The organism is Actinacidiphila sp. bgisy167 (genome assembly GCF_057707665.1).
In genome coordinates, this window is sequence record NZ_JBYIQP010000042.1 from 1 (window position 1) to 53431 (window position 53431).

Here is a 53431-nt window from a genome sequence, read left to right on the forward strand (position 1 = left end):
GGCTGTGGTCCCCCCCCCTCACCGCCCTCACGAGCGGCGGCCTGGATCCGCGCGATGCGGTCGAGGGCGGTGTCCATCGCCTCGGCCAGCGCGGCGTGCACCGCGAGCGGCTCGTCACCGGTGACGTGCAGCGGCTCGTGGCCGTAGCCGCGCAGCAGTTCGTCGAGCTCGCTCTCCGGGATGCGGGCCAGCACGGTCGGGTTGGCGATCTTGTAGCCGTTCAGGTGCAGGACCGGCAGGACGGCCCCGTCGTGGACGGGGTCGAGGAAGGTGGTGGAGTGCCAGGACGCGGCGAGCGGTCCGGTCTCGGCCTCGCCGTCGCCGATGACGCAGGTGACGACGAGCTCAGGGTGGTCGAAGGCGGCGCCGTACGCGTGCGACAGCGAGTAGCCCAGCTCACCGCCCTCGTGGATCGATCCCGGGGTCTCGGGCGCGACGTGGCTCGGCACGCCCCCGGGGAAGGAGAACTGCCGGAACAGCCGGGCCATGCCCGTCGCGTCGCGGGGGACGTCCGGGTAGGTCTGCGAGTAGGTGCCCTCGAGCCAGGAGTTCGCCAGGACGGCCGGGCCGCCGTGCCCCGGGCCCCAGACGGCGAGTGCGCGCTGCCCGCGGGCCTTGACGACCCGGTTGAGGTGGGTGTGGACGAGGTTCAGGCCGGGCGAGGTGCCCCAGTGGCCGAGCAGCCGCGGCTTCACGTGTTCGGGGCGGAGCGGTTCGGCCAGCAGCGGATTGCCCGTCAGGTAGATCTGGCCGACGGCCAGGTAGTTCGCGGCGCGCCAGTGGGCGTCGAGGGCACGGAGCTCCTCGTCGTGCATGGCTTCCTCCGAAACGTCGGGGGCGAGGGACCTCTCCTCCTCAGATTCGGCATGCGCGACGGTGGTCCTCTAGGGCCGGATGGGGCCTCTTCGGCTGTCCGGACCACGACCGGACGTCGGCCGGGCACGCACGGCGCACTGCGCGCGGGGTGCACGATCGACAGCACTCCGACCGGCCCAGCGCGAGCGGGCGGTCGGGGTCCGGCCGAAGACGCGCACGGAGACGTCGCGTGCGGACAGGTCACGCAGCATGCGCGGCACGATCAGCAGCCGGTCCCGGGCCTCCCGGTCGGCGCGTCCCGTGCTGCCGCTGCCCGCGCTGCCGCCGACCCGGCCGAAGGGACGGGGGCCATGCGCTCGGCGGCCAGTCCCTCGAGCCGTGTCAGGTCGGTGGGAAGCGCGGGCAGCACGCCGACGAGCCCGTTGAGGTAGATCTCGTACTGGTGGTCCGCACGGTCGCCCATCGCTGTCCCGCCTCTCGATGCCGAGAGCAGGGCCGTGTCAGGGGGCGGTCCGCCGCGTCCACCCTCAGGACGGCGGTAGTTCGGCCGCCATGTCGGCACGTACGGCCGCGTTGCGGCGGGAGATCACCACCGCCGCCGCGACGGCACTGGCCGCGAAGCAGGCCGCCACCGTCCAGCCGCAGTCCAGTACGTCGCCGGTCAGATGGTCCAGGGAGTAGCGGCCGGGACCGGAGATGCCGATCGCGGCCGCCGTGAAGCCGAGGAACGCCGGGTACTCGAAGCCGCCCGAGGCCGCGAAGAAGCCGGCCGGCAGGTGCACGGAGACGGCGCCGGCCATCCCCCCGGCGGCGGCCGCGCCCGCGGCCGGGGTGGCCAGGCCGAGCGCCAGCAAGGTGCCGCCGCCCGCCTCGACGAGGCCAGAGGCGAGGGCGCTGCGCCGGCCGGGCCGGAAGCCCATGGACTCCATCGCCTCCCCCGTGCCCTCCAGGCCGTGGCCGCCGAACCAGCCGAAGAGCTTCTGGGAGCCGTGCGCGACGAGCACCGCACCGGTCCCGAGGCGCAGTGCGAGCAGTCCGAGGTCCTTGCGGCGGCTGTGGGGCATGGGGGTCCTTCCCGGGCGTGCGGGCGCGTAGGGCCAGTCTCGGCGTCCGCCGCGGGGCGCGCCGCCGATGGTGGGCCGTCCGGGCTTTCGGTGCGAGGCCGACGCGGTGCCGGCGGCAGCCCGGTCTCGGCCGCGCGGTGGGTGGGGAGCGGTCGTGCGCGCGGTCTGTGGGGCGGTCGGCAAGGGCGGTCGATGAGGGTGGTCAGGACGCGATGGCGACGGCCCGCCGTGCGCAGTCCTCGGAGCCGAGGGCGCGGAGCATGAAGTCGGCGAGGTCGGCCCGGCTGACCCGGGAGGCGAGACCGAGCCGCAGGTCGGATCCGGTGCGGTAGACGCCCGTGTAGCGGCCGCCGGTGATGACGGCGGGCCGCACGATCGTCCACAGGTCGCCCTCGGCGCGGATCACTTCCTCCTGGCGGTCCTTGTCCCGCATGACGGCCGGGATCACCAGCGAGGTCGCGAGCCGGTACGCGCCGCGCGCGCCCGGTCCCGACCCGTACGCGCCGACGGCCACCAGTCGCCGTACGCCGAGCTCGCGCATGGCGGGAAGGATGCGCCGCATCCCGTCGGCGCAGACGCCGGCGCCGCGCGGGGACCGGGTGCCGAGGGCGCTGAGCACCCCGTCGGCGCCGCCGACGACGCGGCCCACAACCTCGGGGTCGCGGACGTCGCCGGTCACCGCGGTCAGCCGGTCACGTGGGGGGAGCCGGGCGGGGTCGCGGGCCAGGGCGGTGACCTCGTGGCCCGCGTCGAGCGCCTGGGCGACGAGTTCGCGCCCCACGTGGCCGGTGGCTCCGAAGATCGCGATGCGCATGGGGTCGCTCCGGTCGGTGGACGGTCGGGTCGGTCGGGTCGGTCGGGTCGGTCGGGGGAACGGTCACCGGCCATCCTGGGCCACCGGCGGCCGGGCGGCTACTTCAGCAGTCGCGACATCCGGCGGTCGGCGAGCGGCTTGCCACCGGTCTGGCACGTCGGGCAGTACTGCAGGGAGGAGTCGCTGAAGGAGACCTCCCGGATCGTGTCGCCGCAGACGGGGCAGGGCAGTCCGGTGCGCCCGTGCACGAGCAGCCCGGTCCTCTTCTCGCCCTTCAGCTCGCCCGCTGCCAGGCCGCGGGAGCGTTCGACGGCGTCCCGGAGCGTGGTGCGCAGCGCCTCGTACAACCGGCTGATCTCCTCTTCGGAGAGGTTCGCGGCGAGCGCGTACGGGGACATCCGCGCCGCGTGCAGCACCTCGTCCGAATAGGCGTTGCCGACACCGGCGATGACGCCCTGGTCGCGCAGGACGCCCTTGACGCGGCGGCGTTCGCCGGCGAGGAGGCTCGCGAAGACCTCGCGGGTGAAGGCGGGGTCGAGTGGCTCGGGGCCGAGGCGGGCGATGCCGGGGACGTCCCGGGGGTCCCGGACGCAGTGGACGGCCAGGCGCTTCTGCGTCCCCGCCTCCGTCAGGTCGAAGCCGGCACCGTCCGGTTCCGCCATCAGCAGCCGCAGCGCGAGCGGGCCCTTGCCCGGCCGGGGCGGCGTCGCGGGCAGGTCGTCCTTCCACCTCAGCCATCCGCCCCGGGCCAGGTGGACGGCGAGGTAGGGGCCGGCGCCGTCGTCGGTGGTGAACACCAGGAACTTGCCACGCCGGGCGACGGAGGTCACGGTGCGCCCGTGCAGCGCGTCCAGCGGCGGGTCGTAGGTCTTGAGGACGCTCACCGCCACCGGCAGGATTCGGGCGATGGCGTGCCCGGCCATGCGGTCGGTGAGGAACCCGGCGAGGGCTTCGACTTCGGGCAGCTCCGGCATGCGGCCAGTGTGCGCCCCCAGGCTGCGGGGTGCGAACGGCGACGGTACGGCCCGAGCCTGCCTCCGACGTCAATTCCGTGCGATATGAGGGAAGTTGGATGGCCGGGAGAACTGGACATCCGGCCGCCGGATGTGAATGATCGCAGCCATGGCCGATTCTCTCCCCCTGCCCGCCGAGGCACCGACTCGTCCGGGCCCCGGTGCGCTGGACCCCACCGAGGTGATACCCCGGCCGCAGCCGGTGGAGGCCGGTGAGGCGGAGGAGGTCAGGGTCATCAGCGGCGAGGTCGTCGGCGGCCGCCACCGAGGACAGCGCCGCGGGCCCGGTCGCGGCTCTCTGGGAACGGCCGTTCTGACGGCGACCGGCGCGGTCGCGGGGCTGTCCATGCTCATGCCGCACGGCGGCGGCGACACCATCGCGCAGGCCGCCCAGGAGCCGGTCACGGCCGCGCCCGACGGGCCCGGGCCGGACGCGGCCCTCGATGAGACCATCATGCCGACCGCCGCGGGCGCCGTCGTCTCCGCCGGGATTCACAGGACCGGCGCATCGGAGGGCGCGGCACCCGCGTCCAAGGGCACGGCCGGCGGCACGAGCGCAAGCACCGGTACGGGATCCGGCACGCACACCGCCGCGCGGACGGACGCCCCTGCGGGCGCCGTCGCCCCGGGCCGCCACGCCCGCCTCAGCGGCACCTGGGACAGCGAGGACTGGCAGGAGGCCGTGGCCCGCGCCGTCGCCGCGCACCGCTCGGGCGAGCAGGGGCGCCTCGGCGGCCGGCACCGCGCCGGCGGCGGCCACGGCTGGAACGGCGGGCACGTCCGGGACCGCGGTCCCGGCGGCCCGGGGGCCGGCGAGCGGCAGGGCGGCTGGCCCGGGCGCGGCTGAGGCGCCGGCACCTCAGGGCACCGCCGGCGTGGTCGCGGCCGGGCCGCTCGCGGGCGGGCGTCCAGGGGTGCCGCGGCGGATCGCCCCCATAGGCGCGTCGTCCGTCCCCCGCGTCCGAAGACCCGGCCGATCGTCACCACTCCGGCGGCCGGTCCGCTCCACCACTCCTCACGCGTCGTCCGGTGATCCCAGGTCAAGGTCTCGCAGCCGGCTTCCCGGACGGGGCTGGGCGAGGCACACGGATCACCGAACGCGCCGGCCCCAGCGGCGCCGGGTGGATCACGCACCAGGGGCTGCCGAAGCCTGCTCGGGGCGCGGCGGAGAACGTCGGCATCACAGACAGCGGCGATGGCGCGCCGGATCAGGGGTGAGCGGCCGCCCGCAGCGAGTCCCCCGTGGGTCCGCCCGCGGGAGGCGACGCTTCCCGCACCCGCGCTCGCCGTCCGGCACGGACACCGGTACGGGCACCGCCGCGCGCACCGCCACGATCGCGCCCACCCGGTCCTTCCCACCCCCGCGCGCAAGGCCTCCCGGTCGCCCCGCTCCTGCCTCCCCCGCTCCTCCGTGGCCGCTGCGCCGTGACAGGAGCCCGCCGCCGCCCTCTGGGCAAGGCCGTCCGGACGAACGAGACTGAGGGCAGGCGAGCGTGAGGAGCGGCGCACGTGACGGTCAAGGTGGACAGGCCCCTGACGGCCTCCCCTCGCCGCGCCTCCTCCTGGACGCGCGGCGCGGCGGCCGCGGCGGTCGGGGCGCTGCCCGCGCTGGCGTTCCCCGCGCCGTCGCTGTGGTGGCTCGCGTACATCGCCCTCGTTCCGTGGATGCTGCTGCTGCGCGCCGCGCCGACCGGGCGGCGGGCCGCGCTGGACGGATGGCTGGGCGGGGCCGGCTTCATGGTGGCCGTGCACCACTGGCTGATCCCGAGCCTGCACGTCTTCATCGTGGTCATCGCGCTGCTGTTGGGGGCTCTGTGGGCGCCGTGGGGGTGGCTGGTGCGGCGGCTGCTCGCGGGTACTCCGGGGCGCCGCTCGGTGGTGGCGGCGACGGTGCTGGTGCCCTGTGCCTGGCTGCTGGCCGAGCTGGTGCGGTCGTGGGAGTACCTGGGCGGTCCGTGGGGGCTGCTGGGGGCGAGCCAGTGGCAGGTACCGCCCGCGCTGCGGCTGGCGTCGATCGGGGGCGTATGGCTGGTCGGCTTCCTCGTGGTGGCGGTGAACACGGCGGTGGCCGCGCTGCTCGCGGTGCCCGCGAGCCGGGCCGCCGCGGGGTCGGTGCTGGCGGCCGCGGCGGTGGCGACGGCCTCGGTGTGGGCCTGGGCGCCGGTGCCGTCCGGTGCGGGGGACGCCGCCGAGCCCGGAGAGCGGACGGTACGGGTGGCGGTGGTGCAGCCGGGGGTCGTCGCCGGGGCAGAGCCGCGCTTCGACCGGGGGGAACACCTGACCCGCACGCTCGCGGGACAGGGCGTGGACCTGGTGGTGTGGGGGGAGAGCAGCGTCGGTTTCGACCTGTCGGCCCGCCCGGACCTGGCGGACCGGCTGGCGGCACTCTCCCGTGACGTCGGCGCCGCCGTCCTGGTCAACGTGGACGCCCGGCGGGCGGACGCCCCGGGGATATCCAAGACCTCGGTGCTGATGGGCCCGGACGGGCCGGTCGGCGAGGGCTACGACAAGATGCGGCTGGTGCCCTTCGGCGAGTACGTACCGGCCCGCGGCGTGCTGGGCTGGGCCACGTCGGTGGGCAGGGCGGCCGCTGAGGACCGGATCCGCGGGGAACGCCAGGTGGTGATGGACGCCGGCACGGTGCGGCTGGGGCCCCTCGTCTGCTTCGAGTCGGCGTTCCCCGACATGAGCCGGCACCTGACGGACGACGGGGCGCAGCTGCTGGTGGCGCAGTCCTCCACGTCCTCGTTCCAGGAGAGCTGGGCACCCGCGCAGCACGCCTCGCTGGCGGCGCTGCGCTCGGCGGAGTCCTGGCGCCCCATGGTGCACGCGACGTTGACCGGCGTCAGCGCCGTCCACGATGCCCACGGCACACGCATCGGCCCGACACTGGGCACCTCGACCAGCGCCGCACAGATCTACGACATCCCCCTGAGCTCGGGACGCAGCCCCTACGACCGGCTCGGCGACTGGGTACCCCCGCTGGCGCTCCTCCTCCTGGCCGGGGCGGGCGCGTACGAGGCGACGCTCAGGAGGTCTGCCCGGTCACGGCTGTGAGGACACGCCCGCGCGGCGCCTCGCGAGCGGCACCGCGCTCCGCGGAGTCCTGGCGCCGACCGGCGTCAGCGCGGTCGACGACGCCCACGGCACACGCATCGGCCCCGCGCTCGGCACGTCTGCCGGCGCCGCACCGGACCGGCTCCTGGCCGGGGCGAGCACGCACGAGGCGACGCTCAGGACGTCTGCTCGCCACCACGCTCAGCACGTCTGCTCGCCCACGGCCATGACGATGCGCTCGCACAGTTCGTGGGTGCGCAGCGCGTCGCGGGCGTCGAGGGGCGTGCCACGGCGTACGGCGTCGAGGAAGGTGAGGGCGATCCCCTCTATGCCGCGCTGGCGGGCGACGGGAACCCAGTCGCCGCGGCGGCGGACGGTGGGCTGGCCCCGGTGGTCGACGACCTCGGCCAGGTTGAACACCTGCCGCTTGCTGTCCTGGCCCATGACCTCCAGGACCTCCTCGTTGGAGCCGCTCATGCGGTTCATCACGCCGATCGCGGTGAAGCCGTCGCCCGACAACTGCAAGGTGACGTGGTGGAGCAGCCCGTCGCGGACCCGGGCCCGGACATCGGTGTGCTCGACGCGGCCCGGGAGGAGGAAGCGCAGGGTGTCGACGACATGAATGAAGTCGTCGAAGACGACGGTGCGCGGGTTCTCCGGAAGGCCGATGCGGTTCTTCTGCAGGAGGATCAGGTCGCGCGGGTGGTCGGCGCACTGCACGTAACCGGGCGCGTGACGGCGGTTGAAGCCGACCGTCAGCCCGACGCCGCGCTCCTCGGCGAGCCGCACCAGGTGCTCGGCCCCGGCCAGGTCGTAGGCGAGCGGCTTGTCGACGTAGACGGGGACGCCCGCGGCGATGAGGCGTTCGGTGATCTCGACGTGCGTCTCGGTGGGGGCGTGCACGAACGCCCCGTCGAGCCCCTGGTCGATCAGGGCGTCAAGGGTGTCGTGGCGGTGCGCGGACGGGACGCGGTAGGTGTCGCCGACGTCGTCGAGGGTGGCGCGGGTGCGGGTGTGCAGGTGGAGATCGACTCCCGGCTGGGCCGCGAGCACCGGCAGATACGCCTTGCGCGCGATGTCGCCGAGTCCGATGACCCCGATCCTGAGGGGTTCCATGTGCCGCTCCCGCCTGCCTCTGCCATGCCTGACCTGTGCCGACGGCAGCATACGGGCCGCCCGCCGGCGGGCGATCCCGGGCGGTGCCGCCCGGCCACGGGGTCCGGCTGCGTTCTTCCCGCGTCTGGAAGCGTGTCGTGCGCGGCCGCCGTCGACCGCGCACGGGAGCGGGCCGAGGGCGGGCTGCCGACGGCTGACGCGTCGACGCTGTCGGAGAACGGACAACCGCGCACAGCCATGGCGCCCGCCCCCGTCCGGCCTCACACTGCTCGGTCTGCTCCGGCGCATGGCGGATGTCGAACGCACTTGTTTCGCGCCGTGTTGGCCGGGGAGGCCCCGGCTCGACGCCACCGGGCAGGACCCGGACGGCGAGTTCCTCGACCTCGGCAAGGCCGACACCGCCGAGGCGTTCGCGACGTGGCGCGAGCAGGTCACGCGCGCCCGCGAGCCGGCCCGTGGCCGGTCACTGGACGACATCGCGCCGCGGCGCGACAAGGACCTGGTCTCCCGGCGCTGGATCGCCCACATGATCGAGGAGTACGCCCGGCACAACGGTCACGCCGACCTGCTCCGCGAACGCATCGACAAAGTCACCGCGGACACGCTTCCCCCGGCGCCCGGCGCGCGACCGACCGCCGCACGCCCTCGTCTCGGCCGGCCCGCGGGTGAACCTGGCCCGGTCGGCCGCGTCCGCCCGCGAAAGTGCCCCGGCGCGGGCCACGTCGACCCCCGTGCGTCGCCCGGCCCGCGCCCGTCTCACTCCCCCAGGTCCGGGATGCGCCAGTCCACCGGGTCATGGCCCTGCGCCTTGAGCGCCTCGTCGATCTGGGTGAAGGGACGGCTGCCGAGGAAGAGCTTGGCCGACAGCGGCGACGGGTGGGCGCCCTGGACGACCGCGTGCCGCGCGGTGTCGATCAGCGGCAGCTTCTTCTTGGCGTAATTGCCCCACAGCACGAAGACCGCCGGGTCGGGCCGGGACGCGACGGCCCTTATGACGGCATCGGTGAACTTCTCCCAGCCCTTGCCCTTGTGCGAGTTGGCCTCCCCCTCACGCACCGTCAGCACCGCGTTGAGCAGCAGCACACCCTGCTCGGCCCACGGCATCAGATAGCCGTTGTCGGGGATCGGGTAGCCGTACTCCTCCTTCATCTCCTTGAAGATGTTCCGCAGCGAGGGCGGGGTCTTGACCCCGGGCCGCACGGAGAAGCACAGGCCGTGGCCCTGCCCCTCGCCGTGGTAGGGATCCTGGCCGAGGATCAGCACCTTCACCTTGTCGTACGGAGTGGCCTCCAGGGCCGCGAAGACCTGCTCACGCGGCGGGAAGACCCTGTGCTTCCCGCGTTCCTCCTCCACGAACTCGGCGAGCTGGGCGAAGTAGTCCTTCTCCAGCTCCTCACCGAGGACGGCCTGCCAGGACTCGGGCAGTGTGATGGGCACGTCGGGAACCTCCGGTACGCGGATCCGTTACTGGGGACGAACGTACCGCCGGGCACTGACAGTCCGTCCGGCCGGGTCACCGGCCCGTTCCGTCCCCTCGGCCAGGACCCCGGTGCCGGCCGCCAGGACGGCGGCCGGCACCGGGGTCCGTGCGCGCGGAGGCGCGCCAGGGGGCGCCAGGGGCGGGCCTCAGCCGCCCACGCTCGCCGTGAGGAAGATGCCGCCGTCCACGACCAGGGTCTGGCCGGTGATCCAGGCCGCCGCGTCCGAGAGCAGGAAGGCGGCGGCGCCGCCGATGTCCTCGGGCACGCCGAGCCGCCCCAGCGGGTACGCCGCCGCGGCCTGCTCCTCGCGGCCCTCGTAGAGGACGGCGGCGAACTTGGTCTTGACGACGGCGGGGGCGATGGCGTTGGCGCGGACGCCGGGCGCCATCTCGGCGGCGAGCTGCAGCGTGAGGTTGACCATCGCGGCCTTGCTCATGCCGTACGCGCCCACGAGCGGGGAGGCGCTGACGCCCGCCACGGAGGCGATGTTGACGATCGCGCCGCCGTTCTCCTTCATCCACGCCCGGTGGGTCTGCTGGGCGAAGCCGAGCGCGGAGAGGACGTTGGTCTCGAAGACCTTGCGGGCGACGCCGAGGTCGAGTTCGGCGAGCGGGCCGAAGACCGGGTTGGTGCCGGCGTTGTTGGCAAGGTAGTCGACGCGGCCGAAGGCCTCCATCGTGCGCTCGACGACCTCTGCCTGGTGCGCCTCGTCGTGGGCCTTGCCGGCCACGCCGAGGGCCCGGTCGGCGCCGAGCCGTTCGACGGCCTCCTTCAGCGGCTCCTCGTTGCGGCCGGTGATGACCACACGGTCACCGCGGGCGACCAGGGCCTGTGCGATGCCGTAGCCGATGCCGCGGCTGGCGCCGGTGACGATCGCGACGCGGCCGCTGTCGGGATGGGTGCTCATGATGCGGTCTCCTGTCGCGGGTCAGTCGAGCGGGCCGCCGGCCACGTACAGCACCTGGCCGGACACAAAGCCCGCGTCGTCGCCCGTGAAGAAGGCGATGGCGTTGGCGACGTCCTCGGGCCGACCCACCCGCTGCACCGGGATCCGGGTGGCGGCCGCGGCCTGGAACTCCTCGAAGCCCATGCCGACGCGGGCCGCGGTGGCGGCGGTCATGTCGGTGGCGATGAAGCCGGGGGCGACGGCGTTGGCGGTCACGCCGAACTTGCCGAGCTCGTGCGCGAGGGTCTTGGTGAAGCCCTGCAGCCCCGCCTTCGCGGCCGAGTAGTTGGCCTGCCCGCGGTTGCCGAGGGCGGAGGACGAGGACAGGTTGACCACGCGGCCGAACCCGGCGTCCACCATGTGCTTCTGGACGGCGCGCGTCATCAGGAAGGCGCCGCGCAGGTGCACGTTCATGACCGTGTCCCAGTCGGAGGCGCTCATCTTGAAGAGCAGGTTGTCGCGGAGCACTCCCGCGTTGTTGACCAGGATCGTCGGCGCCCCCAGCTCCGCGGCGACGCGCGCGACCGCCGCCTCGACCTGCTCCTCGTCGGAGACGTCGGCGCCGACGGCGACGGCCCGGCCGCCGGCCTTGGTGATCTGCTCGACGGTGTCCTTGCACGCGGTCTCGTCGAGGTCCAGCACGGCCACGGCGCGACCCTCGGCGGCCAGGCGCACGGCGGTGGCGGCGCCGATGCCGCGCGCCGCCCCGGTCACGATCGCTACGCGCTGCTCGGTGGTCGACATCTGCTCTCCTCAGCCCTGGGGGGAGCGGTCGCGCAGGTGAGCGACCGCTTAGTACGTCCCGTAGCCGAAACCGTAGGAGCGCGGTGACCCTGTGTCAACGCTCCCACCGCGCCGGTGTGGCTCAGCGCACCAGAAGATCCAGCAGACGGTCCACCTCCGCCTCCGGGTCCTCGGTCAGCCCGGTGTGGATCGGGCCCGGCTGCACGATGGTGCTGCGCGGCGCCGTCAGCCAGCGGAAGCGCCGCCCCGGATCGTCCCCCGCCGCCTGCCCGGCCTGCTCGCCGCCCGCGCAGATGCCCTCGTACCCGCGCAGGGCGGCGCGTACGCCGGCGACGTCCACATCGGGGTCGAGGCAGCGCAGCCGGTCCTCGTCCAGATGGACCCGGGCGCCCACGAAGGACTTGGCGCGGCAGTAGACCAGCACACCCGCGTTGATCAGCTCGCCGCGCTCGATCCGGGGCATGACGCGCACCAGGGCGTACTCGAACACATCGCGCCCGCTCGCCGTGCTCACTTCGCGGCCTTCCCCTCGACCCAGGTGCGCAGCCACTCCGGCGGCGCCTGCTTCTCCTGCCGCTTCGGGGCGAGGACGATACGCTCCCCCACGGTGCCGGCACGCGCCAGCAGCACCCGCTCGTACGCGCGCCGCACCTCGTCGGGGCTCGCGAAACCGGGCTCGTCCACCAGCCACTCGTCGGGGATCTGGGCGGTGACCTCACGCAACAGCGCCTCGTCCACGCGCGGTGCGAGGTCGCGGACCGCCGCCTCGATGTCCGGGGCGAAGCGGGCGAGGGCGTGGTCGGCGGCGTCGTAGGGCTTCTCGGCGGCCTGGTCCGCGCCCTTCCAGTTGTGGTGGAAGATCAGCGAGGCGCCGTGGTCGATCAGCCACAGGTCCTGGTGCCAGACCAGCATGTTCGGGTTGCGCCACGAGCGGTCGACGTTGCCGACGAGCGCGTCGAACCACACGATCCGCCCCGCCTCGCCGGACCCCACCTCGAAGACGAGCGGGTCGAAGCCGAGCGCACCGGGGAGGAAGTCCATGCCCAGGTTGAGCCCGCCGCTGGCCTTCAGCAGGTCCTGGATCTCCTGGTCCGGCTCCCCGAGCCCGATCACCGGATCGAACTGGAACCGCACCAGCACCGGAACCCGCAACCCGAGCCGCCGGGCCAGCTCCCCCGCGATCACCTCCGCCACCAGCGCCTTGCGGCCCTGTGCGGCGCCAATGAACTTCACCACGTATGTCCCCAGGTCGTCGGCCTCGACGACGCCGGGCACCGATCCGCCCTCACGCAACGGCGTGACGTAGCGGATCCCGGTCACTTCCTCCATGGGCGCATCCTAGGCGGTGCCGCCTCCGGGGCCTCGGCCGCCCGCGAGCCGGGCCCCGCGCCTCGCCCGGAGATTTTTCCGGCATCGGTTGAACAGCTCACCCGTCCGGCCCGTAGGACAGGGCAGGGCGCGACCCGCGCCCCCGGGCCCCGCAGGCGGTCCGGTACGGACAAGGCAACAGGATGTGTGACGCATGGCCGACACGACTGGCATCGCAGGAGTTCCGACCCGCCGGGCCGTGGTCGCCGCCGCGGGCGCGGCGGGGCTCGTGGTCGCGCTGGCCGCCTGCGGCGACAAGAACGCCGCGGGCACCGTCAGCCCTGCCGCGCCCGCCCAGGGCGGCGGCCAGGGAACCGGGGGTTCGACCCCCGGCGGCGGAGGCGCCGCGGTGACGCTGGCCAAGACCTCGGAGATCCCGGTCGGCGGCGGCAAGATCTTCCCCGACGAGAAGGTCGTCGTCTGCCAGCCCGAGGCGGGCTCCTTCAAGGCGTTCTCCGCCATCTGCACCCATCAGGGCTGCGCCGTCAACCAGGTCGCGGACGGCACGATCAACTGCCCTTGCCACGGCAGCAGGTTCAGCATCAAGGACGGCAGCGTCGCCAACGGCCCGGCGACCCAGCCGCTGCCGGCGGCGCGGATCACGGTGGAGGGGGACTCCGTGGCCTTGGCCTGAGCCCCCGGCCCCCGGCCGGTAGGCGGCTCCGCCCGTCGCCGCTGCTGTCTGCGCGGCCCCGGCGACTGCCTCGTGGACACGACCGCTCCCAGCCCGTGGGTCACGGCCGCTTCCGTACGGGGTGCGCAGGGGGCGAGGCCGCGCGGCACGCCGCCCGGACCGGCCCCGGCGGCGGGGTCACCGCGTGCGGCCTTCACCCGGCCCGCCTCGTCGGCTCGGGAAGCCGCGGCGAAGTGCGGCCGGCGCGGGGCGTCCACGGGTCGAGGGCCGGACCGGCCGCGCCGCAGCGCCCCGTGTGCCGCCGCGCCCGCCACCGCGCGCGCACTGAGGTACGTCACCTCCGCCGGCTGCCGGGCCGCTGTCAGCCCTCGGTGGCCATCACGTCCTCCCCCGCCCGGCGCAGAGCCTCCACCGCGGCGCGGATGGCGGGGCGGCGGTCGGCGTCGGAGCGCCAGACGGCGTAGATGTGGCGCTTCATGGTGTGGCGCACCCGGATGGCGCGGACCCCGGCCGGCAGCGGCCCGCGACCGAGGCGCGGGACGACGGCGACGCCCAGGCCGGCGGCGACGAGGGCCAGGACCGTGGGGTGCTCCTCGGCCTGGTGGGCGACACGCGGTTCCACGCCCTTGCCGCGCAGGGTGAACAGCAGCCACTCGTGGCAGAAGCCTCCGTCCGGCCAGCCGATCCAGTCGTCGCCGGCGAGTTCCCCGAGGTCGACCTCGTCGCGGCCGGCCAGCGGATGGTCCTCGGGGACGACGACGTCGGCGATGTCGTCGAGCAGTGGCTCCTTGGCCAGCCCCCCGGGCAGCGAGAGCGGCTTGTTGTACCAGTCGAGGACGACGGCGAGGTCGATGTCGCCGCGGACGAGCCGGGCCAGCGCGTCATGCGGCTCGATCTCCTGCACCATCGCGCGCAGGCTGGGGTGGTCGTGCCGGATCGCGGCCAGCGCCTGGGGGAACAGCCCGCGCACAGCGGTGGGGAAGGCGCCCAGGCGCAGTTCGCCGACCGCGGCGCCGCGGTGCGCCTCGAGGTCGGAGTGGGCGAGCTCGACGAGCGAGAGGATGCGGCCCGCGTGCCCGGACAGCAGCCGGCCGGCGTCGGTGAGGCGCACCCCGCGGCCGTGTTTGGCCAGCAGGGTCTGACCGGTCTCGCGTTCGAGCTTGCCCATCTGCTGGGAAACGGCCGAGGTCGTCACGTGGAGCACGTCCGCCGCGGCGCTCACCGAGCCGTAGGTGGAGATCGCGTGCAGGATGCGCAGGCGCTCGAGGTTCAACATGTAAGCAACACTACGTGATCATCAGCAGCTTTACTCGCTTGTCCTAAGAGGTTCGATCCGTCATGGTGAGGGCCATGAGCGCACCCAGCACCCGCCGCCCGGCCACCCCGGCCGCCCCGTCCCCTGCCGGCGCCCCACCCGGTCCCGCTCCCGCCGCCCCCTCGGCTCCCGTCCGCCGCCCCGCGGTGGACTGGCGGGTCAGCTGGGCCGTGCTCGCGCTCATCTGGGGCTTCAGCTTCCTGTTCATCAAGGTGGGCACCGAGGCCTACGCCCCGCTGCAGGTCGCGCTCGGCCGCATGGCGTTCGGCACCGCCGTGCTGGCGGCCGCCTTCGCGGTGAAGCGGGAGCGGCTGCCGCGCGGCGGGCGCGCCTGGGGGCACATGGCGGTCGCCGCACTGCTGCTGAACACCCTGCCGTTCACGCTCTTCGCGTACGCGGAGCTCACCATCCCGTCGACGCTCGCGGGCATCTGCAACGCCACGACCCCGCTGTGGAGCATGGTGCTGTCCGTGGCGGCGCTCTCGGACGACAAGCCGACCCGGCAGCGCGTCGCGGGGGTCGGCATCGGCTTCGTCGGCGTGCTCACCGTGCTCGGCGCCTGGCAGGGCTTCTCCGGGACGGACCCGGCGGGCACGGCGATGGCACTGGGCGCCTCGGCGAGTTACGCGGTGGGCTGGATCTACGTGCGCCGCACCCTGAGCGGCAGCGGCAACTCGGCCCTGTCGATGTCCTTCTCGCAACTGCTGCTCGGCACCGCCCAACTGGCCGTGCTGACACCGCTGTTCACGTCCGCACCGGCTGCTTTTCCGCTCTGGCCGACGCTGTCCGTGGTGGCGCTGGGCGCCTTGGGCACCGGCATCGCCTTCCTCCTGCAGTACGGGATCGTCGCGGAGAAGGGCCCGACCATCGCCACGATGGTGACCTATCTGATCCCGGTCATCGCGACAGCTGCCGGTGTGGCGCTGCTGGGCGAGCGCCTGACCTGGAACGAGCCGGTCGGCGCCCTCGTGGTGCTCGCCGGAGCGGCGCTGACCCAGCGCCGTCCGGCAGGCTGAACCGCCCTTTCCCGTCAGCCGAAGCGCCCGGCGCGGTGCGGGCGGACCGCCGCGGCGACCGCGTCGGCCAGAGCCGGCACCTCGTCCACCGTGACCGGCGAGACGGTGACGCGGATGCCCGGCGGTGATGCGAGGCGGAAGCGCGCGCCGGGAGCCACGGCCCAGCCCGCCTGCAGCAGCCCGGCGACGGCCCCGGTCTCGTCGGGCACGGGGACCCAGACGTTCATGCCGCTGCGGCCGTACGCCGTGACCCCGCGGTCGGCCAGCGCCCGCACCAGGGTGTCGCGGCGCGCGGCGTAGGCGGCGGAGACCGCCGCGACGTCGACCGCGCCGGTGCGCCACAGATGGGCGACGGTGTGCTGCAGCAGGTGGCTGACCCAGCCCGGCCCGAGCCGGTAGCGGCCGCGGATCCGGTCCACGGTGACGGGGTCGCCCGTGAGGACGGCCAGCCTCAGGTCGGGGCCGTAGGCCTTGGCCGTGGAGCGGACCAGCATCCAGTGCCGGGTACTGCCGGCCAGCGGGTGCAGCGGCAGCTCGGTCAGGCCGCTCACATGGTCGTCGTCGATGACGAGCACCTGCGGGTGGCCGCCGAGGACCGCGCGCAGTTCGCCGGCGCGTGCCGCGTCGAGCGCGGCACCGGTCGGGTTCTGGCCGCGGTCGGTGACGATCAGCGCCCGTGCGCCCTGCCGCAGGGCCGCCTCCACCTCGCGCGGCAGCGGGCCGTCGTCGTCCACGCCGACCGGGACGGCGCGCAGTCCGAGGGCCGGGACGAGGTCGAAGACGCTCCCCCAGCCGGGATCCTCCACCGCCACCGCGTCGCCGGGCCGCAGGTGGGCGGTGAGCGCGCGCTCCATGGCGTCGAGCGAACCGGAGGTCAGCCCGACCGGGCCAGCCGGCACCCCGTCGGCATCGAAGGCGGCCCGCGCCAGGGCGGCGAGCTCCTCCTCGACCGGCGCCTGCCCATAGAGCATGGGCTGCCGCGCGCTGCGGGCGGCGGCCTCGGCCAGCGCCTCGCCGAAGGCGGGCAGCAGCGCGGTGTCCGGGTTGCCGGTGGACAGGTCGCGGACCCCGGGCGGCACCTCCAGGCGAATCTCGTCCCGCGGAGCGGTCGCCGGACGCCTCCGCACCCGGCTGCCGCGGCGTCCCGCCGTCTCGATGACGCCGCGGTCGCGCAGCAGGCGGTAGGCGGCGGCGACGGTGTTCGGGTTGACGCCGAGTCCGGTGGCGAGCTCCCGCAGCGGCGGCAGCGCGGCGCCGGGGGCGAGCGCGCCTTCCCTGACGGCCTGTTCGACGCTCGCCGCGATCTCCGCTGCGCCCCGGCCAGTGAACGTGTACTCTCCTAGCACAAACAGCATTATGCACTAGTGCAAAGGACCGCGCCATGTCCGCCACGCCCTCCGCTGCCGACGCGTACGCTCCCACCGACCGCACCGTCCCGACCCGCAGCCGCGAGCGCGCCTCGTACGACCGCGACCTGGTGCACGCGATCCTCGACGCGGACTACCTCTGCCACCTCGGCTTCGTGCGCGACGGGGCGCCCGTCGTGCTGCCGACCCTCTACGCCCGCGTCGGCGAAAGGCTGTACGTGCACGGCTCCGCCGGCTCCCCTCCGCTGCGCGGCGCCGGCGAGGCCGCCGGGCTCGCGGTCTGCCTGACCGTGACGCACCTGGACGGGCTGGTCCTGGCCCGTTCCGCCTTCCACCACACCGTCAACTACCGCTCCGTGGTGGTGCACGGCACGGCCCGCCAGGTCACCGACCCCGCCGAGCGCTCCGCCGCCCTGGACGCCCTCGTCGACCACATCGTGCCCGGCCGCGCCCGCGACTGCCGCCCCGCCAACGCCCGGGAACTGGCCGCCACCGCCGTCATCGCCCTCGACCTGCGCGAGGTCTCCGCAAAGGTACGCACCGGCGGGCCCTCCGACGACCCCGAGGACCTGACGCTCCCCCACTGGACGGGGGTGCTGCCCGTCACCCGCGCCTACGGAAGGCCCGAACCCGCCGACGGCCTGGACCCGGCGATCGCCGTCCCCGGCTACCTCACCGCGCGCTGAGAGGACCGCAGGCATGCTCGTACACCCCTGGGACGCCCCCGCCGACGAGGCCGAGTGGCAGGACTGGCTGGCCGCGCACGACTTCGGCCAGCTCGCCGTCAACGGCCTCGGCGACGCGCCCCCGTTCGTCCAGCCGCTGCACTTCGCCTACGACGCCGCACGGCGCGAGGCCGTCACCCACCTCGCCCGGCCCAACCCGCTGTGGGCCGCTATCGAGGCCCACCCCCGGGTGACGCTGAGCGTCGTCGACGACTACACCTTCATCCCCGGCCCCTGGCACGCCCCCGAGGGCACCCCGCCCGAGCACGGAACCCCCACCAGCTACTACGCCGCCGTACAACTGGTCTGCGTGGCGCACCTCGTGGACGACCCCCAGGAGAAGGCGGAGCTGCTGCACCGTCAGCTCGCCCACTTCCAGCCGCGCGGCGACCACGCCCCCGTCGTCCCGGGCGAGGCTCCGTTCGGCCGGATGCTGCCGGGCATCCGCGGGCTGCGGCTGGAGGTCACCGACGTCCGCGCCAAGTTCAAGTTCGGCGGGAACAAGCCGCGCGAGACGCAGTGGCGGGTGACCGGCCTGCTGGCCGAACGGGGAGGTCCGGGCGACGACGCCGCCCGTACCCAGCAGCTGCGCCGCCTCGGGCAGCCGGGCTAGTACCAAGGCCGTGAAGTCATGGCGCGGGCTGGGTTGTCCGGGGGGTAGTCGAGCTGCGCTTTCCCGGACATGAGGAGCGGAGCCCACAGCCGCTGCGGTGGCTGTTCCACCTGCTGCGCGGCCCGGCCGCCACCCCGCAGGAAGCAGGAACCCGTTGGCGCGGCCTGCTGGTGGTCGCGCTCGACGCCACCGCCCTGACCGTGCCCGACACCCCCGCCGTCCTGACCAGGTTCACCAAACAGCAACCACCGCGGGACCGGATACCCCCGACTGCGCCTGCTCACCCTGGCCGCGTGCGGCACCCGCACCCTCATCAACACCGTCTTCGGACCCACCACCTCGGGCGAGACCACCTACGCCCCACACCTGCCGCCCAGCCTGCGGCCCGGGATGACCCTGCTGGCCGACCGCAACTTCGCCGCCCAGAACCTGGTGGCCGACATCGCCGCCACCGGCGCCGAGGTCCTGGTCCGACTCAAGAAGGGCCGCACGATGCCCATCCTCGCCCGCTACCGGGACGGCTCCCCCTGCACGGACTCCCCGTCGCCTTCGCACTCACCGGCGCCAAGGCCGACGAGCGCGAGACCTTACTGGACCTGCCGGCCGTTGAACCACAGCTGACCGCCCGCCGCCCAGGCAACTTTTCGGGGTCACGGCCCTGCTTGAAACAGCAGCCTGGCCAGCCGTGAAGGAGCCGTGCGCACAGCGATCTTCGAATTCATCGAAGGCTGGTACAACCAGGCTGATCGCCACACCCGACTGTGCTGCCCAAGTGGAACAAGCCCACGGATCAAGCCGATCAGTAGATCAAGTCGACGGAGTGCGGCGCGCACTCCGTCTTACCACGCCAAGACTAAGAGGTGGACACATGCACCGAAGAGCCCGACGAGTCTCACCCTCATTCTGCGGAGCCACGTTGCTCATCGCCGCCGCTTTGGCTGTTTCCCCTGCCCTCGGAAGCCAGGCACATGCTGCTGCACGGTCGGTTCCGGCGGCCGGTGCCGCAACTGCTGCCGCACAGGAGGTTCCGACGGCCGGCGCCGCAACGCCCTTCGTGACCGTCGAAGCCGAATCCGGGACGCTTGGCGGCGGTGCACGCATACGCGACCTCGTGCCGGGAGATCCGGTACCCACCGTCGCCACCCTGGAGACCGAAGCATCCGGCTACGCCCTGGCCGAGTTGAAGAGCACCGGCGATTCGGTGACGATACGGAACAGTTCAGGCAAGCAGGCCAATACTCTCGTGGTTCGTGCCTCGATTCCCGATGCGGCGACCGGAGGTGGCAGCACCGCCACTTTGGACCTGTACGTGGACGGCGTGTACCGTCAGGCGATCACGCTGAGTTCAGTGCAGGCGTGGAACTACCGCAACCCGGGAACCAACCCCAACCAGGACGACCCCAATGCCGGCGGTACGGCCTTCCACTTCTACAACGACTTCCCGGTCTGGGTCACGGGTTCCCCCATCCCCGCGAACAGCACCATCACGCTCCGCAAAAACTCCGCCAACACAGCCGCCGTCTACGACGTCGACTCCGTTGATCTGGAGGACGTCGGACCGGCGCTGACCCAGCCGGCCGGTTCGCTGTCCGTCGTCAGCTACGGAGCGGACCCGACCTTCACCAAGGACTCGACGGCCGCAATCCAGAACACGGTGGACGCCGCCCGGACACAGGGCAAGCCGGTATGGATTCCGGCGGGGAAGTACCTGACGAACAGCCTGACTTCCTTCTCGCTGGACTTCACCGGCGTGACGGTTCAGGGCGCCGGCATGTGGTACACCACGCTCTACCGCAAGGTTCCGCTCCCCACTCCCGCAGGATGGCGTTCACAGCTCCTGGTCGGCTCGGGGACCACGCTGAACGACATCCAGATCGACGGGAACGCCGTCTGGCGGGGCGCGGGCGGTGGTGCGGACTACGGCGTCAAGGCCAGCGGCGCGCTCGGCTGGCACGTGAACCGGATCTGGACGCGGCATATCCAGGCCAACTGGCTCTCCGGCAGCAACGGCCTCATGGAGAACAGCCGCTCAAGCGACTCCTACGCCGACGGATTCAACATCAACAACTCCAACAACGCGGACTGGCGCGGCGACAACGTCACCGTCCGCAACTGCTTCGCCCGCGGCACGGGCGACGACGCGTTCGCCACCTTCGCCGACTCCGTCGAGGGGACCCTCCAGCTCGACGGCGCCAAGATCCTCAACAACACTGCTGTCGCGCCCTGGGGGGCCAACGGCATCCGGGTCGCCGGCGGGAAGAACGTCCAGGTGATGAACAACCTGGTGAACAGTGTCTCTCAGATCAGCGCCATGGAAATCGGCATCTACAGTGAACACGGACAACCCCTGGAATCCGCCACCATCAGCGGCAACGTGCTGATCGGCGGCGGCGGATGGAGCGGCGTCGGGTACGGCGCGCGGATCTTCTCTCCGGGCAGTTCCTCGCTGTTCCCGAACGCGTACACGAACGTCACCATGACCAACAATGTTCTGCGCGGAGCTCTCCGTGGGGCGGTCCTCATCGATCGCACCCATGTGAACGTGACGTTCCAGGGCAACACGATCGACAATCCGGGCGAGCACGGAATCCGGGTGAATTCGGGAGTCATCGGCACCGGGACCTTCTCGGACAACGTGGCGCAGAATCTGCGGTCCGGGGCCTACGCGTTCGTCAACGGGTCCCTCGACTTCTCGCCCACTCTCGGCAGCAACAACTGGCAGAACTCGTCTCCTGTGGTCAACGACGACGCCCTCGCCTATGACGGCAGCTGGGTTCACGCCGTCAACCGCATCGACGGGGACCTCAACAACGACGTCCATCACACCCTCACCCCCGGTGCGGTCGCCGCCTATACCTTCACCGGGACCGGAATCCGGTACCTCTCGGAGCGGAATGGCGACGAAGGGACTGTCGACGTCTACATCGACGGGGTGTTCCAGAAGACCGTCGACCTCAAGGTGTCCGGCCCCAGGCAGGTGCAACAGGTGGTGTTCGAGAAGACCGGGCTCAGCAACGGTCAGCACACCTTCAAGCTGGTCAACGGCTCCGGACTGGGCATGATCGACTCGCTGTACATCATCGGTGCGGACGGCGGCACGCCGACGCCGGACCCGACGCCCAGCCCGGTGGTCAACGACGACGCCCTCACCTACGGCTCCGGCTGGAGCTGGGCGCGCAACCGCATCGACGGGGACCTCAACGACGACGTCCACTACTCCGTCATCCCGGGTGCGGTGGCGACCTACACGTTCAACGGGACGGGTATCCGGTACCTGTCGGAGAGGAACGTTGACGAGGGGACCGTCGACGTCTACATCGACGGGGTGTTCCAGAGCACCGTCAATCTCAAGATCTCCGGCCCCAGGCAGGTGCAACAGGTGGTGTTCGAGAAGACCGGGCTCAGCAACGGTCAGCACACCTTCAAGCTGGTCAACGGCTCCGGGCTGGGCATGATCGATTCGCTGTACATCATCACGTCGAGCGGCGGCTCGGGCGGCGGCGGCACCACCGCGCCGACCGGGCGGATCACCGGGTACGGCGGCAAGTGCGTCGACGTGGCGGGCGGCTCCAGCGCCAACGGAACGGCCGTGCAGCTGTACGACTGCAACAGCACCGCCGCGCAGAAGTGGACGATGGCGGCCGACGGCTCCGTCCAGGCCCTGGGCAAGTGCATCAACCTCACCGCCTCGGGCACGGCCAACGGGACCAAGGCGGAGTTGCGCGACTGCAATGGCGGCGCCTCCCAGAAGTGGACCTACAACAGCTCCAGCCGCGCCCTGGTCAACCCCCAGTCGGGGCGGTGCCTGGACGCGACGGGCCCGAGCTCGGCCAACGGCACCCGGCTGCAGATATGGGACTGCGCCGGAAGCAGCAACCAGCAGTGGACCGTGCCTGCCGCGTGACCGGCCCGGCCACGGACACCTCCGGCGTTCACAGTATCCACCGGCCGTTGATGGCGTGCGGAGCCCGACGGCCGGTTCCGCCTCCACCACGCGGCCGATGGGGCGGCCGGCGCCGTCGATGACGGTGGCCGCCCGCTCGTCCGCGTGCTCGCGGGCGGAGGTCTCGTCGTACCCGGCCACGAACTCCACCCGACCGTGGGCCCGCCGGTACGTCGGCTCACCCCCCTCGTGCAGCGGGCCATGTTCCCCGTCGTCCTCGACCGCCTCGGTGCCATGCTCGATCCTCTGCGCGGCCCGCCCCAGGGCCTGGCGGTAGTGGGGGACGTGGGCCTGTCCCAAGGGCCGTAGTGCACGCCGCGCGTGCCGAGGTGTGCGAACACTCTGCGCGGGTAGTCCGCCTCCAGGCGTCGGCGTTCGTCCTCGGTCAGCTCGGCCGGGTCGATCGTAGTGCCAGTGCCAAGGCCGTGAACTTATGGCTCAGGCTGGGTTGTCACGTACCAGGCACGAGGAGCCCACATCGGCCGGACCAGCTGCAAAGCCACCACCGGCATCGAAATCCTCGCCCCGCCGGCCCTTGACAACCCGGCCCAACCACCGACTTCACGGCCTTGGTCTAGTCGTCCATCGCCGCGCCGTACCGGGCGTTCTGGTAGGGCGCGCCGACCGAGCCGCCGCCGTACGTCCAGCTCCCCGGCAGCTTGAGGCCGCCGGCCCCGGCCGAGAACACCCACACCACGCCGTCGTCGGTGTTCTCGCCGGGGGCTCCGGCGAGCAGACCGTAGGAGCCGTCGCGGTTGGGGTCGGTGAAGGAGACCTGCCCGCCGAACCTGTCGGCCTTCTCGGCGGTGCCCGGGACGCCCGCGGTGTTCTGGTTGATGTCCAGGACACCGGTCGCGGTCAGACCCCTCGCCGAACCGCGCAGCACCCACACGGCCCCCGCGTCGGCGACGCTGCCGATGTCCTCTCCGGGGGAGCCGATCGCCACGTCGGCGTACCCGTCGCGGTTGACGTCGCCGACGGACAGGTCGGCGCCGAAGCCGTCACCGCGCTCGGCGACGCCCGGCACACCGGGGTTGTCCTGCGTCCACCAGTACGGCGGGGTGCCCGGTCCCTCCTGGCCCACCAGTCCGTCCCGGCTGCCGTGGTAGACGCCCACCAGGCCGCCGTTCACGAACTCGCCGCCGTCGTCGGGGCTCTGCGGCTCGCCGGTGACAAGGTCGTCGAAACCGTCGCCGTCGATGTCGCCGGAGGCGACGACGGGTCCGCCACGCAGGGCGGTGACGGGCAGCGGATCGATGTCGTCGCTCAGGATGACGTACGACCAGCCGTGGCCCGGCTCGTTCCCCAGGCTGACACCGGAGACGACGAGGTCGGCCAGGCCGTTGTCGTCGTAGTCCCCGGTGGTCAGCGACATCGGCGCGATGCCCGGCCCTTGGGCCTGCCGGGCGGGCGGCATGCGCCGCCGGTCCTCGAAGGGCGTGAACGAGCCGCCGCCCTTGCGGGCCGCGGCCTGCGGCGCGGACTCGTACTGGTAGACGGAGAGCCCCACCGTGTCGATGACGGCGAGCAGGTCACCCGGGACGTAGGTGGTGAAGTGCCCCGCGGCCAGTGCGGTGCCGAACCGCTCGCCCTTGGCGGGGCTGACGGACTGCAGCCACTCGCTCGCGGTGCCGGACAGCCCCTTCGCCGAGCCCCATAGGATCACGGTGCCGCCCGCGTCGGCCCCGACGCCGTTCAGGTCCTCGCCGGGGATGCCGACGACGGCGTCGTCGTAACCGTCCCCGTCCAGGTCGCCGCTCGCCACGGCCCGGCCGAAGGCGTCGCCGGTCTCGGCGGCGCCGGGCACACCGGAGGTGTTCTGGCTGAAGACCCTGGCGCTGGTGGTGACCCCCTTGGGGCCGCCGTACTGCACGGTGACGACCCCGGCGCCGGACCGGCCGCCCACGGTGGCGCCGGGCGCCCCGGTCAGCACGTCCTCGTACCCGTCGCCGTTGAAGTCCCGGTTGCGGTCGCTCGCGTGGGTGCCGCCGGGGGTCCCGGCGACGGACGCGGGCGCGGTGGCGACGGCCGCACCCGTGATGAGGAGAAATGACGCCGCGGTGACCGCAGCCGAACGGTTCTTGCGCATGAGCGGCTCCTTCGCTCACGTACGACCGGGCGGTGCGGGGGTGTCCGGAAAGAGCCCGTTTTCCTTGTCCGGCGCGGTGTATGACACGCCGTGGGACGGAATGGTTGTGCGGAACGCGACACGGAGACGGCGCGGTCGGGCACGGCCGGCCGGCCTCGTGGTGCCGGTGACTTCTCTCGGTGGGCCGGTGCGCACTCCCCCGCGGCCCGCGCCGACCTGGACGACCCGGGCCGTCGCAGCGCTCGGACGCACGCACACGGGTGTGCGGTACGACGTGAAGGCACCCGTTCACATCTGGTGTGCCGCGGGCGCGGCAGCCCCCGTGTCCGCAGGGCTCGTTGCCACCACCGTGCTCGTGCCCTGCTTCTTGGCGCTCTGGGCGACGAAGGCCCCCGCCAGCACGAGCGTGCCGCCGACGATCTGCGGCGTGCCGAGGTGTTCGCCCAGCAGCACCCACGCGAAGACGGTGCCGACCACCGCCTCCAGGCAGGCGACGACGCCGGCCACCTGCGGCGACAACCGCCGCACGGAGACCACGCCGGTGAGATAGGCGAGCACCGTCGCCACCAGCACCACCCAGCCGACGAGCAGGATGGCGGGCACGTCGGCATCGCCGAGGGCCGCCTGCCGGGTGAGCGCCGACCAGTCCATCGACCACGGGCGGGAGACCGCCGTCAGCACGACGGCGCCGATCGTCAGGCCGTACGCGATGACGGCGACCGGGTCGGGGGCGTCGTCGCCGTCGCTGCCGTGGTCGGCCAGCACGAAGTAGCTGACCTGGCAGCACGCGGCGCCGAAGGCGAGGGCCAGGCCCAGAGGGTCGAAGGCGAGCCCCGACCACACCTCGACCACCGCGGCCATGCCGCCGACGGCCAGCACGACCCCGATCGCGGCGGCCCTGCTGACCGCCTTGCGCTGGACGAAGCGCACCCAGCCCAGCAACAGCGCCGGGCCGAGGAACTCCACCAGGATCGCGACGCCGACCGGGATGCGGGAGATCGCCGCGAAGTAGAGGGTCTGGACGCCCGCGACGCCGAGCAGGCCGAAGCCGAGCAGCAGTCCCGGGCGGCGCAGCAGGAGCGACCGGTGCCGCACCACCACGGGCAGCATGACGAGGGTCGCCCCGGCGACGCGCAGCCACACCACGTGCAGCGGGTCGAGCCCCGCCTCGATCAGCGGCTTGGCCACCACCCCCGAACCGCCGAACGCGAACGCGGAAACCAGCGCGAGCCAGAGCCCCGCGTTCCTCCCCTGAGAGACATGCATCGGGCCATGATGACAGCTCGCGACAGGACCGTCATCCAGGTAGTGGCTGTCACTCCCGCCACCGTTCCGCACGCCACCACCGACGTCCGGTCGGGCCCCGACCTCGGCCCTCGGCCCGGGTCCGGCTCGGGGGTGGGCCGGGGTGTCTGCCGTCACGCCTCAGCAGTCCTCAGGGCCAGAGCAGTCCCCGCGTCCAGCCGCCGGGTGCGGCGGGGTCGCGGGTGTAGAGGAGGCGGACGTGGTCCTGGGCGGGGGCGGCCTGCCAGAACTCGGCCTCGTCGGCGACCAGGCGGTAGACGGTGTGGCCCCGCGGCACGTCGTCGGGGTGGGCGGCGACGTGCTCGGCGGCCTCGCGCCGCGCCTCCTCGTAGGCACGGCGGCTCTCCAGCGGGGCGCTCGTCACGCCCGTGAAGCCCGCCACACGGGAGACTTCGCGGCGGCCGAGGAAGTCCTGGCGGGCGGCGGACCGGTCCAGGGCCTCGACCGGTCCGGTCACCCGGATCTGCCGGCCGTGCCGCGGCCAGTACCAGCTGAGCGCGGCGTAGGGGCGGTCCGCCAGGTCGCGGCCCTTGCGGCTGGCCGCGTCGGAGGCGAAGTGGAAGGCGGGCAGGCCGAGGTCGACGCCGCGCAGCATGAGCACCCGGGCCGAGGGGCGGCCGTCGGCGCCCGCCGTGCTGAGGGTCATCGCGTGCGGCTCGGGGACGCCGTCGTCGAGGGCGTACGCCAGCCAGCGGGCGAACAGCGGCCCTGGTTCCGGTCCGGCGGCGGCGGGATCGAAGGCGGGCAGGGGTCCGGCGAGGACGGGCGCGGAGCGCATGCGCTCCCGGAGGGCTTCGGCGGTCACAGGGGCCAGGTCGTCAGTCACGTCCCGATCCTGGCACGCGGCCGTCCGGTGCGTCGGATGCGCGGCGCACCGGACGGCGGCGGTGGGGCCCGTCAGGCCGGGAGGCGGAACTGCTGGTTGGTGGCGCCGGTGCAGGACCAGATCTGCAGCCGGGCGCCGTTGGCGGTGGACTTGTCGGTGACGTCCAGGCACTTGCCGGAGGCGGGGTTCACCAGGCTGTCCCCGCTGCCGCGCTGCCAGACCTGGGCTCCGGTGCCGTTGCAGTCGTACAACTGGACCTTGGTGCCGTTGGCGGTGCCGGCGGCAGTGATGTCCATGCACTTGCCGAGGGCGCGCAGGGTGCCGTCGGTGCCGACCGTCCACTGCTGGGCGGCGGTGCCGTTGCAGTCGTACATCTGGACGGCGGTGCCGTTGGCGCTGCTCGCGGCGGCGACGTCGACGCACTTGCCGCCGAGGCCGGTCACCTGGCCGGTGGAGCCGGTGGGCGGCGGCGTGGTGCCGCCGCCGGTCACGGTGTTGAACACGGACGAGAACTGCCAGGCGCTCTGCGGGGTGCCGCTGCAGTTGTCGGAGAGCTGCCCGTTGGTGGCGCAGGCCTTGTCACGTCCGATCGCCCAGAAGGCGAGTTCCTGGATGCCCTTGGACGTGGCGAAGGCGGCGAGCGTGGCGGCGTTGCCGGTGGTGAAGATCTCGCTGGTGTCGTCGTTGACCCCGATCATCGGGGTGTTGCCCTCCATCGCCCACAACTGGGCGTCGGACTTCTCCGGCCAGATGGCGCCGAGCTGGCCGCGCAGGGCGGTGGCGGCGTCGGTGGCCGCCTTGCCCATGTCACGGGTCCCGTCGTAGTAGTCCATCGTCATGATGTTGACGAGGTTGACGTTCAGCCCGTTGCTCTTGGCGTTGGAGAGCAGGTTCTTCCCGTTGTCGTCCAGTCCGTAGGGCATGGCGGGCAGGGTGTACTGGACGTCGAGCCGTCGGCCTGCGGCCGCGTACTCCTGCTGGAGCTGGGCGAGCGCCTTGTTGCGGCGGTCGTTGGCCGCGGTGTTGCCGAGCGCGCCGCCTTCGATGTCGAGATCGATCCGGGTGAGGTTCAGGGCGTCGACGACCTTCTTGTACTGGGCCTTGAGCGCGGACACGCTCGTACAGGACAGGCCGATCTCGGTGCCGGAGGCGCCGCCGAAGGAGACGATGACGTCGCCCCCCGCGGCCCGCAGGGAGTTGACCGCGGAGGTCCAGCCGGCGTCGGTCACGGAGGTCTCGCCGTTGAACAGGGCGTTGCAACCGCCGCCGTCGATGACGAAGGCGAGGGTGAAGTACTTCAGGCCCGTCGCGTTGCGGACGTCGGTCATCGCCGAGGGCGAGTTCCAGGTCTCGACGTAGGGCGCGGCGTAGTGGGCGGGGAATCCGGGGCCGGGGTTGGCGGCGGCGCTCGCGGTGCCGCCGGTGGCGACGACGGCGGTGGCGGCCAGCGCCAGGACGGCCGGGGCCGCGGTGAGGGCTCTGACGGCGGATTTCAGCACGGGACGGCTCCTTCGTGTGCGCCACCGGGGCGGCGCGGGGTGTGGGGGGACAGGCCGCTGGGAGCGGCCGGCGGGGGTGGTGTGGGCGCGGGGCCGCCGCCGGCCGGCAAGCCCGGCGGCGGGTCCCGCGCGTCGTCGTCCGGTCGTCAGGGACCGGAGACGAGGTTGGCCACGTTGGTCGCGGAGTTGGACGGGCCTCCGCTGTTGTTGATGACGCGGCTGATGGTGCCCGTGCCTCCGAGGGAGACCGTCACCATGCTGTGGAAGCGGACCCCGGACACCGCGGGGGCTTCGAACGCCCGGTCGGCGACGACGGACGGGTTGACGTTGAAGTAGCAGTAACTGCCCAGGCCCCAGGCTTCGTGGCTGGTCACCGAGGGGCTGACCTTGTACGCGTCGTAGCCGCGCGTGGAGCCGTTCATCCAGGCGGCCTGGTTGGGCGGGTCGTACGGCATCTCGTTCTGGAAGAAGTAGGTGCGGCCGCCGTTGCCGTTCCAGATCACCTGGTGCTGCTGGTAGTGCTCCACGAACAGCCCGTACATCGTCACGTTCGTGCCGTTCACGATCAGTCCGTTGGCGGCGGTGTTGGTGTTCCAGCCCACCCCGCTGCCGTGGTCTGCGCGCCACAGCCACAGGTGGTCGCCGATGACGTCCGAGCTGTTGACCACCAGGCTCTGCGTCGCCTTGCCGACGCCCGCCCCGCCGATGCGGAAGAAGACGTCGTGCAGCGAGGTCGGGTCGGTGGTGTGCCGTGCGGCCGAGGCGGCGGGGCCGACCTGCATCAGCGTCTGCGAGTTGGCGGTGCCCGCGTCGATGAGCAGTCCGGCGATCTTGACGCCGTCGACGTCCGCGACGTTCACCGCGGTGATGCCGTTGTCCGGGACGAGGGTCGCCAGGCCCAGACCCAGGACGACGGTGCCGGCGCGGTTGACGTTCAGCGTCTGGTTGAGGTGGTAGACGCCTGGCGTGAACAGCAGGTTCTTGCCCTGCCCCAGCGCGCCGTTGATGTCGGTGGCGGTGGCGCCGGGCTTGACGACGAAGAACTGGTCGAGCGGCAGCGAGCTGCCCGCCGGGTTGCCGCCGGCCCAGGTCGTCCCCTGCGTGTTGGTGCGCAGCGACGGGACGAAGACCTTCCAGGCCCCGGCCGAGTCGACGTACAGGAACGGCTTCTCCCGGGTCACCGGGGACTGCGCGACGGTGGTGTAGGGCGGGTTGGGAAAGCTGTTCGCGGGCGCGCCCACATCACCGACGAAGACCATGTTCCAGTTGGAGCCGGTCCAGCTGCCCCACTGGCTGTTCCGCGACAGCCACTGCTGCTGCGAGCCGGAGCGCACCTGGCCGTCGATCCTGGAGTCGGCGATCAGACCGCCGCTGGACCAGCCGCCGTCGTCCAGCTGCAGGTTGCCGCGGACGTGCATCCGGCGGTACGGGGCCGCCTGGGAGACGGCCCATCGGTCGGTGCCGCCGGAGGGGTTGACGGACAGGTTCTCGGCCGAGCGCCAGAAGTTCTGGGTGGCGTTGCCCTGGAACCAGTCGGCCTCGGCGTGGACGGCGCCGTTGATCGTCACGTCGTCCGGCGACAGGCCGAGACCCGCGACCTGCGTGTAGAAGCCGACGTTGGCGTCGACGCTGTAGCTGCCGGGCTTGAAGAGCAGGGCGTAGCGCTGGGACCCGAACTGGTTGGACTCCTGCTGGCCGAAGACCTGGTTGAGGCGGCTCTGGATGGCGGCCGAGGACATCGACGGGTCGAAGACCGAGACGTTCGGGCCGAGATCGGGGGTGCCGGGCGGGTTCTGCGGCGCGTCGACGGAGCCCAGGCTGAAGGACTGCGCGGCGGTGCCGTTGCAGGTGAACTGCTGGATGCGGGCGCTGTCGGCGGTGGAGGCGCCGGGCACGTCGAGGCACTTGCCGCTGTTGCGGTTCACGAAGTGGTAGGTCCCGCCGGCCTCCTCGACCGGCAGCCACTGCTGGTTGGCGCCGTTCGAGTACGACCAGAGCTGGACGGGCGCTCCGTCGGCGGCGGAGACGTCAGTGACGTCCCAGACCTTGCTCGCGTCGTTGCGGTTGTCGACGCGGACGTAGCCGTCGCTGGTCGGCTGGAACCGCCACTGCTGCGCGGCGGTCCCGTTGCACGCGTACTGCTGGACCGCGGTGCCGTCGGCGGTGCCCGCGGCGGCGGCGTCGACGCACTTGCCGCTGTGCTTGGCGGCGACCGTCACCCAGCCGGTGGGGAGGGTGGCGGCCTGGGCCTGCGGGGCGGTCAGCACGACGACGGACAGGCCCGAGGCCAAGAGCGCGCCCAGGGCGAGCGGTACGACGCGGCGCCGGGCCCGGCCGCGTCCGGGGACGCCGCGGGGCGGCGATCCGAGGATTCCCATGAAGACTCCTGTGCCGCGCGGGGCGCGGCGCCGTGGGGGTGTGAGCGGGCATGCCGAAGCGTGCGACGGCATACCGCGAAGGCATGACGAAGGTGGGGGACGGCCGGGCGCAGGCGCCTGGCCATGTATGCGACAGCAGCTCAAAGGGCGGTGCGCCCTTTCTTCACGGCGTGAAGTTAGGCTTTTGTAGCGGACGCGTCAAGAGGTCGCACGATGGGACCCGTCACACCCCGGATGGGCGGCGCCGCCTCGCCCCGGATGTCCGCAGGGGTGTTCGGGCAGTCGGCGGCCGTACGGAAAGGCCGACTGGGCGGGATGCGACACCGCAGGTCACACCAGGTGAACGCACCCCGGCGGACCGGCCGCCCCACCGCTGCGGCTGCCGGGGACCGGCGGCTCGGGGCCTGAGGCTCCGAGCCGCCGTCGGGCGTCGCCGCTGGGCGCAGGCCCCTGTTCGATGGCCACGACTGGTCTGTACCAAAGCCTTGACGACGCCCTTCTTTTCTTCCTTAAATCACGAGTGGAAAGAAGGCCTCCCCTCGTCTCACCGCACGGCTCCACGCTCCCCCACCGGCACCCCACCGCGTCCGCCGACCGGGAAGGACCTCCCCCCATGAGCCTCATGACCCGTGCCCCGAGCGCCGTAAGGCGCGTCGCCTCCCGCCTGTTACTGCTGCTCGCGGTCCTCCTGGGCGTCGTCGCGGCACCCGCCACCCCGGCGCCCGCCGCCGCCCCCTTCAAGGTGCTGGCGTTCTACAACGGCACCTGGGACGCGGCCCACATCGACTTCGTCAAGGAAGCCAACCAGTGGTTCCCGCAAGCCGGAGCCGCCAACGGCTTCACGTACACCTCGACGACCAACTGGAACCTGCTGACCGACGCCAACGCGCTCAAGCAGTACCAGGTCGTCCTCTTCCTCGACGACGCCCCGAAGAGCGCCGCCCAGCGCGCCGGCTTCGAGGCGTACATGCGCGGCGGAGGCGGCTGGATGGGCTTCCACGTCTCGGCCTGGACCGACAGCGCGCAGAACTGGCCCTGGTTCTACAACCAGTTCCTCGGCAGCGGTAACTTCCGCTCCAACACCTGGGGACCGACGACCGCCCTGCTCCGCGTCGAGGACCGCTCCCACCCCGCCACCTCGCACCTGCCCGCGACGTTCACCTCGTCGGTGAGCGAGTGGTACAGCTGGAGCAACGACCTGCGCGCGAACCCGGACATCGACATCCTGGCGTCCGTCGACCCGGCCGGCTTCCCCCTGGGAACCGACCCCAACCAGACGTGGTACAGCGGCTACTACCCGATCCTGTGGACCAACACCAACTACCGCATGCTGTACGCCAACTTCGGCCACAACGCCATGAACTACAACACGAACACCGGCCTGTCGTCGACCTTCGCCAGCGCCACCCAGAACACCTTCCTCCTCGACGGACTCACCTGGCTCGGCACCGGCTCCACGGGCGGCCCGGCCCCCACCGACCCGATCTCCGGAACGTCCTGGTACTCCCTGGTCAACGCCGGCAGCGGCCGCTGCGTGGACGCCCGCGCCGCCGCCACGGCCAACGGCACCGTCATCCAGCAGTACACCTGCAACTCCACCACCGCGCAGGACTTCCGCGTGCTGGCCACGGACAGCGGCTACACACGGCTGGCCGCCCGCAACGACACGACGAAGGCCGTGGACGTCACGGACGTCTCCACCGCCGACAACGCCCCGCTCCAGCTGTGGACGTACGGCGGCGGCGGCAACCAGCAGTGGCTGCCCGTCGCCGAGTCCGGCGGGCGCTACCACTTCACCGCCCGCCACAGCGGCAAGTGCCTCACCGCCCCTACCGGCGACCCGAGCGGCACCCCATTGGTCCAGCGCACCTGCGACGGCTCGGCAGCGCAGTCCTTCCAGCTCGTCGTCCGTCCCTGACCCGGGCGACGGGATCCCGGGCCGCCCCGCTCCGGGGCGGCCCGGCACCTCAGGCGCCGGCGACGCGCCTCGAGGGCCCATGCCGCCCGGACCACGGGCTTCGGCCATACCAAGAAACGCCGTCGGCCCAGACCCGCGTGTCAGAGCCGACGGCGCCTCGCGGGGCTCAGTCCTCGTCCGCGAGAATCAGGTAGAGCTTCTTGCGGGCCTCGTTGACCACGGCCAGCGCCTTGTCGCGCTGCTCGGGCGTACCGGTCGCCCAGACCTGCCGGAAGGCGTCGACCAGACCGGCGCCCGCCTTGCGGATCTCGTTCATGGCCTCCCAGTCGATGCCGCGCCCGGCCTCCTCCCAGGGGGCGTCCGGCCCCGCCTCGGCTTCGCCGCGCCCGGCCTCGGTGAGCGTGAAGAGCTTCTTGCCGCCCTCCGACGCGCTGCTGATCAAACCCTCGTCCTCGAGCAGTTGCAGCGTCGGGTAGACCGAGCCGGGGCTCGGCTTCCACGCGCCGCCGCTGCGCTCGGCGATCTCCTGGATCATCTCGTAGCCGTGCATCGGCCGGTCGGAGAGCAGCGCCAGGATCGAGGCACGCACGTCGCCGCGCCGCGCCCGTCCGCGCGGGCCTCCCCTGCCGCCCCGCCCGCCGTGCCACGGCCCGGGACCCCAGGGCCCCCCGCCGAACGGCGGTCCGAACGGGCCGAACGCCGCGCGCCGCCCCTCCTGTTCATGGTCGCCGCGGCCGCGATGGCCCGGCCCGAAGTGTCCGTGTCCACGGGAACGCATTGCTTACGCTCCTTCCATCGCCGTACGGTCACGATGCTCCAACGATATATCGGAACCGATCCCACAACAAGGCTGGGTCGCCCCCTGTCAGTCGGTCTGGCGATAGCGTGATTCTCATGACGGCTGAAGACGAGGCGCTGACCCGCGGAATGGCGAACGCGGGGGCGGTCTTCCGCCGAGGGGAGTTGGTGGAGCGACCGGCACCGCGCAACGCGCGCGCCCTCCATGCCTATCTCAGTGCGCTGAAGGAGCACGGCTTCGACGCGGCGCCGACCCCTGTCGGTCTCACCTCGGATGGCCGTGAGCAGCTGACTTTCATCCCTGGCGACGTGGCTCTACCCCCGTTCCCGGACTGGGCGATGACGAGTTCTGCCCTCGGATCGGTGGGCAGCCTGCTGCGGCGTCTGCATGAGTCCAGCGCGGCCGTCGCGGTCGACACCCGCGCCGAGTGGCCCCCGGACCTCGCCGACCCGGAAGGGGGAAGGATGTTGTGCCACAACGATGTGTGCCCGGAGAACGTCGTCTTCCGTGACGGTCGTGCCGTGGCACTGATCGATTTCGACTTGGCGGCCCCGGGCCGTGCCCTTTGGGACATCGCCATGACCGCCCGTTATTGGGTGCCCATGCTTGATCCCGAGTCTGCGGCCGCTCTCCATCCCCACGGGCTGGATGCGGCCGCACGGCTGCGGATTCTTGCCGACGGCTACGGCCTCTCGGCACAGGACCGCGCCGAGCTGCCCGGCGTCATCGAGCAGGCCACGGAGGTCTGCCGGGCCTTCGTCGCCCACCGTGCGGCCGGCGGAGACCTCGTCTATCTCCGGGCATTGGCCGACCGTGGTGGATGGGAACGCTGGGACCGCATGCAGGCCTGGCTGGTGGACCATCGTCAGACGTTCACGGCTGGCCTGCTGGATTGACCGGCCCGGACGTTCGACCCTTGTCCGTGTCCGAAGCGGTAGTTGCGACGACGGGGCGCGGCCCCGTGCGTGCGACACCCGGTTACGGCATAAGCTCGGCAGATGGCGAAGTACTTCGACGTGCACCCCGAGAACCCCCAGCCGCGCAGCATCGCCCAGGTCGCCGACGCGGTGCGGTCGGGAGGACTCATCGCATACCTCACCGACTCCTGTTACGCGCTGGGCTGCCGGCTGGGCAGCAGGGACGGCATGGACCGGATCCGTTCGATCCGCCACCTCGACGACCGGCACCACTTCACGCTGATGTGCCGGGATTTCGCGCAGTTGGGCCAGTTCGTGCAGGTGGACAATGACGTGTTCCGGGCCGTGAAGGCGTCCACGCCCGGCAGCTACACCTTCATCCTCCCGGCCACCCGTGAGGTGCCGCGCAAGCTGCTGCACCCGAAGAAGAAGACCGTGGGTGTGCGCATCCCGGACCATGTGGTCACCCAGGCATTGCTGGCCGAAATGGGCGAGCCGCTGCTGTCCAGCACACTGCTGCTGCCTGACGAGGAGGAGCCGATGACTCAGGGCTGGGAGATCAAGGATCGGCTCGATCACGTGGTGGATGCCGTGGTCGACTCCGGGGACTGCGGCACCGAGCCGACGACGGTGATCGACTTCTCCGGCGGCGTGGCAGAGATCGTACGGCGGGGCGCGGGAGACACCTCGCGATTCGAGTGAGGCCACGAGGCCGGTCACCACCTGGCCTGAGTCTCGACTCAACCTCGTCTGTAGTGTGCCTCAATGACACGAAGCGAGCGGCTCGCGGAGCAGTTGGACTGGTACTGGCGCAAGAACCTGCGGCCACGGCTGGACGGCCTTACCGACGAGGAGTACTTCTGGGAGCCGGTGCGCGACTGCTGGAGCATTCGCCCACGTGGCTCGTCGGCCGCACCGATGTCGGCAGGGTCGGACAAGTGGACGATGGACTATGCGTCCCCTGACCCGGCGCCGGCACCGGTGACCACGATTGCCTGGCGGCTGGCGCACATCATCGTCTCGTGCCTGGGCTATCGGGTCGGATGGTACTTCGGCGGCCAGGACGTCGACTCCCGGACATTCGCCTACGCGGGAACCGCTGACGAGGCGCTGAGACAGCTCGATGAGATGTACGGGAGATGGAACGCGGGGGTCCGCACGCTCTCGGACGCTGATCTGGACAATCCGCCCATGGTAGGTCCCGAGCGGTTCCCCATGGAGAACAGAATCCTGCACGTCAACAGGGAGCTGATCCATCACGGCGGCGAGATTTCCCTGCTGCGTGACCTCTACCGTTGGCAGGACGGAACCGTCCCGCACCGCACATGACGTTCGACAACCGGCGATCGGGTTTCGGAGACCTACGTGGACTCCGTGACGCTCCACGGCTGCTGCCGCCGAGAGGCCTCACGGTCTCTCACCTCGATCTGCAGGAGGGTCCGTCACGAACTGACGTGCCCTGCTGCAGATCGGGAGGAGAAGGACCGGAGGGGCCCCCGTGGGTTCGGTTCGGGCAGGCCTCCCCGCGCATTGTCAAGCCCCGTCGGCCGTGTTGTTCGGGCCGTCACCGGAATGACCGCGGCTCACTGCTCGGACCCACGCGACGACGGTGCCGGGGTCGACCGGCCGGGTGGTGTCGACATGCAGGGTCGGGCCGACCTGGAGTGGCAGTGCCGTGCGTCGCCAGCGCTCCCAGTCGTCGTCCGTAAGCAGGTCTCCGTGGATCGGATGGCGTGGATGCCGGGCTTCGAAGCGACGTCGGGCGGTCTCCAGCGGGACGTCGCACCAGATCTCCACGACAGCTGGATTGTCGGCGCGGTTCAGGCCCCGCAGGACGAAGCCGCGAGAGTCGGTCGACCAGCAGGATTCCAGGACGGCGCCGGCAGGTGCGTCCGCCAGCAGCGCCCACATCGTCTCGCTGGCGGCAGCGCCGAGTGAGGCGTTCCAGCGTCGTTGCGGCGAGTCGGCCCTTTCCGCCCCCAGGACATCGGCGTGGGCCTCCTTGATCACGTCTTTGCAGAACAGCGGCAGCCTCAGGTGACGGGACAGGGTGCGGGCCAGGGTCGTCTTCCCCGCGCCGGGAAGCCCGTTGACCAGAACCGCGAGGGGACCGGTCATACCGCCGCCGCCTCAGGGCGCTCGACGAGCCGGCCGTGTTCGAAGCGGGCACCAGCGCGGCCACCCGTCTCGTCCTTCTCGTTCGCCAACTTGGCTATGCAGGAGCTGATCTCAGCCTCCAGCGCGGCGGCCGGCATCCGCCGGGCGCCCTCGCGGACGACCTCGTCCAGCAGGGAGCCGCCTCGCGTGGTGCCGTCTTCGTCGACCACGGTGTGCACAGGGCGTGCCTTCCCGGCCGACGCTGCAACGTCGGCCTACTCGATGGCCATCGGCGGATCATTCGGGAAGGTACGCCCTCCGCGTTCCTCCCGGAGCCGATCCACAGGTCTTGAACATTGCTCCGTGGGCTGTCCCCGCGCCTTCGCCTGCGCCCGAACCGAAGTCGAAGCCCTCATAGACCCTTCGGCGGTGGGGCCGTGACCCTACGGGTGGGGGGCGCGTGGCCCCGTGCGACCAGCGGGCGGCCGCCGTCGTCCGGCAGGACAACGATGTACAGCCAAAGGTCGTCGCGTTCTGCGTCGACCGAGGTGCCGGGCACAAGCCCCCCACGCGCGCGCTGGCGCGACCCACCGCCCGCCGTGGCATGCGGCGCCCGGCGTGACCCACGGCCGGGCACTGCCGACGAGGGCCCCGCACACCCCGCCACCAGGCCTTATCACGTCCCGACGATGCCGTCTCACCGAGGGTGTCGCCGGGCCGACTGGCATGAGCGGCGCCGAGGTAAAAGACTGCGAGTAGCAGGCACCTGTACCCGATGCCGGACAGCCCCACCCACCCCATCCGGATCGCTCGCTCGGACGTCGGCCGAGACGGTCTCGCCTCGGCTCCCCGCTCGACCGCTTGCGGTCCGCACGTTTTATGGAGCCGCCATGGCGGACATGCCGGTCGACCTCCTGACACCCGACCCCAACCCCCGCCGCGACGGCCCGGGCCCCGGACACGACGCGTCCGCGGTCGCCGGCCGCGAGCGCGTCATCGCCGAGGTCCTCGCCCCGGTGGTGCAGGTCGAGCAGGTCCCGCTCGACAGCAACTTCTTCACCGACCTGGGCGCCGACTCCATGGTGATGGCCCGCTTCTGCGCGCGGCTCAGGAAGCGCGATGACGTGCCATCCGTCTCGATCAAGGACGTCTACCGGCACCCGACGGTCAGGAGCCTGGCGGCGGCCCTCGCGGACGCTCCTCCCGTTGCCGCCCCGGCGGCCGCGGCCGCGGCCCCGGCTGCCGCAGCCCCGCCCGCCACGTCCCCGGCACAGGAGGCTTCCGGGCCGGGCGCGCGGGGAGGACCGTCCGGTACGCCGCACTATGCGCTGTGCGCGGCGCTGCAACTGCTGTTCTTCCTCGCCTACTCCTTCGCGGCGGCCGTCGTCCTGGCGGGCGGCGTGGACTGGATCGCGGACGGCTCCGGACTGCTCGACACCTATCTGCGCGCGGTCGTCTTCGGGGCCGCCGTCTTCCTCGGCGTGTGCGTGCTGCCGATCGTCGGCAAGTGGGCTCTGGTCGGCCGGTGGAGTCCTCGGGAGATCCGGCTGTGGAGCATCGCCTACGTCCGCTTCTGGTGCGCCAAGACGCTGATCCGGGCGAATCCGCTGGCGCTGTTCGCCGGGTCGCCGGTCTACTCCCTCTATCTGCGGGCGCTCGGCGCGCACATCGGACGGCGGGTGACGGTCCTCACCCGCCATGTCCCCGTCTGCACCGATCTGCTCACCATCGGCGACGGATCGGTGGTCCGCAAGGACTCCTTCCTCAACTGCTACCGGGCGCAGTCCGGGGTCATCCGGACCGGGCCGGTCACTCTCGGCAGGGACGTGCTGGTGGGCGAGGCGACGGTGCTCGACATCGAGACCGGCATGGGTGACGGCTCCCAGCTCGGCCACTCCTCCTCGCTGCACGCCGGCCAGTGGGTGCCCGACGGTGCGCGATGGCACGGGTCCCCGGCCCAGCCGACCGAGGTCGACTACCGCAACGGCGCCCGTCCCGCCCGCTGCGGCCCCGTCCGCCGGGCCTGCTACGGGGCCACACAGGTGCTGACGGCTCTGATCGCCTACGTGCCCCTGGCCGTCGGCGGCGGCGCCCTGCTGATCTCCGCGATACCGCAGTCCAGCACGCTGCTGCGGCCCGAGACCGTGGCGCTGACCGGTTGGTCGTTCTACGCCGACGCGCTGGCCGTCTCCGCGATGTTCTTCTTCGGCGCCGTCGCCCTCGGCCTCCTGCTCTCGGTGGCCCTCCCGCGCCTGCTGGGCCGCTTCGTCCGGCCGGGCAGGGACTACCCGCTGTTCGGCTTCCACTACGGCGTGCACCGCGCCGTCGGTTTCCTCACCAACCGGCGGTTCCCCAAGGTCCTGTTCGGGGACAGCTCGGCGATCGTGCCCTATCTCAGCCGCCTCGGCTACGACCTGGGCGACGTCGAGCAGACCGGCTCCAACTTCGGGCTCACCGTACGGCAGGACGCCCCCCACCTGACCAGGGTCGGCCGGGGAACGATGGTCGCCGACGGGCTGTCGGTGATCAACACCGACTACACCGGCTCCTCCTTCCGCACGACCGAGGTGTCGATCGGCCCGCGCAACTTCCTGGGCAACTACATCCCCTTCCCCGCCGGGGCGAGGGCCGGCGACAACTGCCTGCTGGCCACCAAGGTGATGGTCCCGCTGGACGGGGAGGTCCGTGAGGGCGTCGGCCTGCTCGGCTCGCCCAGCTTCGAGATCCCCCGATCCGTCCTGCGGGACAGCAGGTTCGACCATCTCGTCGAGGACCGCGCGACCTTCCGGCGCCGCCTCGCGGCCAAGAACCGGCACAACGCCGCGACCATGGCCCTGCACCTGGGGTCGCGATGGCTGTTCTTCTTCGCGGTCACCCTGGTCGTGTCGGCCGCCGCGGACCTCTATGACACGCTCGGCGCCGCGGTGATCGCGCTCGCCAACGTCCTCACCGTGCTGTTCGCCGTCATCGGCATGGTGCTGACCGAACGCGCCACCGCGGGCCGGCGGGGTCTGCGCCCGCTGTACTGCTCGATCTACGAACGCCCCTTCTGGCGGCACGAGCGCTACTGGAAGATCACCAACCCGACCGAGGCGATCGCGGTGTTCAACGGCACGCCCTTCAAGCCCCTGGTGTGGCGGCTGCTCGGCGTCCGCATCGGCAGCCGGGTCTTCGACGACGGCTGCTATGTTCCGGAACGGTCGCTGGTGGCGATCGGCGACGAGTGCGTCCTCAACGAGGGCACCCGGATCCAGTGCCACTCGCAGGAGGACGGCACCTTCAAATCGGAGCGCACCGCGCTGGGCAGCCGCTGCACCGTCGGCGTCGGCGCCCTCGTCCACTACGGCGTGACGATGGGCGACGAGGCGGTCCTGGCCCCCGACTCCTTCCTGATGAAGGGCGAGGAGATGCCGGAACGGGCCCGCTGGGGCGGCAACCCGGCCCGCGAACTGCGGGCCGCCGCCACGGTCGGCGCACCCCGCTGAGGCTGCCCCGCCGGGATCGTCGGCCTTCCGGCGGCGCTCCGCGCTCCCCCTCACTGCCGTGAGGAGCTGCCGGTGCTGTAGTTTCCCATGGGCGTCACTTCCGGCGCCCCGCGCCTTGTCCAGCCGGAGGATCCGCACGATGTTCGGCCTCAGCGAACTCGCCCTGCTGCTCATCGTGGTCGTCGTCCTCATAGGCATCAGGAAGCTCCCGGACCTCGTCCGCTCCGCGGGGAAGGCGACCCGCATCCTCAAGAGCGAGGCCGCGGCCGCGGACGACGACCCGGCGCGGCCCGGCCCCCGGGTCATCCGGGCAGCCCCCGGGGACGTGATCCGAAGAACGGACGAGACGGGCGGGGCAGGCCGCTGAGCCTGCTCCCGCCGCGCGGCCGCAGGCGAAGGCCTGGACGCGGAAGCCAGGACGCGCGGAAGCCGACCCGTCCGTCCGCCGGCGGGCGGGCGGCCGGTCCCCACGTACGGGAAGCCCCGGCGCCCCCGCTCACGCCGAAGCCCCTCGGTGCCGCGCTGCCGAGCGGCCCCGGCGGCCGGGCGGCCTCGCGCGAAGGCGCCGGGTGGCGACTCAGGCCGCCGCCTCCGCCTCCCCGGCAGCCGCCGTGGCGGGGCCGACGAGTTCCTCGAGGACGTCCTCCATGGTGACGTAACCGAGCAGTGTGCCGTCGTCCTCCGTGACGGCCGCGAGGTGGGTGCCCGCCGCCCGCAAGGCGGTGAGCGTGTCATCGAGCGGGGTGGTCGGGCGGAGCCGGATGACGGGGTGGAGGGCGCTGCGGGGGAAGGCCCGGTCGCGCTCGGCCGCACCGAGGGTGTCCTTGATGTGCAGGAAGCCCAGGACGCCTCCGTCGGCGCCGGTGACGGGCAGCCGTGAGAAGCCCGACGCGACGGCGGTCCGCTCCAGCTCGTCCGGGGTGACCCGCTCACCGACGGTGACCATGCGCCCGGCCGGCACCAGGATCTCCCCCACCGGACGGCTGCCCAGTTCCAGGGCGTCGCGCAGGCGCTCGCCGCCCGAGGCGTCGAGCAGGCCCGCGGCGCTGGAGTCCTGGACCAGACGGGCCAGTTCGTCGTCGGTGAAGACCGCCGCGACCTCGTTCTTCGGCTCGACACGCAACAGCCGCAGCAGGGCGTTGGCAAAGGCGTTGACACCGAAGACCACCGGCCGCAACGCGCGGGTGACGGCCACCAGCGGTGGGCCGAGCAGCAGCGCCGAGCGCTCGGGAGCGGCCAGCGCGATGTTCTTGGGCACCATCTCGCCGACCAGCATGTGCAGATAGGTGGCCGCCGTCAGGGCGATCACGAACGAGATCGGGTGCACCAGTGCGTGGGGGACGTGCGCGGCCTCGAAGCCCGGCTCGAGCAGGTGCGCGATGGCGGGCTCGGCGACCGCGCCCAGCACCAGCGAGGAGACGGTGATGCCCAGTTGCGCGGTGGCCAGCAGGGCGGACAGGTGCTCCAGACCCCACAGCACCGCGCGGGCGCGCTTGTCGCCCCCTTGCGCGCGCGGCTCGATCTGACTGCGCCGTACGGAGATCACGGCGAACTCACCGCCCACGAAGAAGGCGTTGGTCAGCAGGGTGAGAGCGCCGACGGCGAGTTGCAGCGCGGTCATCGGGCGTCCTCCGTGATGCGTGCCACCCGGACCCGCTCGGCCACGTGGTGGTCGACGGTGAGCACGGTGAAACGCCAGCCGTCGACCTCGGCGGCGTCGCCCCGGGCGGGGATCCGGCCGAGGGCGGCGGCGAGCAGACCGGCGACGGTCTCGTACGGGCCGTCGGTCGCGGTCAGGCCGATTCCGGCGAGCTGGTCCATCCGGACGTTGCCGTCGGCCTCCCAGGAACCGTCGGCGGCGGGGGCGAGGTCGGGCCGCTGCTGGGGGTCGTGCTCGTCGCGCACGTCGCCGACGACCTCCTCGACGACGTCCTCGACGGTGACGACACCGGCCGTGCCGCCGTACTCGTCGATGACGACGGCCATGGTGCGGCGGCTGCGCAGCCGGTCGAGCAGCCGGTTCACCGGCAGGCTGTCGGGGACGAGCAGCGGAGCGGTGGCCAGGGCCGCCACCGGTGTGGCGGCGCGCTCACCGGCCGGGAGGGCCAGCACATCGCGGATGTGGACGGTGCCGACGACCTCGTCGAGGCTGTCGCGGTACACGGGGAAGCGGGACAGGCCGGTGGACAGCGACAGAGCCGCGGCGTCGGCGGCGGTCGCACGGGTCTCCAGGGCCCGCACGTCCACGCGGGGGGTCATCACGTTCTCCGCGGTCAGCTCGCTCAGGTGGAGCGTGCGGACGAAGAGCTCGGCGGAGTCGGGTTCCAGCACGCCTTCGGCGGCGGAGTGGCGGGCCAGCGCCCGCAACTCGTCCGGCGTGCGGGCGGAGGCCAGTTCCTCGGCCGGCTCCAGACCGAAGCGCCGGACGAGGCGGTTCGCGGTGTCGTTGAGGTGGTTGATCAGCGGTGAGAAGGCGGCGGTGAAGCCGCGCTGCGGCCCTGCCACCACCTTGGCGACGGCCAGCGGGCTGGAGATCGCCCAGTTCTTGGGCACCAGCTCGCCGATCACCATCAGAACCACGGTCGAGACGAGGACGCCGAGGACGGTGGCGGTCATCGACGCGGCCCCCTCGGGCAGGCCGACGGCCTCGATCGGACCGCGCAGCAGCACCGCCAGGGACGGCTCGGCGAGCATGCCGATGACCAGTGAGGTCACCGTGATGCCCAGCTGCGCGCCGGACAGCTGCAGGGTCAGCCGCCGCACGGCCTTGAGGGCGCCGTCCGCGCCGCGCTCACCGGCCGCGGCGGAACGTTCCAGCTCCCCGCGCTCCACCGTGGTCAGGGAGAATTCCGCCGCGACGAACACCGCGCAGGCCAGGGTCAGCAGCAGCGCCAGCAGCAGAAGCAGGACTTCGGTCACCGTGTCACCCCCCTTCCCACTCCTCGGCGGGCCTCTCGGGGTATGACACGGTCGGTACTCGGGGGATGGTCCATCGCGGGAACCGCGGCTCCTTCTTCGTGCTGGGTACGGTGTCGTCAGCCCATGGTAAAGGAAGCACAAAAACAGCCGCCGAACGGAGGCGGGCCCGTTCCCTCCACCCCTCCCACTCCCGCGATCAGCCGAAGCCCGCTCGGCCATGCGAGTGTCTTGGGAACTTCTTTACCTGACGCGGTAGTTCTGCGGGTGGCTCGCACGGGGCCGACGGAACCACGGATGAAGGAGTGAACGCCGCGATGGTGTGCCCACGGCTGCGCGGAGCGTTCGGGTCGGGCGGCCCCTCCAGGCACCCGGTGCCGCCGGGCGGCCCGGCCCTGCGCGGCGGCGCCCCGCCCGGGCGGTTCCGACGAGTCCTGTCCCGCTGGGTTCCCGGCGGGCCGTGCCGAGAGCGGCGGCACGGCCCCTCCCCCGCGGGCGCCGGCCCACCCACCCGTCCGGTCGTCCCCACCGCCACCAGTAGCGCAAACGACCGCATGTCACGCCCCCGAGCGGCGCCGCCGGGCCGTGCCGCCCCGACCATCCGTGGAGTCACCCCCCGATGTCCTGGTTCGAAGCCGCCGTCCTCGGCCTGCTGCAGGGACTCACCGAGTTCCTGCCCGTCTCCTCCAGCGCCCACCTGCGCGTGTTCTCCGCCCTGGCCGGCTGGAAGGACCCCGGCTCCGCCTTCACGGCCGTGACGCAACTGGGCACCGAGACCGCCGTGCTGATCTACTTCCGCCGCGACATCGCCTCGATCGTCACGGCCTGGACGACGTCCCTGTTCGTGCCCGAGCGGCGCAAGGACCCCGACGCGCGCATGGGCTGGTTCGTCATCATCGGGACCCTCCCCATCGCCGCCCTCGGCGCCGCCTTCCAGCACAGCATCGAGACGTCACTGCGCGACCTGCGGATCACCGGCACGGTGCTCATCGTCTTCGGACTCGTCCTCGCCGTCGCCGACCGCACCCGCGCCGTCCGCCACGCCAAGCCCATCAGCGAGCTCACCCTCCCCCACGCCCTCGGCTACGGCCTCGCCCAGTCCCTCGCCCTCATCCCCGGCGTGTCCCGCTCCGGCGGGACCATCAGCGCCGGACTGTTCCTCGGCTACAGCCGCGAGGCAGCCGCCCGCTACTCCTTCCTGCTGGCCATCCCGGCGGTACTCGCGTCCGGCGCCCTGGAACTGACCAAGATCGGCGAAGGGGCCGCACCAGCCTGGGGACCGACACTGCTCGCCACAGGCATCGCCTTCGCCGTGGGCTACGCCGCCATCGCGTGGTTCCTCAAGTACGTCTCCACCCACAGCTTCACGCCGTTCGTGGTCTACCGCGTCCTGCTCGGCGTCCTGCTCATCGGGCTGGTCGCCGCCGGTGCGGTCGCCCCGGGCGCCGGGGACGTGGGCTGACGCTCCCCGGCTCGGCTCCGCCTCGTGCGGTGGCTCAGTCGTCCGGTGCGTCGTCGTCGCCGTGGTCTCCGTCGCCGTGGCCTCCGTCGCCCTTCCCGGCGGACAGGGAGACGGCCTGAGGCGACGCGCTCCCCAGCCCCCGGGTCGACGTGGCACTGGGTCCGTCGGTGGGGGTCGTGGCGGAGCCCTTCTCCGGTGCGAACCAGGCCATGCCGAGGAGGACGGCCACCACGAAGGCCACCGCCCCGGCGATGGCGCTCGCGACACGGGGCCGGTAGTGGATGAACTCGCCGGGGCTGCGACGCTGCGCCGGGGCGGCCCGCCGCCTGGTCGTCGACCGCGCGGAGTGCGCGGACCGCGTCGCCGGCGGCGCCCCGAGCGCCGCCGTACCGGCCGCCCGGTTGCCGGCGCCGTTCGGGGTGCCGCGCGAGGGGACGTCGACCGGCGGCGGGGCCGGGTGGGCACGCCACGCGTCGGTGCGGAACCAGTCGGCCACGTCCTGCGCCGTCGGCCGGTCCTCCGGCTGCTTGGCCAGGAGCCCGAGGAGGTAGCCCTCGAAGGCGGAGGGCACGTCGACGCCCAGGTGCGAGGGCGGCACGGGCGCACTGTCGATGTGCTGGTAGAGCAGGGCCGTCGCGCTGTCCCCCTGGAACGGCGGACGGCCCGTCAGCAGCTGGTAGAGGACGCACCCGAGGGCGTAGACGTCGGAGGCCGGCCCTGCGGTCCGGCCCAGGGCGCGTTCGGGGGCGAGGTAGAGGCTGGTGCCCACGATCTGACCGGTCATCGTGAGCCCGGCGGCCGGATCGTCGACGAAACGGGCTATCCCGAAGTCGCCGATCTTCACGGACCCGGTGGCGTCGAGCATCAGGTTGCCGGGCTTGATGTCGCGGTGGACGATGCCCTGCTGATGGGCCGCGGCCAGCCCCGCGGCGGCCTGCGCGGCGACGACCGCGGCGCGTTCGGCGCCCAGCAGATGGCCGGCCTCGAGCAACTGGGCCAGGCTGTCGCCTTCGACCAGTTCCATGACGAGGAAGAACCGCCCGTCCCAGGACCCGAAGTCGAAGACCGCCACGACGTGCGGATGGCCCAGACGCGCCGCCGTCTGCGCCTCGAGCCGGAAGCGCGCGGCCGCCGAGGGGTCCGAGCCGTCGCCCAGCAGGAGCTTGACGGCCACGGGACGTCCCAGCACCTCGTCGGTCGCCCGCCATACCTCGCCCATGCCGCCGCGGCCGATGGCCGCGTCCAAGCGATACCGATCCGCCACCAGCACGTCGTACGACCTCGATCCCGCGAGCCAAACCAGACCCCCCTTAAGGTACTTCACCCGCGCACCAGCGATGACCTGCGGCCGCGGCGGCCGGGGACGCGCCTTTCGCCGGGCCCCGGTCCGGCCGGGGAGGGGCGCCGAGCACGTCGGCCGCCGCCGCGCGGACTCCGCGCACGGCAGGGCCCGGCGGGCACAGGCCCGGCACCGGCGCGCACGGGGGCGCCGGTGCTCCGACCACCCCTCGCCTCGCGCTTCCCGTGACCCGGCGGCCTCAGCCGATCGCGACGACGCCCACCGCCGCCGAACCGACCCCCGCGCGCAAGAGGACGTCGAAGAGGTAGCGGTCGCCGGCCCGCGGCGCCACGACCGCCCGCGCGCCGCTCGCCAGCACGGGGAACACGGTCTCGTGCCGCTCCCCCGGCGCAGACCCGCTCACCGCCACCAGCCGCACCGCGGCCCTGCCGATGTTCTCGAACGTCACGGAACGGGTCCTGGGGCACGGGCCGTCGTGCCCGTCCGCGCAGTGGAAGCGGACGTCGCCCAGGCCCACCAGCCCGCAGGAGACGTCGGTGGCGAAGGCGAAGCGCGAGGAGCAGACGGCTCCCACCCGCAGGTCCCGCGCGACCGCGCCGGGGGTCGTCCCACCCGGGCGGGGCCCTTCCGCGCCCGCGCCGGCGCACGAGACGGCGGACCAGGCGAGGGCGGCGGTGGCGAGTGCTGCGGAAAGGAGTGCTTTGCGCACCTGTGACTCCAAAGGTGTGCGGTCGGTGAGCCCGGCTCACCGCGGTGCCAACCGTGCCGGTCCGGCACGGGCACAGGGCTCGCAGGGCAGAAGGCGCGGGTTCGGAAGGCCTGGGTCCTGACGCGGGAAGACCGGCATCCGGCGCGGGAAGACGGAGGTCCGGCGCGAAAAGGCCAGGGTCCGGGACGCGGGAATCGGAGGGCCCAGGACGCGGGTGGGGCCCGCGAGCAACGGCTCGCGGGCCCCACCTCAGAGCGTCATGCGGATGTCAGCGGCCGTGGTGCACGGCGCGCCGGGAGGCGATGACGTCGTTCGCGTACACCAGGGCGACCCGGTGGTTGTACTGGATCGTGTACATCTTCTTGGCGCCGAAGACGACCTTGCCGTCGCTCTTGAAGTAGTCGTCGGTGAGCGCCGGCGCCGCGGTGGCGACGTATGCCTGGCCGGACGGGATGGTGTACATGCTCAGCGCCGCCTGGGTGGAGGCGCCGTAGCCGGCCGGGTACTCGGCGGCGTCCGGGTAGCTGGAGCCGTACACCTTGGCGGGCGGCGTAGAGCTCTTCACGCCGGCCTTGACGATGGTGTAACCATCACGCGCCACAAGGGTGTTGGCACCGCCCGGGTTGTAGAACCACACCTTCGAGCCGCTGAACCAGATCGCCGTCCAGGGGCCCTTCTTGCCGGCGACCACGAACTGCTGGCCGGCCTGCACGGTGTTGCCCCAGTCGTTGACGCGGTCGGTGCCGTTGCCGCCGGAGTGGATGGCCTGGTCGCCGAAGAGGGGCGCGGTGCTGCTGGGTGCGGTCCGCACGAACAGGGAGTTCGACGGCTGCGTCACCTTGGTGCACTCGGGGGTGGCTCCGGTCGGGTCGTCGCCCGGGCAGATCTCGACGGTCTGCCGGTTGTGCTTGAAGCCGGGGGCGATGGTCACCACCGAGCCGACGTCACCCACCCCGTGCTTGCCCGTGGCGGGCGCGCCGAGAAGGGCCATGAAGTGCTCCCAGTCCCAGGCCGTACCCGGGTCCCAGTGCATGCCGGAAACAAGGTCGGAGCTCGGTCCGACAACGTTGTCGTGACCAATGATGTGCTGCCGGTCCAGCGGGATGTCGAAGCGCTTGGCCAGGTACTTCACCAGTTCGGCGGTGGCCTCGTACTGCGCCTCGGTGTACCAGTCGGCGCCGTGTGCGGCGAAGCCCTCGTGCTCGATGCCGATGGAGTGCATGTTGGTCGAGTAGTTGCCCGCGTGGAAGGCGATGTCCTTCGTGGGCACCATCTGCGTCACCGCACCGTCGGAGGACCGCATCACATAGTGCGAGGCGGTCGAACTGCCCGGGGCCTGGAACGAGGCGATGGCCGACTCGTAGGAGCCCTCGATGTCGTGGATGACGATCGTGTCGATCCTGACCCCGTTGGCGGGCCGGTCGGAGACCTGGCCGTTGCTCGGCGCCGCCGGCACGAAGGTGCAATCCACGGTCGCGGGGCACTCGGCGCCGGTGTCGGCCGCGGCCTTCAGCCGCAGCTTCGCCAACTGGCCCGTGGCGGGCTTGACCTGCGGCAGGGCTGCGAGGTTGACCCGCTGCCCGTCGGCGGTGGTGCGGGCGGCCCCCTTGGACAGGGTGGCGAAGACGCGGTTGGCGAACGCCTTGGCGCCCTGCGCCTGCGAGGCCTGGCTGTACCGGGCGACCGCCCCGTACCAGTCACCGGCACCGGCGGAGGTCGATCCGCCCGCGGCCTTCTGGTACGACGCGAGAAGGGCCGCGCCGCCGCGGATGTTGGCGGCGGGGTCGTCGCGCAGTTCCTGCGCGGACAGCCCGGTGAGCTTCGCCGCGGCCTGGAGGGTGTGCAGGGCCGGGTCGGCGACGAAGGACTCGATGTCGCTGCGGCCGGCCGCCCCGGCGTCTCCGCCGGCCACCATTTCCGGCGTCACGTCGGTGAGGTGCATGGGGCCGTAGCCACCGCTCGCACTGTGCCGGCCGGCGTGGCCGTCCCATGCCGACTCCTGGTACGCCACCGCCAGCAGCACCTGTTCCGGCACGTGGTACTCGTCGGCAGCCGCGGCGAAGTCGCGCTGCAGGACGGCGTCCGCTGGCGTGGCTCCGGTGGCCTGCGCCGTCAGCGGCACGGCCACGGATCCGGCGACCACCAGCGCGCTGGCCGCGGCCAGCAGGCCGCGCTTGCGCCGCTTGGCGTGCCGGCCTGTGGGTGTTTCTGATGCCATGAAACAATTCCAAATCTTGAACGGACGAAGCCGATTCCCCCGGCTCCGCTTCGATATGACGTATCGCCGTTTCCTGTGGAAGGCTCACGCGATTCCACTCGTGCCGGAATCAAGGGCACGTGAAACTCCGTCAACGTCCGTTTTCCGTGTCTTCCCCGTACGTTTCCGAGCCGGGCAAGCCGCCACCCATGCCGGGCGACCCGGACATGACTGCCGCCGGCAGGAGGGCACACACGCAGGCGTGCGGCCGGCTGCACCTTTGCAACCGAACGGTGAGTGCGCAGTCCACCAGCCAAGTGCGCCACACCCGCCGCAACTCCCGTTCCCACGAGGGGAACGCAGAGGCGGAGGAGGGCCCAGGCCGCACCGGCGGATGAGTTCGCCACATGCCTAGCAGTCGCTCGGCACTATGCGCCACCGCCCCGACGGTGAAAGCTCACGGAAATCCTTGCCTTGTCCGGACGCGCGTGCCCCTGAGAGCCGCGGGCCCGGCCAATAGTGCTTGCTGCGTCGAGGAGTAGATCAGAAAAGAGCTGCACCATGCAAGTAAGCGTGGGGACGTAACGACATCGAACCGGGCATTACCGACCCTTCACCGGTGCGCGCGTCCACATCCCGGAATGCATCACCACCTTGACTAGTGACTTTTCCTCGTGCGAGAGTCGTCACCACTTCAACAGGTGATGCGCAGCCGTCGCGTCACCGGGACAGGAGGAGCCGCATGGGCCGAGCTGTGAGGTACGACGACATCGCGACGGGCGAGGCGCCGCCGGTTCCCTCCCCCGGGGCCTGGGCCGCCGCGTCCGGCGCAAGGAAGGGGACGCGGTGACCGCCGCCGGCGGGGAGCGCCGACCGGAGCGCGGAACCCCCGTGGCACGCCGCACCATGCTCGGCATGCTCGGCGCCGGTGCGGCCGGTGTCGCCGCGGCGCCCTGGCTGCAGCGCGCCTGGGAGGGCGTCCTCGGCGCCGCCTCCCAGGCCGACCCCACCGGACTGACCGGGGTCCTGCCCAACCCGGGCGGCTTCCGGTACTACAGCGTCGTCGGGTCGGTGCCCCGCAAGGACGCGCGCGCCTACCGGCTGAAGGTGGGCGGGCTCGTCGACCGCCCGCGCACGTACACGCTCGACGACCTCCGCGCGCTGCCGCAGCGGCGGATCGTGCGCGACGTGCTGTGCACCGATGGCTGGCGGGTGGCGGACACCCCCTTCGAGGGTGTGCCGCTGTCCCACCTGCTCGACGCGGCAGGAGTACGCCCAGAGGGCAAGGCGATCCACTTCACCTGCTTCGACGGCGTCTACACCGAGAGCCTCACCCTCGAACAGGCCCGCCGCACCGACATGCTGGTCGCCCTGAAGATGCAGGACAAGCCGGTCAGCCACGAGCACGGCGGTCCTGTCCGGCTCTACGCCGCGCCGATGTACTTCTACAAGTCGGCCAAGTGGCTGTCCGGAATCACGGTGACCGACGAGGTCGTCCCCGGCTACTGGGAGGAGTACGGCTATGACCTCGACGGCTGGCTCGACGGGGCCGACCGGCGTGGCGGCGCGCAGGCCGCCTGAGCGCTCGGCGCGGGCGCTGCGTTTCACCCGGGCCGAGCGCTGGGTGCACCGCGGCACCGGTCTGCTGATGCTGCTGTGCCTGACGACCGCGGCCTGCCTCTACCTGGGTCCGCTGGCCCAGCTCGTCGGACGCCGCCATCTCGTCGCGACCGTCCACGAGTGGTCGGGGATCCTGCTGCCGCTGCCCCTTCTGCTCGGGCTCGTCTCCCCGGCCTTCCGCGCCGACCTGCGCAGGCTGAACCGGTTCGCCGCGTACGACAGGCACTGGCTGCGCGCGGCGCGCAGGCGGCTGACCGCTCCGGAGCTGCGGCCCGCCGGCAAGTTCAACGCCGGCCAGAAGCTCTACGCGGGGTGGCTCGCGGGGGCCGTACTGGTCATGGCGGCCACCGGGCTGCTGATGTGGTTCACCGGAGTGCTGCCGGCGGTCTCCCGCACCAGCGCGATCTTCGTGCACGACCTCGTGGCCTGGGCCATCGTCCTTGTGGTGATCGGGCACATACGCAAGGCGCTGCAGGACCCCGAGGCCCGGCTGGGGATGCGCACGGGTTACGTGTCCACGGCCTGGGCGAGACGGTGGCACGTCCACTGGACGGAGGCCGAGGAGCGTCCGGCGGCGAAGGACACACCTCAGCCCTGACCCCGGCTTCGCCCTCGTACGCGCCTGCCCGGTCGGCCGGGCCCCGAAGACGGGGCCCGGCCGACCGGGCACGGTGTACGGCCCGGGCACGGCGTACGGCTACGTGCGCCGGGCTGCGGAGACCGATGCCGGGTGAGACCTGGCCGACCGCGGTCGCGCCGCCTTCTTGCGCGCCCGGTACGCGGCTGCCTTCACCCGGTTGCCGCACGGGTCCATGGCGCACCACTCGCGGCGGCCGCCGTGGGAGCGGTCGAGGTAGATCTGCGTGCACTCCGGCCTGCTGCACTCCTTGACCAGCTCGATGTCGGGACCGCTCAGCAGCCGCACCGCCTCGCGGGCCAACGACGACAGCGCCTGCCGGGGGGTCGCCTCGACCCGGCGCCCCTGCGCGGTGAGCTGCGGGACGGCGGACGGCCCGCGTGCCGCGGAGTTGAGGAGCGCGAGGGCCTCGGCGTCGTACTCCTCCTTGTTCAGGGCGGAGCTGACGAGCGAGAAGATCGCCTCTCGGAGGGCGACGGCCTCCGTCACGTCGGACGGCCGCGCACCCACGGCCCCGTCGACGAGGCCCGACTCCCAGAACCACACGTCCAGGCTCTCAGGCGTGGTGAGCATCTCCTGGGGGTCCGGGTTCCGGCGGCGCCTCAGCGTTCCCACGAAGTCCAGCACCGGCAGGCCGCACTTGAACGCATGCATCATGTCACCATTCTGGCAGGTGACGAACAACACGGCAAGACGCTGTCACTCCGGCGGTCCGCCGCTCCCGCGCACCGCGGCCCCGGGCGCCACTCACCGCACAGGCCGTGACGGCACGCAGCCTCGACGCGGCCTCCAGTGGGCGCCTGGGACAGCCCTCGATCAGGCGCGATCGCCCTGGCCGCTCGCCACGCGTCGCAGCGCGGCCGTCAGCGCGGCGAGGTCGTGGTCGCGGAAATGGTCGACGAGGTGGCGCCGCACGCTGGCGAGGTGCGTGGGCCATGCCTGCTCAAGGCGCTCGAGCCCGGCGTCCGTGAGCACGGCGTTCCAGCCCCGGCCGTCCTCGGCGCACTTGACGCGTTCCACCCAGCCGTGCTTCTCGAGCCGGATGACGACACGCGTCATGCCGCTGAGGGAGAGGCTGCAGACCGCGGCGAGCTCGCTCATGCGCATCGCGCGGCCCGGGGTCTCCGACAGGAACATCAGCGGCGAGTACTCGGAGAGCGGAAGCCCGGCCCCCTCGATCATGTCCGCGTCGACGGCACGCGGGAGCTCGAGGAGGACTCGTCCCACCTCGCGCACGAACGCTTCCTCGCTCGCGCTGAGGGCCTTCACCTGCCGCTTCGTGGTTGCCATCCCCTCACTGTAGCTGCTTGACAGGTCAATGAGACCCGCAGAGCGCCGCCTCGGGGCGAGCGCATGCCTTTGACAGTTGTCGACCGGTCGTCTAGCTTCGAAATAGGCGACCGGTCGGTTAGCACCGGGCGCCATCCCCCCGACAGCGGAAACCAAGGAACGGAGCGCCTCTCGTGGCCACCCCCGTCAAGCTCGCCATCGTCTACTACTCGTCGACCGGCACCATCACCGAGATCGCAAAGGAACTCCACGACGCCGCCGTCAAGGCCGGCGCGGAGGTCCGCGTGGTCCGCACGGCGGAAATCGCCCCGCAGACCGCCATCGACGCCAACCCGGCCTGGGCCGCCCACCACGCGGCCACCGCGCACGTGCCGCAGGCCACACCCGAGGACATCGAGTGGGCCGACGCCGTCGTCTTCGGCACCCCCACCCGCTTCGGCAACGTCTCGGCGCAGCTCAAGCAGTTCATCGACACGCTGGGCGGTCTGTGGGCCGAGGGCAAGCTGATCGACAAGGTCTACAGCGCCTTCGTCTCCAGCGCCACGGCGCACGCAGGCCAGGAGGCCACGCTCCTGTCCCTCTACACCTCGATCCACCACTTCGGCGGGATCACCGTCACCCCGGGCTTCACCCAGCCGTCCAAGTTCATCGACGGAAACCCCTACGGCACCTCCCACGTGGACGGCCAGGGCAACAACCCGGTGGACGAGGTCACCCGCACCGCGGCCCGCGTCCAGGCCGAGCGGGTCGTCCGGGTCGCCGCACAGCTCAAGGCCGCCTGAGCGGCACCCCGCAGGCAGCGGCGCCGCGCGACCCCACCACCCCTCACCGACGGCCGCGCGGCGCCGTTCCACACCCCACCGACCCACGAACGAGGAGATGCGGAAACATGCGCGTGGAGATCTGGACCGATGTCGCCTGTCCCTGGTGCTACATCGGCAGAGCGCGCTTCGCGCGGGCCCTCGCCGGCTTCGCGCACCGCGACGAGGTCGAGGTGGTGCACCGTTCGTACGAGCTCAACCCGGACGCCCGGAACGGCACGACCCCCATCATCGACGCCGTCGCGGCACAGTACGGGCGCACCCGCGAGCAGCAGGTCGCGCGGGAGGAGCATGCCGCGTCGGAGGCCCGCGCCGAAGGCCTGGACTACCGGATCGGCGGCCGCGTCCACGGCAACACCTTCGACGTCCACCGCCTGCTGCACCTGGCCAAGGCGCACGGCGTCCAGCAGGAGCTTCTCGACCTCGCCTTCACGGTGAACTTCGCGGACGAGCGCTCCGTCTACGACAGGCGGACCCAACTGGACCTCGCGGTAGAGGCGGGACTGGACCGGGCGGAGGCGGACGCCGTCCTGGCCGACCCCGAGGCCTACGCCCGGGAGGTCCGGGCCGACGAGCGGCTCGCCGCGGAACTCGGCGCCGGCGGTGTGCCGTTCTTCGTGCTGGACCGGAAGTACGGCGTGACCGGCCTGCAGCCGGCCGAGATGTTCACCCGCGCTCTGGAACAGGCCTGGGAAGCCCACACCCCGGCCGGGGCGTGACGCGGGGCGCACCGTCCGCCGCCGGAGCCGAACGCCCTGAGTCCCGCCGCTGCCCGCCCCGGCCCACGTCCGACCCCACTGCGGCGTCGGACGTGGGCCGGACGCGCCGGGCTCGACCAGCGGGGTCTGCAGGTGGCGGTCCAGGATGCCGTGGCAGCACGACGTGGACGAAGCCCCGAGGTCTGCTCCAGGCCGGAAAACCCGGACAACGGCCTGCTTCCCTGCGCGCCGCAGGGCGCCATGGCGGGGGATGCGCACCGACGGGACACCGCACTGCACGGTGAACACCTCGACGCGGCCCTCGACGCGGCCCTCGACGAAGCGCCCGGCGAGGCGGTCGCGCAGACCAGTCTCAGCACTGCTCGGTCGGCCGCGGGTCCGTGGTCGAGGGCCGCCCCGAACCGCAACCCCTGCC

General features: G+C 72.4%; 48 protein-coding genes and 2 pseudogenes. 22 read left to right on the forward strand and 28 right to left on the reverse strand.

Features of this window, described 5'->3' with window-relative positions:
• The 5 genes from AC3ET4_RS17445 to AC3ET4_RS17465 form a co-directional block, all read right to left on the reverse strand.
• Nucleotides 1–815: phosphoketolase family protein (locus AC3ET4_RS17445; protein WP_488175942.1), on the reverse strand; the 815-nt coding region annotated here is incomplete at its 3' end.
• A gap of 263 nt (nucleotides 816–1078) precedes the next feature.
• Nucleotides 1079–1279, reverse strand: coding sequence for a hypothetical protein (locus tag AC3ET4_RS17450; RefSeq protein WP_431950285.1), 201 nt, complete (start codon nucleotides 1277–1279; stop codon nucleotides 1079–1081).
• 64 nt (nucleotides 1280–1343) lie between these two features.
• Nucleotides 1344–1880: a DoxX family protein gene (locus AC3ET4_RS17455; RefSeq protein WP_431950287.1), complete on the reverse strand. Its 537-nt coding sequence runs from the start codon at nucleotides 1878–1880 to the stop codon at nucleotides 1344–1346.
• Nucleotides 1881–2082: 202 nt separating this feature from the next.
• On the reverse strand, nucleotides 2083–2694 hold the full coding sequence (locus AC3ET4_RS17460) for an NAD(P)-dependent oxidoreductase (protein ID WP_431950289.1): 612 nt from the start codon (nucleotides 2692–2694) through the stop codon (nucleotides 2083–2085).
• A gap of 98 nt (nucleotides 2695–2792) precedes the next feature.
• A complete protein-coding gene (locus tag AC3ET4_RS17465) occupies nucleotides 2793–3668 on the reverse strand; it encodes an Fpg/Nei family DNA glycosylase (RefSeq protein WP_431950292.1) in 876 nt (291 codons plus the stop codon).
• Between the two features lie 148 nt (nucleotides 3669–3816).
• Between AC3ET4_RS17465 and AC3ET4_RS17470 the strand changes: the two genes are divergently transcribed.
• Together AC3ET4_RS17470 and lnt are read left to right on the forward strand one after the other, a co-directional pair.
• Nucleotides 3817–4554 (forward strand): hypothetical protein, encoded by a 738-nt coding sequence (locus tag AC3ET4_RS17470; RefSeq protein WP_431950294.1) that lies wholly within the window; start codon nucleotides 3817–3819, stop codon nucleotides 4552–4554.
• Nucleotides 4555–5216: 662 nt separating this feature from the next.
• Nucleotides 5217–6764 (forward strand): apolipoprotein N-acyltransferase, encoded by a 1548-nt coding sequence (gene lnt / locus AC3ET4_RS17475; protein WP_431950296.1) that lies wholly within the window; start codon nucleotides 5217–5219, stop codon nucleotides 6762–6764.
• A gap of 201 nt (nucleotides 6765–6965) precedes the next feature.
• On the opposite strand, the gene AC3ET4_RS17480 is transcribed toward lnt, so the two are convergent.
• Nucleotides 6966–7880: a Gfo/Idh/MocA family protein gene (locus AC3ET4_RS17480; protein ID WP_431950298.1), complete on the reverse strand. Its 915-nt coding sequence runs from the start codon at nucleotides 7878–7880 to the stop codon at nucleotides 6966–6968.
• On the opposite strand from AC3ET4_RS17480, the pseudogene AC3ET4_RS17485 reads away from it, so the two are divergent.
• A pseudogene (locus tag AC3ET4_RS17485) lies at nucleotides 7879–8454 on the forward strand (mycothiol transferase); the annotation flags it as partial. The gene AC3ET4_RS17480 and the pseudogene AC3ET4_RS17485 sit on opposite strands and share 2 nt — an antisense overlap.
• A gap of 182 nt (nucleotides 8455–8636) precedes the next feature.
• On the opposite strand, the gene AC3ET4_RS17490 reads toward AC3ET4_RS17485, so the two are convergent.
• The 5 genes from AC3ET4_RS17490 to AC3ET4_RS17510 all read right to left on the reverse strand — a co-directional run bounded on the left by AC3ET4_RS17490 (nucleotide 8637) and on the right by AC3ET4_RS17510 (nucleotide 12380).
• The gene (locus AC3ET4_RS17490; RefSeq protein WP_431950300.1) at nucleotides 8637–9317 is read right to left on the reverse strand and encodes a uracil-DNA glycosylase; all 681 of its coding nucleotides are present in this window, start codon (nucleotides 9315–9317) and stop codon (nucleotides 8637–8639) included.
• Nucleotides 9318–9506: 189 nt separating this feature from the next.
• Nucleotides 9507–10268, reverse strand: a complete 762-nt coding sequence (locus AC3ET4_RS17495; RefSeq protein WP_431950302.1) for an SDR family oxidoreductase — start codon at nucleotides 10266–10268, stop codon at nucleotides 9507–9509.
• A gap of 21 nt (nucleotides 10269–10289) precedes the next feature.
• Nucleotides 10290–11051, reverse strand: coding sequence for a 3-oxoacyl-ACP reductase FabG (fabG, locus tag AC3ET4_RS17500; protein ID WP_431950304.1), 762 nt, complete (start codon nucleotides 11049–11051; stop codon nucleotides 10290–10292).
• Nucleotides 11052–11172: 121 nt separating this feature from the next.
• Nucleotides 11173–11514, reverse strand: coding sequence for a DUF3037 domain-containing protein (locus AC3ET4_RS17505; protein ID WP_431950370.1), 342 nt, complete (start codon nucleotides 11512–11514; stop codon nucleotides 11173–11175).
• Between the two features lie 47 nt (nucleotides 11515–11561).
• A complete protein-coding gene (locus AC3ET4_RS17510) occupies nucleotides 11562–12380 on the reverse strand; it encodes a HipA family kinase (RefSeq protein ID WP_431950306.1) in 819 nt (272 codons plus the stop codon).
• 193 nt (nucleotides 12381–12573) lie between these two features.
• On the opposite strand from AC3ET4_RS17510, the gene AC3ET4_RS17515 reads away from it, so the two are divergent.
• A complete protein-coding gene (locus tag AC3ET4_RS17515) occupies nucleotides 12574–13053 on the forward strand; it encodes a Rieske (2Fe-2S) protein (protein ID WP_431950308.1) in 480 nt (159 codons plus the stop codon).
• 361 nt (nucleotides 13054–13414) lie between these two features.
• Here the strand turns inward: AC3ET4_RS17515 and AC3ET4_RS17520 are convergent, their stop codons facing one another.
• On the reverse strand, nucleotides 13415–14329 hold the full coding sequence (locus tag AC3ET4_RS17520; RefSeq protein ID WP_431950310.1) for a LysR family transcriptional regulator: 915 nt from the start codon (nucleotides 14327–14329) through the stop codon (nucleotides 13415–13417).
• A 74-nt stretch (nucleotides 14330–14403) separates the two neighbouring features.
• Here AC3ET4_RS17520 and AC3ET4_RS17525 point away from each other — a divergent pair, with 74 nt between their 5' ends.
• Entirely contained in the window at nucleotides 14404–15384 is a 981-nt protein-coding gene (locus AC3ET4_RS17525; RefSeq protein WP_431950312.1) for a DMT family transporter, read from the forward strand.
• Between the two features lie 14 nt (nucleotides 15385–15398).
• Here AC3ET4_RS17525 and AC3ET4_RS17530 read toward each other — a convergent pair whose 3' ends face one another.
• Nucleotides 15399–16739: an aminotransferase class I/II-fold pyridoxal phosphate-dependent enzyme gene (locus tag AC3ET4_RS17530; RefSeq protein ID WP_431950314.1), complete on the reverse strand. Its 1341-nt coding sequence runs from the start codon at nucleotides 16737–16739 to the stop codon at nucleotides 15399–15401.
• Between the two features lie 26 nt (nucleotides 16740–16765).
• On the opposite strand from AC3ET4_RS17530, the gene AC3ET4_RS17535 reads away from it, so the two are divergent.
• The 5 genes and pseudogenes from AC3ET4_RS17535 to AC3ET4_RS17555 all read left to right on the forward strand — a co-directional run bounded on the left by AC3ET4_RS17535 (nucleotide 16766) and on the right by AC3ET4_RS17555 (nucleotide 22341).
• Complete coding sequence (locus AC3ET4_RS17535) at nucleotides 16766–17437, forward strand: pyridoxamine 5'-phosphate oxidase family protein (RefSeq protein WP_431950317.1); 672 nt, start codon at nucleotides 16766–16768, stop codon at nucleotides 17435–17437.
• A 13-nt stretch (nucleotides 17438–17450) separates the two neighbouring features.
• The gene (locus AC3ET4_RS17540) at nucleotides 17451–18089 is read left to right on the forward strand and encodes an FMN-binding negative transcriptional regulator (protein ID WP_431950319.1); all 639 of its coding nucleotides are present in this window, start codon (nucleotides 17451–17453) and stop codon (nucleotides 18087–18089) included.
• 527 nt (nucleotides 18090–18616) lie between these two features.
• Nucleotides 18617–18727 (forward strand): annotated as a pseudogene (locus AC3ET4_RS17545) (IS982 family transposase); the annotation flags it as partial.
• A 230-nt stretch (nucleotides 18728–18957) separates the two neighbouring features.
• A complete protein-coding gene (locus AC3ET4_RS17550) occupies nucleotides 18958–21993 on the forward strand; it encodes a ricin-type beta-trefoil lectin domain protein (protein ID WP_431950372.1) in 3036 nt (1011 codons plus the stop codon).
• Nucleotides 21994–22137: 144 nt separating this feature from the next.
• Complete coding sequence (locus AC3ET4_RS17555; RefSeq protein ID WP_431950321.1) at nucleotides 22138–22341, forward strand: hypothetical protein; 204 nt, start codon at nucleotides 22138–22140, stop codon at nucleotides 22339–22341.
• Nucleotides 22342–22606: 265 nt separating this feature from the next.
• Here AC3ET4_RS17555 and AC3ET4_RS17560 read toward each other — a convergent pair whose 3' ends face one another.
• The 5 genes from AC3ET4_RS17560 to AC3ET4_RS17580 form a co-directional block, all read right to left on the reverse strand.
• Nucleotides 22607–24121, reverse strand: a complete 1515-nt coding sequence (locus AC3ET4_RS17560) for an FG-GAP repeat protein (RefSeq protein ID WP_431950323.1) — start codon at nucleotides 24119–24121, stop codon at nucleotides 22607–22609.
• Nucleotides 24122–24409: 288 nt separating this feature from the next.
• Complete coding sequence (locus AC3ET4_RS17565) at nucleotides 24410–25387, reverse strand: EamA family transporter (RefSeq protein ID WP_431950325.1); 978 nt, start codon at nucleotides 25385–25387, stop codon at nucleotides 24410–24412.
• Nucleotides 25388–25556: 169 nt separating this feature from the next.
• Entirely contained in the window at nucleotides 25557–26252 is a 696-nt protein-coding gene (locus AC3ET4_RS17570; protein WP_431950327.1) for a pyridoxine/pyridoxamine 5'-phosphate oxidase, read from the reverse strand.
• 71 nt (nucleotides 26253–26323) lie between these two features.
• Complete coding sequence (locus AC3ET4_RS17575; RefSeq protein ID WP_431950329.1) at nucleotides 26324–27751, reverse strand: RICIN domain-containing protein; 1428 nt, start codon at nucleotides 27749–27751, stop codon at nucleotides 26324–26326.
• A gap of 146 nt (nucleotides 27752–27897) precedes the next feature.
• A complete protein-coding gene (locus AC3ET4_RS17580) occupies nucleotides 27898–30129 on the reverse strand; it encodes an RICIN domain-containing protein (RefSeq protein ID WP_431950331.1) in 2232 nt (743 codons plus the stop codon).
• A gap of 622 nt (nucleotides 30130–30751) precedes the next feature.
• Here AC3ET4_RS17580 and AC3ET4_RS17585 point away from each other — a divergent pair.
• Nucleotides 30752–32047 (forward strand): ThuA domain-containing protein, encoded by a 1296-nt coding sequence (locus AC3ET4_RS17585; protein ID WP_431950374.1) that lies wholly within the window; start codon nucleotides 30752–30754, stop codon nucleotides 32045–32047.
• A 166-nt stretch (nucleotides 32048–32213) separates the two neighbouring features.
• Here AC3ET4_RS17585 and AC3ET4_RS17590 read toward each other — a convergent pair whose 3' ends face one another.
• On the reverse strand, nucleotides 32214–32825 hold the full coding sequence (locus AC3ET4_RS17590; protein ID WP_431950333.1) for a PadR family transcriptional regulator: 612 nt from the start codon (nucleotides 32823–32825) through the stop codon (nucleotides 32214–32216).
• Between the two features lie 116 nt (nucleotides 32826–32941).
• Between AC3ET4_RS17590 and AC3ET4_RS17595 the strand changes: the two genes are divergently transcribed.
• The 3 genes from AC3ET4_RS17595 to AC3ET4_RS17605 all read left to right on the forward strand — a co-directional run bounded on the left by AC3ET4_RS17595 (nucleotide 32942) and on the right by AC3ET4_RS17605 (nucleotide 35092).
• A complete protein-coding gene (locus tag AC3ET4_RS17595) occupies nucleotides 32942–33742 on the forward strand; it encodes a phosphotransferase (RefSeq protein ID WP_431950335.1) in 801 nt (266 codons plus the stop codon).
• Nucleotides 33743–33844: 102 nt separating this feature from the next.
• The gene (locus AC3ET4_RS17600) at nucleotides 33845–34465 is read left to right on the forward strand and encodes an L-threonylcarbamoyladenylate synthase (protein WP_431950337.1); all 621 of its coding nucleotides are present in this window, start codon (nucleotides 33845–33847) and stop codon (nucleotides 34463–34465) included.
• Nucleotides 34466–34528: 63 nt separating this feature from the next.
• Nucleotides 34529–35092, forward strand: a complete 564-nt coding sequence (locus AC3ET4_RS17605) for a DinB family protein (protein WP_431950339.1) — start codon at nucleotides 34529–34531, stop codon at nucleotides 35090–35092.
• Nucleotides 35093–35296: 204 nt separating this feature from the next.
• Here AC3ET4_RS17605 and AC3ET4_RS17610 read toward each other — a convergent pair whose 3' ends face one another.
• Together AC3ET4_RS17610 and AC3ET4_RS17615 are read right to left on the reverse strand one after the other, a co-directional pair.
• Complete coding sequence (locus tag AC3ET4_RS17610) at nucleotides 35297–35881, reverse strand: P-loop nucleotide/nucleoside kinase family protein (RefSeq protein ID WP_431950341.1); 585 nt, start codon at nucleotides 35879–35881, stop codon at nucleotides 35297–35299.
• Nucleotides 35878–36090, reverse strand: coding sequence for a hypothetical protein (locus AC3ET4_RS17615; protein WP_488175943.1), 213 nt, complete (start codon nucleotides 36088–36090; stop codon nucleotides 35878–35880). Before AC3ET4_RS17615 ends, AC3ET4_RS17610 begins: the two co-directional genes overlap by 4 nt.
• 660 nt (nucleotides 36091–36750) lie before the next feature.
• Here AC3ET4_RS17615 and AC3ET4_RS17620 point away from each other — a divergent pair.
• Both AC3ET4_RS17620 and AC3ET4_RS17625 read left to right on the forward strand, forming a co-directional pair.
• Entirely contained in the window at nucleotides 36751–39345 is a 2595-nt protein-coding gene (locus AC3ET4_RS17620; RefSeq protein ID WP_431950345.1) for a Pls/PosA family non-ribosomal peptide synthetase, read from the forward strand.
• 139 nt (nucleotides 39346–39484) lie between these two features.
• Nucleotides 39485–39712, forward strand: a complete 228-nt coding sequence (locus AC3ET4_RS17625; protein WP_431950347.1) for a twin-arginine translocase TatA/TatE family subunit — start codon at nucleotides 39485–39487, stop codon at nucleotides 39710–39712.
• Nucleotides 39713–39922: 210 nt separating this feature from the next.
• Here AC3ET4_RS17625 and AC3ET4_RS17630 read toward each other — a convergent pair whose 3' ends face one another.
• Complete coding sequence (locus tag AC3ET4_RS17630) at nucleotides 39923–40966, reverse strand: hemolysin family protein (protein WP_431950349.1); 1044 nt, start codon at nucleotides 40964–40966, stop codon at nucleotides 39923–39925.
• Nucleotides 40963–42264, reverse strand: a complete 1302-nt coding sequence (locus tag AC3ET4_RS17635) for a hemolysin family protein (RefSeq protein WP_431950351.1) — start codon at nucleotides 42262–42264, stop codon at nucleotides 40963–40965. Before AC3ET4_RS17635 ends, AC3ET4_RS17630 begins: the two co-directional genes overlap by 4 nt.
• 616 nt (nucleotides 42265–42880) lie before the next feature.
• On the opposite strand from AC3ET4_RS17635, the gene AC3ET4_RS17640 reads away from it, so the two are divergent.
• Nucleotides 42881–43723, forward strand: coding sequence for an undecaprenyl-diphosphate phosphatase (locus AC3ET4_RS17640; protein WP_431950353.1), 843 nt, complete (start codon nucleotides 42881–42883; stop codon nucleotides 43721–43723).
• A gap of 34 nt (nucleotides 43724–43757) precedes the next feature.
• Here the strand turns inward: AC3ET4_RS17640 and AC3ET4_RS17645 are convergent, their stop codons facing one another.
• The 3 genes from AC3ET4_RS17645 to AC3ET4_RS17655 form a co-directional block, all read right to left on the reverse strand.
• Nucleotides 43758–44942, reverse strand: coding sequence for a serine/threonine-protein kinase (locus AC3ET4_RS17645; protein ID WP_431950376.1), 1185 nt, complete (start codon nucleotides 44940–44942; stop codon nucleotides 43758–43760).
• 319 nt (nucleotides 44943–45261) lie between these two features.
• Complete coding sequence (locus tag AC3ET4_RS17650; protein ID WP_431950355.1) at nucleotides 45262–45732, reverse strand: hypothetical protein; 471 nt, start codon at nucleotides 45730–45732, stop codon at nucleotides 45262–45264.
• Nucleotides 45733–46000: 268 nt separating this feature from the next.
• Nucleotides 46001–47950 carry an N-acetylmuramoyl-L-alanine amidase gene (locus tag AC3ET4_RS17655; RefSeq protein ID WP_431950357.1) on the reverse strand — a complete coding sequence of 650 codons (1950 nt, stop codon included), beginning with the start codon at nucleotides 47948–47950 and terminating at the stop codon, nucleotides 46001–46003.
• An 885-nt stretch (nucleotides 47951–48835) separates the two neighbouring features.
• Between AC3ET4_RS17655 and AC3ET4_RS17660 the strand changes: the two genes are divergently transcribed.
• Nucleotides 48836–49510, forward strand: a complete 675-nt coding sequence (locus AC3ET4_RS17660) for a molybdopterin-dependent oxidoreductase (RefSeq protein WP_431950378.1) — start codon at nucleotides 48836–48838, stop codon at nucleotides 49508–49510.
• The gene (locus tag AC3ET4_RS17665) at nucleotides 49452–50147 is read left to right on the forward strand and encodes a cytochrome b/b6 domain-containing protein (protein WP_431950360.1); all 696 of its coding nucleotides are present in this window, start codon (nucleotides 49452–49454) and stop codon (nucleotides 50145–50147) included. The genes AC3ET4_RS17660 and AC3ET4_RS17665 overlap by 59 nt, the downstream gene beginning before the upstream one ends.
• 99 nt (nucleotides 50148–50246) lie before the next feature.
• On the opposite strand, the gene AC3ET4_RS17670 is transcribed toward AC3ET4_RS17665, so the two are convergent.
• Nucleotides 50247–50840, reverse strand: coding sequence for a CGNR zinc finger domain-containing protein (locus AC3ET4_RS17670; RefSeq protein ID WP_431950380.1), 594 nt, complete (start codon nucleotides 50838–50840; stop codon nucleotides 50247–50249).
• A gap of 162 nt (nucleotides 50841–51002) precedes the next feature.
• Nucleotides 51003–51476: a MarR family winged helix-turn-helix transcriptional regulator gene (locus AC3ET4_RS17675; RefSeq protein ID WP_431950362.1), complete on the reverse strand. Its 474-nt coding sequence runs from the start codon at nucleotides 51474–51476 to the stop codon at nucleotides 51003–51005.
• 173 nt (nucleotides 51477–51649) lie between these two features.
• On the opposite strand from AC3ET4_RS17675, the gene wrbA reads away from it, so the two are divergent.
• The 3 genes from wrbA to AC3ET4_RS17690 all read left to right on the forward strand — a co-directional run.
• Nucleotides 51650–52258 (forward strand): NAD(P)H:quinone oxidoreductase, encoded by a 609-nt coding sequence (gene wrbA / locus AC3ET4_RS17680; protein ID WP_431950364.1) that lies wholly within the window; start codon nucleotides 51650–51652, stop codon nucleotides 52256–52258.
• A 107-nt stretch (nucleotides 52259–52365) separates the two neighbouring features.
• The gene (locus AC3ET4_RS17685) at nucleotides 52366–53016 is read left to right on the forward strand and encodes a DsbA family oxidoreductase (protein ID WP_431950366.1); all 651 of its coding nucleotides are present in this window, start codon (nucleotides 52366–52368) and stop codon (nucleotides 53014–53016) included.
• Between the two features lie 150 nt (nucleotides 53017–53166).
• Nucleotides 53167–53431: hypothetical protein (locus tag AC3ET4_RS17690; protein ID WP_431950368.1), on the forward strand; the 265-nt coding region annotated here is incomplete at its 3' end.

What these genes read in the sequence shown, in the direction of transcription:
- AC3ET4_RS17450 (WP_431950285.1), bottom strand. Translation starts at nt 1,279, where the DNA reads ATGGGCGACCGTGCGGACCACCAGTACGAGATCTACCTCAACGGGCTC.
- AC3ET4_RS17455 (WP_431950287.1), bottom strand. Translation starts at nt 1,880, where the DNA reads ATGCCCCACAGCCGCCGCAAGGACCTCGGACTGCTCGCACTGCGCCTC.
- AC3ET4_RS17460 (WP_431950289.1), bottom strand. Translation starts at nt 2,694, where the DNA reads ATGCGCATCGCGATCTTCGGAGCCACCGGCCACGTGGGGCGCGAACTC.
- AC3ET4_RS17465 (WP_431950292.1), bottom strand. Translation starts at nt 3,668, where the DNA reads ATGCCGGAGCTGCCCGAAGTCGAAGCCCTCGCCGGGTTCCTCACCGAC.
- AC3ET4_RS17470 (WP_431950294.1), top strand. Translation starts at nt 3,817, where the DNA reads ATGGCCGATTCTCTCCCCCTGCCCGCCGAGGCACCGACTCGTCCGGGC.
- AC3ET4_RS17480 (WP_431950298.1), bottom strand. Translation starts at nt 7,880, where the DNA reads ATGGAACCCCTCAGGATCGGGGTCATCGGACTCGGCGACATCGCGCGC.
- AC3ET4_RS17495 (WP_431950302.1), bottom strand. Translation starts at nt 10,268, where the DNA reads ATGAGCACCCATCCCGACAGCGGCCGCGTCGCGATCGTCACCGGCGCC.
- fabG (WP_431950304.1), bottom strand. Translation starts at nt 11,051, where the DNA reads ATGTCGACCACCGAGCAGCGCGTAGCGATCGTGACCGGGGCGGCGCGC.
- AC3ET4_RS17505 (WP_431950370.1), bottom strand. Translation starts at nt 11,514, where the DNA reads ATGCCCCGGATCGAGCGCGGCGAGCTGATCAACGCGGGTGTGCTGGTC.
- AC3ET4_RS17510 (WP_431950306.1), bottom strand. Translation starts at nt 12,380, where the DNA reads ATGGAGGAAGTGACCGGGATCCGCTACGTCACGCCGTTGCGTGAGGGC.
- AC3ET4_RS17515 (WP_431950308.1), top strand. Translation starts at nt 12,574, where the DNA reads ATGGCCGACACGACTGGCATCGCAGGAGTTCCGACCCGCCGGGCCGTG.
- AC3ET4_RS17520 (WP_431950310.1), bottom strand. Translation starts at nt 14,329, where the DNA reads ATGTTGAACCTCGAGCGCCTGCGCATCCTGCACGCGATCTCCACCTAC.
- AC3ET4_RS17525 (WP_431950312.1), top strand. Translation starts at nt 14,404, where the DNA reads ATGAGCGCACCCAGCACCCGCCGCCCGGCCACCCCGGCCGCCCCGTCC.
- AC3ET4_RS17530 (WP_431950314.1), bottom strand. Translation starts at nt 16,739, where the DNA reads ATGCTGTTTGTGCTAGGAGAGTACACGTTCACTGGCCGGGGCGCAGCG.
- AC3ET4_RS17535 (WP_431950317.1), top strand. Translation starts at nt 16,766, where the DNA reads ATGTCCGCCACGCCCTCCGCTGCCGACGCGTACGCTCCCACCGACCGC.
- AC3ET4_RS17540 (WP_431950319.1), top strand. Translation starts at nt 17,451, where the DNA reads ATGCTCGTACACCCCTGGGACGCCCCCGCCGACGAGGCCGAGTGGCAG.
- AC3ET4_RS17550 (WP_431950372.1), top strand. Translation starts at nt 18,958, where the DNA reads ATGCACCGAAGAGCCCGACGAGTCTCACCCTCATTCTGCGGAGCCACG.
- AC3ET4_RS17560 (WP_431950323.1), bottom strand. Translation starts at nt 24,121, where the DNA reads ATGCGCAAGAACCGTTCGGCTGCGGTCACCGCGGCGTCATTTCTCCTC.
- AC3ET4_RS17565 (WP_431950325.1), bottom strand. Translation starts at nt 25,387, where the DNA reads ATGCATGTCTCTCAGGGGAGGAACGCGGGGCTCTGGCTCGCGCTGGTT.
- AC3ET4_RS17580 (WP_431950331.1), bottom strand. Translation starts at nt 30,129, where the DNA reads ATGGGAATCCTCGGATCGCCGCCCCGCGGCGTCCCCGGACGCGGCCGG.
- AC3ET4_RS17585 (WP_431950374.1), top strand. Translation starts at nt 30,752, where the DNA reads ATGACCCGTGCCCCGAGCGCCGTAAGGCGCGTCGCCTCCCGCCTGTTA.
- AC3ET4_RS17590 (WP_431950333.1), bottom strand. Translation starts at nt 32,825, where the DNA reads ATGCGTTCCCGTGGACACGGACACTTCGGGCCGGGCCATCGCGGCCGC.
- AC3ET4_RS17595 (WP_431950335.1), top strand. Translation starts at nt 32,942, where the DNA reads ATGACGGCTGAAGACGAGGCGCTGACCCGCGGAATGGCGAACGCGGGG.
- AC3ET4_RS17600 (WP_431950337.1), top strand. Translation starts at nt 33,845, where the DNA reads ATGGCGAAGTACTTCGACGTGCACCCCGAGAACCCCCAGCCGCGCAGC.
- AC3ET4_RS17605 (WP_431950339.1), top strand. Translation starts at nt 34,529, where the DNA reads ATGACACGAAGCGAGCGGCTCGCGGAGCAGTTGGACTGGTACTGGCGC.
- AC3ET4_RS17610 (WP_431950341.1), bottom strand. Translation starts at nt 35,881, where the DNA reads ATGACCGGTCCCCTCGCGGTTCTGGTCAACGGGCTTCCCGGCGCGGGG.
- AC3ET4_RS17620 (WP_431950345.1), top strand. Translation starts at nt 36,751, where the DNA reads ATGGCGGACATGCCGGTCGACCTCCTGACACCCGACCCCAACCCCCGC.
- AC3ET4_RS17625 (WP_431950347.1), top strand. Translation starts at nt 39,485, where the DNA reads ATGTTCGGCCTCAGCGAACTCGCCCTGCTGCTCATCGTGGTCGTCGTC.
- AC3ET4_RS17630 (WP_431950349.1), bottom strand. Translation starts at nt 40,966, where the DNA reads ATGACCGCGCTGCAACTCGCCGTCGGCGCTCTCACCCTGCTGACCAAC.
- AC3ET4_RS17640 (WP_431950353.1), top strand. Translation starts at nt 42,881, where the DNA reads ATGTCCTGGTTCGAAGCCGCCGTCCTCGGCCTGCTGCAGGGACTCACC.
- AC3ET4_RS17645 (WP_431950376.1), bottom strand. Translation starts at nt 44,942, where the DNA reads ATGGGCGAGGTATGGCGGGCGACCGACGAGGTGCTGGGACGTCCCGTG.
- AC3ET4_RS17655 (WP_431950357.1), bottom strand. Translation starts at nt 47,950, where the DNA reads ATGGCATCAGAAACACCCACAGGCCGGCACGCCAAGCGGCGCAAGCGC.
- AC3ET4_RS17660 (WP_431950378.1), top strand. Translation starts at nt 48,836, where the DNA reads ATGCTCGGCATGCTCGGCGCCGGTGCGGCCGGTGTCGCCGCGGCGCCC.
- AC3ET4_RS17665 (WP_431950360.1), top strand. Translation starts at nt 49,452, where the DNA reads ATGACCTCGACGGCTGGCTCGACGGGGCCGACCGGCGTGGCGGCGCGC.
- AC3ET4_RS17670 (WP_431950380.1), bottom strand. Translation starts at nt 50,840, where the DNA reads ATGCATGCGTTCAAGTGCGGCCTGCCGGTGCTGGACTTCGTGGGAACG.
- AC3ET4_RS17675 (WP_431950362.1), bottom strand. Translation starts at nt 51,476, where the DNA reads ATGGCAACCACGAAGCGGCAGGTGAAGGCCCTCAGCGCGAGCGAGGAA.
- AC3ET4_RS17685 (WP_431950366.1), top strand. Translation starts at nt 52,366, where the DNA reads ATGCGCGTGGAGATCTGGACCGATGTCGCCTGTCCCTGGTGCTACATC.